At 63.7% G+C, this 57,671-nt stretch carries 40 protein-coding genes, 1 tRNA gene, 1 other RNA gene and 2 pseudogenes (1 of these 44 running past the window's edge); 19 read left to right on the top strand and 25 right to left on the bottom strand.

Annotation, left to right across the window (positions count from 1 at the left end; translation table 11 throughout):
- On the top strand, positions 1-1,291 hold the 3' portion of the coding sequence (gene hemN / locus QRM60_RS20565) for an oxygen-independent coproporphyrinogen III oxidase (protein ID WP_285446944.1). The gene continues 122 nt to the left of window position 1, outside the view; only the last 1,291 of its 1,413 coding nucleotides appear in the window; the start codon falls outside the window, past its left edge; its stop codon occupies positions 1,289-1,291.
- Positions 1,292-1,309: 18 nt separating this feature from the next.
- On the opposite strand, the gene QRM60_RS20560 is transcribed toward hemN, so the two are convergent.
- Positions 1,310-1,393: transfer RNA gene (locus QRM60_RS20560), tRNA-Leu, on the bottom strand.
- A gap of 139 nt (positions 1,394-1,532) precedes the next feature.
- Here QRM60_RS20560 and QRM60_RS20555 point away from each other — a divergent pair.
- Positions 1,533-2,825, top strand: a complete 1,293-nt coding sequence (locus QRM60_RS20555; protein WP_115573022.1) for a nucleotide sugar dehydrogenase — start codon at positions 1,533-1,535, stop codon at positions 2,823-2,825.
- Here QRM60_RS20555 and QRM60_RS20550 read toward each other — a convergent pair.
- Together QRM60_RS20550 and QRM60_RS20545 are read right to left on the bottom strand one after the other, a co-directional pair.
- The gene (locus tag QRM60_RS20550) at positions 2,809-4,062 is read right to left on the bottom strand and encodes a TIGR03862 family flavoprotein (RefSeq protein ID WP_285446943.1); all 1,254 of its coding nucleotides are present in this window, start codon (positions 4,060-4,062) and stop codon (positions 2,809-2,811) included. The two genes, QRM60_RS20555 and QRM60_RS20550, sit on opposite strands and share 17 nt — an antisense overlap.
- A gap of 11 nt (positions 4,063-4,073) precedes the next feature.
- Positions 4,074-4,505, bottom strand: coding sequence for an FKBP-type peptidyl-prolyl cis-trans isomerase (locus tag QRM60_RS20545; protein WP_014507823.1), 432 nt, complete (start codon positions 4,503-4,505; stop codon positions 4,074-4,076).
- Positions 4,506-4,565: 60 nt separating this feature from the next.
- Here QRM60_RS20545 and QRM60_RS20540 point away from each other — a divergent pair, with 60 nt between their 5' ends.
- From QRM60_RS20540 to QRM60_RS20530, 3 genes are all read left to right on the top strand, one after another.
- Positions 4,566-4,931, top strand: coding sequence for a DUF6164 family protein (locus QRM60_RS20540; protein ID WP_228436184.1), 366 nt, complete (start codon positions 4,566-4,568; stop codon positions 4,929-4,931).
- A 33-nt stretch (positions 4,932-4,964) separates the two neighbouring features.
- The gene (locus QRM60_RS20535) at positions 4,965-5,726 is read left to right on the top strand and encodes a sulfurtransferase (protein WP_228436185.1); all 762 of its coding nucleotides are present in this window, start codon (positions 4,965-4,967) and stop codon (positions 5,724-5,726) included.
- A 215-nt stretch (positions 5,727-5,941) separates the two neighbouring features.
- A complete protein-coding gene (locus QRM60_RS20530) occupies positions 5,942-6,589 on the top strand; it encodes a response regulator (protein WP_011037241.1) in 648 nt (215 codons plus the stop codon).
- A gap of 568 nt (positions 6,590-7,157) precedes the next feature.
- On the opposite strand, the gene rne is transcribed toward QRM60_RS20530, so the two are convergent.
- Positions 7,158-10,748 carry a ribonuclease E gene (rne, locus tag QRM60_RS20525; protein WP_285446942.1) on the bottom strand — a complete coding sequence of 1,197 codons (3,591 nt, stop codon included), beginning with the start codon at positions 10,746-10,748 and terminating at the stop codon, positions 7,158-7,160.
- Between the two features lie 403 nt (positions 10,749-11,151).
- On the opposite strand from rne, the gene QRM60_RS20520 reads away from it, so the two are divergent.
- Positions 11,152-12,135 (top strand): RluA family pseudouridine synthase, encoded by a 984-nt coding sequence (locus QRM60_RS20520; protein ID WP_011037239.1) that lies wholly within the window; start codon positions 11,152-11,154, stop codon positions 12,133-12,135.
- A 385-nt stretch (positions 12,136-12,520) separates the two neighbouring features.
- Here the strand turns inward: QRM60_RS20520 and zupT are convergent, their stop codons facing one another.
- The 3 genes from zupT to QRM60_RS20505 form a co-directional block, all read right to left on the bottom strand.
- Positions 12,521-13,339 carry a zinc transporter ZupT gene (gene zupT, locus QRM60_RS20515; protein ID WP_285446941.1) on the bottom strand — a complete coding sequence of 273 codons (819 nt, stop codon included), beginning with the start codon at positions 13,337-13,339 and terminating at the stop codon, positions 12,521-12,523.
- A 127-nt stretch (positions 13,340-13,466) separates the two neighbouring features.
- Complete coding sequence (locus QRM60_RS20510; RefSeq protein ID WP_011269750.1) at positions 13,467-13,889, bottom strand: energy transducer TonB; 423 nt, start codon at positions 13,887-13,889, stop codon at positions 13,467-13,469.
- Positions 13,886-14,242 (bottom strand): 4a-hydroxytetrahydrobiopterin dehydratase, encoded by a 357-nt coding sequence (locus QRM60_RS20505; RefSeq protein ID WP_014507817.1) that lies wholly within the window; start codon positions 14,240-14,242, stop codon positions 13,886-13,888. Before QRM60_RS20505 ends, QRM60_RS20510 begins: the two co-directional genes overlap by 4 nt.
- A gap of 92 nt (positions 14,243-14,334) precedes the next feature.
- Between QRM60_RS20505 and QRM60_RS20500 the strand changes: the two genes are divergently transcribed.
- Together QRM60_RS20500 and QRM60_RS20495 are read left to right on the top strand one after the other, a co-directional pair.
- Positions 14,335-14,934, top strand: a complete 600-nt coding sequence (locus QRM60_RS20500; protein WP_014507816.1) for an NfuA family Fe-S biogenesis protein — start codon at positions 14,335-14,337, stop codon at positions 14,932-14,934.
- A 13-nt stretch (positions 14,935-14,947) separates the two neighbouring features.
- Positions 14,948-16,762 (top strand): transmembrane repetitive protein, encoded by a 1,815-nt coding sequence (locus QRM60_RS20495; RefSeq protein WP_285446940.1) that lies wholly within the window; start codon positions 14,948-14,950, stop codon positions 16,760-16,762.
- Positions 16,763-17,003: 241 nt separating this feature from the next.
- Here the strand turns inward: QRM60_RS20495 and QRM60_RS20490 are convergent, their stop codons facing one another.
- Entirely contained in the window at positions 17,004-17,891 is an 888-nt protein-coding gene (locus tag QRM60_RS20490; RefSeq protein ID WP_285446939.1) for a LysR family transcriptional regulator, read from the bottom strand.
- Positions 17,892-18,072: 181 nt separating this feature from the next.
- Here QRM60_RS20490 and QRM60_RS20485 point away from each other — a divergent pair, with 181 nt between their 5' ends.
- Positions 18,073-18,714: a hydrolase gene (locus QRM60_RS20485; RefSeq protein WP_042595974.1), complete on the top strand. Its 642-nt coding sequence runs from the start codon at positions 18,073-18,075 to the stop codon at positions 18,712-18,714.
- 591 nt (positions 18,715-19,305) lie between these two features.
- Here the strand turns inward: QRM60_RS20485 and rmuC are convergent.
- The 4 genes from rmuC to QRM60_RS20465 all read right to left on the bottom strand — a co-directional run bounded on the left by rmuC (position 19,306) and on the right by QRM60_RS20465 (position 30,050).
- Complete coding sequence (gene rmuC, locus QRM60_RS20480; protein ID WP_285446938.1) at positions 19,306-20,763, bottom strand: DNA recombination protein RmuC; 1,458 nt, start codon at positions 20,761-20,763, stop codon at positions 19,306-19,308.
- Positions 20,764-21,090, bottom strand: coding sequence for a hypothetical protein (locus QRM60_RS20475; protein ID WP_285446937.1), 327 nt, complete (start codon positions 21,088-21,090; stop codon positions 20,764-20,766). It abuts the gene before it with no gap.
- A 156-nt stretch (positions 21,091-21,246) separates the two neighbouring features.
- The gene (locus tag QRM60_RS20470; RefSeq protein WP_285446936.1) at positions 21,247-21,531 is read right to left on the bottom strand and encodes a hypothetical protein; all 285 of its coding nucleotides are present in this window, start codon (positions 21,529-21,531) and stop codon (positions 21,247-21,249) included.
- Positions 21,528-30,050 carry a glucoamylase family protein gene (locus QRM60_RS20465; protein ID WP_285446935.1) on the bottom strand — a complete coding sequence of 2,841 codons (8,523 nt, stop codon included), beginning with the start codon at positions 30,048-30,050 and terminating at the stop codon, positions 21,528-21,530. Before QRM60_RS20465 ends, QRM60_RS20470 begins: the two co-directional genes overlap by 4 nt.
- 684 nt (positions 30,051-30,734) lie before the next feature.
- On the opposite strand from QRM60_RS20465, the gene QRM60_RS20460 reads away from it, so the two are divergent.
- Positions 30,735-30,923 (top strand): hypothetical protein, encoded by a 189-nt coding sequence (locus tag QRM60_RS20460; protein ID WP_161962697.1) that lies wholly within the window; start codon positions 30,735-30,737, stop codon positions 30,921-30,923.
- Positions 30,924-31,136: 213 nt separating this feature from the next.
- On the opposite strand, the gene QRM60_RS20455 is transcribed toward QRM60_RS20460, so the two are convergent.
- The gene (locus QRM60_RS20455) at positions 31,137-32,462 is read right to left on the bottom strand and encodes a PAS domain-containing sensor histidine kinase (protein WP_285446934.1); all 1,326 of its coding nucleotides are present in this window, start codon (positions 32,460-32,462) and stop codon (positions 31,137-31,139) included.
- 74 nt (positions 32,463-32,536) lie between these two features.
- Here QRM60_RS20455 and QRM60_RS20450 point away from each other — a divergent pair, with 74 nt between their 5' ends.
- Positions 32,537-32,905, top strand: coding sequence for a response regulator (locus QRM60_RS20450; RefSeq protein ID WP_042596147.1), 369 nt, complete (start codon positions 32,537-32,539; stop codon positions 32,903-32,905).
- 524 nt (positions 32,906-33,429) lie between these two features.
- Here QRM60_RS20450 and QRM60_RS20445 read toward each other — a convergent pair.
- Together QRM60_RS20445 and QRM60_RS20440 are read right to left on the bottom strand one after the other, a co-directional pair.
- Positions 33,430-35,538, bottom strand: coding sequence for a methyl-accepting chemotaxis protein (locus tag QRM60_RS20445; RefSeq protein WP_285446945.1), 2,109 nt, complete (start codon positions 35,536-35,538; stop codon positions 33,430-33,432).
- A gap of 654 nt (positions 35,539-36,192) precedes the next feature.
- A pseudogene (locus QRM60_RS20440) lies at positions 36,193-36,639 on the bottom strand (penicillin acylase family protein); the annotation flags it as partial.
- Between the two features lie 529 nt (positions 36,640-37,168).
- On the opposite strand from QRM60_RS20440, the gene QRM60_RS20435 reads away from it, so the two are divergent.
- The 3 genes from QRM60_RS20435 to QRM60_RS20425 all read left to right on the top strand — a co-directional run bounded on the left by QRM60_RS20435 (position 37,169) and on the right by QRM60_RS20425 (position 40,067).
- The gene (locus QRM60_RS20435; RefSeq protein ID WP_285446933.1) at positions 37,169-37,477 is read left to right on the top strand and encodes a XapX domain-containing protein; all 309 of its coding nucleotides are present in this window, start codon (positions 37,169-37,171) and stop codon (positions 37,475-37,477) included.
- Between the two features lie 301 nt (positions 37,478-37,778).
- The gene (locus tag QRM60_RS20430) at positions 37,779-38,669 is read left to right on the top strand and encodes a glyoxalase (RefSeq protein WP_285446932.1); all 891 of its coding nucleotides are present in this window, start codon (positions 37,779-37,781) and stop codon (positions 38,667-38,669) included.
- Positions 38,670-38,675: 6 nt separating this feature from the next.
- On the top strand, positions 38,676-40,067 hold the full coding sequence (locus QRM60_RS20425) for an alginate export family protein (RefSeq protein ID WP_285446931.1): 1,392 nt from the start codon (positions 38,676-38,678) through the stop codon (positions 40,065-40,067).
- 11 nt (positions 40,068-40,078) lie between these two features.
- Here the strand turns inward: QRM60_RS20425 and QRM60_RS20420 are convergent.
- Positions 40,079-42,023 (bottom strand): annotated as a pseudogene (locus QRM60_RS20420) (M61 family peptidase).
- A gap of 157 nt (positions 42,024-42,180) precedes the next feature.
- On the opposite strand from QRM60_RS20420, the gene QRM60_RS20415 reads away from it, so the two are divergent.
- Positions 42,181-42,345 (top strand): hypothetical protein, encoded by a 165-nt coding sequence (locus QRM60_RS20415; RefSeq protein WP_285446930.1) that lies wholly within the window; start codon positions 42,181-42,183, stop codon positions 42,343-42,345.
- Positions 42,346-42,794: 449 nt separating this feature from the next.
- Here the strand turns inward: QRM60_RS20415 and QRM60_RS20410 are convergent, their stop codons facing one another.
- From QRM60_RS20410 to QRM60_RS20385, 6 genes are all read right to left on the bottom strand, one after another.
- A complete protein-coding gene (locus QRM60_RS20410) occupies positions 42,795-43,976 on the bottom strand; it encodes a VWA domain-containing protein (RefSeq protein ID WP_114998609.1) in 1,182 nt (393 codons plus the stop codon).
- Positions 43,973-46,273: a DUF5682 family protein gene (locus QRM60_RS20405; RefSeq protein WP_285446929.1), complete on the bottom strand. Its 2,301-nt coding sequence runs from the start codon at positions 46,271-46,273 to the stop codon at positions 43,973-43,975. The genes QRM60_RS20410 and QRM60_RS20405 overlap by 4 nt, the downstream gene beginning before the upstream one ends.
- Positions 46,274-46,286: 13 nt before the next feature.
- Complete coding sequence (locus tag QRM60_RS20400; RefSeq protein ID WP_103701537.1) at positions 46,287-47,369, bottom strand: AAA family ATPase; 1,083 nt, start codon at positions 47,367-47,369, stop codon at positions 46,287-46,289.
- A gap of 27 nt (positions 47,370-47,396) precedes the next feature.
- Positions 47,397-48,998: a DUF5691 domain-containing protein gene (locus tag QRM60_RS20395; protein WP_285446928.1), complete on the bottom strand. Its 1,602-nt coding sequence runs from the start codon at positions 48,996-48,998 to the stop codon at positions 47,397-47,399.
- A complete protein-coding gene (locus QRM60_RS20390) occupies positions 48,923-50,383 on the bottom strand; it encodes an SWIM zinc finger family protein (protein ID WP_285446927.1) in 1,461 nt (486 codons plus the stop codon). The genes QRM60_RS20395 and QRM60_RS20390 overlap by 76 nt, the downstream gene beginning before the upstream one ends.
- 210 nt (positions 50,384-50,593) lie before the next feature.
- Entirely contained in the window at positions 50,594-51,283 is a 690-nt protein-coding gene (locus QRM60_RS20385) for a DUF1349 domain-containing protein (RefSeq protein WP_285446926.1), read from the bottom strand.
- Between QRM60_RS20385 and QRM60_RS20380 the strand changes: the two genes are divergently transcribed.
- Positions 51,251-51,970 carry a TetR family transcriptional regulator gene (locus QRM60_RS20380; RefSeq protein ID WP_285446925.1) on the top strand — a complete coding sequence of 240 codons (720 nt, stop codon included), beginning with the start codon at positions 51,251-51,253 and terminating at the stop codon, positions 51,968-51,970. The genes QRM60_RS20385 and QRM60_RS20380 overlap by 33 nt on opposite strands.
- A 224-nt stretch (positions 51,971-52,194) precedes the next feature.
- On the opposite strand, the gene QRM60_RS20375 is transcribed toward QRM60_RS20380, so the two are convergent.
- Together QRM60_RS20375 and dctA are read right to left on the bottom strand one after the other, a co-directional pair.
- Positions 52,195-53,358, bottom strand: a complete 1,164-nt coding sequence (locus tag QRM60_RS20375) for a mandelate racemase/muconate lactonizing enzyme family protein (RefSeq protein ID WP_042596074.1) — start codon at positions 53,356-53,358, stop codon at positions 52,195-52,197.
- A 23-nt stretch (positions 53,359-53,381) separates the two neighbouring features.
- Positions 53,382-54,707 carry a C4-dicarboxylate transporter DctA gene (gene dctA, locus QRM60_RS20370; protein WP_285446924.1) on the bottom strand — a complete coding sequence of 442 codons (1,326 nt, stop codon included), beginning with the start codon at positions 54,705-54,707 and terminating at the stop codon, positions 53,382-53,384.
- Positions 54,708-54,860: 153 nt separating this feature from the next.
- On the opposite strand from dctA, the gene QRM60_RS20365 reads away from it, so the two are divergent.
- Positions 54,861-55,778: a LysR family transcriptional regulator gene (locus tag QRM60_RS20365; protein WP_115555918.1), complete on the top strand. Its 918-nt coding sequence runs from the start codon at positions 54,861-54,863 to the stop codon at positions 55,776-55,778.
- Between the two features lie 41 nt (positions 55,779-55,819).
- On the opposite strand, the gene QRM60_RS20360 is transcribed toward QRM60_RS20365, so the two are convergent.
- Complete coding sequence (locus tag QRM60_RS20360) at positions 55,820-56,404, bottom strand: TetR/AcrR family transcriptional regulator (protein ID WP_285446923.1); 585 nt, start codon at positions 56,402-56,404, stop codon at positions 55,820-55,822.
- Positions 56,405-56,516: 112 nt separating this feature from the next.
- Between QRM60_RS20360 and QRM60_RS20355 the strand changes: the two genes are divergently transcribed.
- On the top strand, positions 56,517-57,272 hold the full coding sequence (locus tag QRM60_RS20355) for an SDR family NAD(P)-dependent oxidoreductase (RefSeq protein WP_285446922.1): 756 nt from the start codon (positions 56,517-56,519) through the stop codon (positions 57,270-57,272).
- A gap of 267 nt (positions 57,273-57,539) precedes the next feature.
- Positions 57,540-57,614, top strand: a non-coding RNA gene (locus QRM60_RS20350) — sX9 sRNA.
- Positions 57,615-57,671 lie beyond the last annotated feature (57 nt).

Below are 57,671 nucleotides of genomic sequence, written 5' to 3'. Positions count from 1 at the left end.
GTTTGGTGCCACGGAGTTGCAGGCGGCGTTCTTGCGCGCGCAGGAGCAGCGCCCTGGGCGCGCCTTATCGCTGTACGTGCATGTGCCGTTTTGCAGCAGTCCCTGTTTCTACTGCGGCTGCAATCGGATCATCACGCGCGACGCGAGCAAGGGGCAGGCCTATGTCGCGCGGCTGCTCCGCGAGGCGACCAGCGTCGCCGAGCATCTGGAGCGCGGTCGAACGGTCGTGCAACTGCATCTAGGTGGCGGGACGCCCAATTTTCTCTCGCCTGCGCTGCTGGGCGACTTGCTCGATGGCCTGCGCCGCATCTTCCGTTTCAGCACCGATGCCGGTCGCGACATCTCGATCGAACTGGATCCTCGCGCTGCTCAATCAGGCGACATTGCCGCGCTGGCGCAGCTGGGATTCAACCGGGTCAGCTTAGGCATCCAGGATTTCGATCCGGACGTGCAGGCGGCGATCAATCGCCGTCAAGGCGAGCAGGAGACATTGGAACTCATCGATGCATGTCGGCAGGCAGGCATCGCCTCGGTGAACGTGGATCTGGTCTACGGTTTGCCGCGGCAGACGCAGGCGGGCTTCGCGCGTACGCTGAACCGCGTACTGGCGGCGCGACCAGATCGGTTGGCGATCTACGGGTATGCGCACCTGCCGCATGTGTTCAAGGCGCAGCGGCAGATCGATGTCCAGGAGTTGCCTTCCGCGCAGGACAGGCTGGCGCTGCTCGGGCTCGCCGTACGTACGTTGTCGGCGGCGGGCTACCAGTACATCGGCATGGATCACTTCGCGCTTCCCAGCGAAGACCTGGCGATCGCGCAACGGCGCGGCGATCTGCAGCGCAATTTCATGGGCTACACCACGCATGCCGATACCGATCTGATCGGCTTGGGCGTCAGTGCGATTAGCCATGTTGGCGACACCTACAGCCAGAATCCACGCGAACTGGCTGCGTGGGAAGCAGCGGTCGATCGCGGTGCCTTGCCCGTGTGCCGCGGGATGCAACTGAGTGCAGACGACCTGCTGCGCGCGGAGGTCATCCAGGCCTTACTGTGCTGCGGACGTGTGGATCTGGCTGCCGTGGCGCAACGCCATCAGTGCGATGCGCGGCAATGCTTCGATGACGCGTTGGCTGCGCTGGAGGTGCTTGCCGCCGATGGCCTGGTGGAGGTGCGCGGCCTGTGCGTTGATGTCACCGCAACAGGGTGGCCGCTGGTCCGCCTGGCTGCCATGTGCTTTGACCGCTATCTGCAACCTGTGGGGCAGGCCGTGCGCTACTCGAAAGCGATCTGATGGAGCGTGCGATAGGTGTGCCCGGGGCGGGGGTCGAACCCGCATAGCCTTGCGGCTGAGGGATTTTAAGTCCCTTGCGTCTACCAATTTCGCCACCCGGGCAGACCGATAGCGTGCCTGATTGCGGGGCGATTGTGAATCTCCATCGCGTGCAGAGCGGCTGACCGGGCGGTTGCCGGCTGCGCTATGCTGCCGCCGCACTGGCGCGCGGTGCCGTGCCGCGCATGATCGAAGGAACCGCATGTCCCGCACCCCGCCGTTCGACCCGCTTCAGGCGCGTATCGCCGTCATCGGCCTGGGCTACGTTGGCCTGCCGCTGGCCGTCGCGTTCGGTGAGCGGCGCGACACGCTGGGCTTCGATATCGATGCGCAGCGCGTGGCGCAGTTGCAGCAGGGCCACGATGCCACGCTGGAACTGGACGATGCAGAGCTCGCCGCTGCACGGCAGTTACGCTACACCGCCGACGCTGCAGAACTTGCGGGCTGCACGATCTTCATCGTCACCGTACCCACGCCCATCGACAGTTTCGAACAGCCGGACCTCGAACCATTGCGCAGTGCCACCGCGTTGATTGCCGCTGCGCTCAAGCCAGGCGATCTGGTGATCTACGAATCGACCGTGTACCCCGGCACCACCGAAGAAGTCTGCGTGCCGCTGCTCGAAGAAGCCTCCGGGCTGCGGTTCAACGCCGATTTCTTCTGTGGCTACAGCCCCGAGCGCGTCAACCCGGGTGACCGGCAGCGGCGGCTGCGCGACATTCGCAAGATCACCTCCGGCTCCACACCCGACGCCGCGGACGCGGTGGATGCGCTCTACGCCAGCATCATCACGGCCGGCACGTGGCGCGCTGGATCGATCCGCGTAGCCGAAGCGGCCAAGGTGGTGGAGAACATCCAGCGCGACGTCAACATTGCGCTGGTCAACGAGCTGGCGCTGATTTTCGACAAGCTCGGCATCGACACGCTCGATGTGCTCGAAGCCGCCGGCACCAAGTGGAATTTCCTCCCATTCCGGCCCGGTCTGGTCGGCGGGCATTGCATCGGTGTGGACCCGTATTACCTGCTGCACAAATCCGAGAGCGTGGGTTACCACCCGGACCTGATCCACACTGCGCGGCAGGTGAACAATCGCGTTGGCCGCCACGTGGCTGAGCGCGTTTGCAGCTTGCTCGCGGCGCAAGGGATTGCACCACCGCAGGCGCGAGTGCTGGTGCTCGGCGCCACCTTCAAGGAGAACTGCCCGGATCTGCGCAACAGCCGTGCCCTGGAACTGGTGCAGCTGCTGCAGGCCGCCGGCGCGCAGGTCGATACCTGCGACCCGTGGGCCGATCCCGAAGACGCGCTGCGCCACGGCGGCGTGCAGCTGTGCGAGACGCCGGAAGAGGGCGCCTACGATGCCGTGGTCCTGGCGGTGGCGCACGCGCAGTACCGCGACTACGATGCGCAGCGCATCGCCGCACTCGGCAAGCCGGGCGCGGTGTTCTATGACGTCAAATCGGTGTGGCCGCGCGCGTCGATCAACGCTCGGCTGTAGCGCCGCGTTGCAGCCACTGCACCGCGCCCTGCGCCGCGCGCAGGCCGCTGGCAAAGCACGCCGTCAGCAGATAACCGCCGGTCGGGGCTTCCCAGTCGAGCATTTCGCCGGCGCAGAACACCCCCGGTTGCGCACGCGCCATCAGCTGCGCATCCAGTGCCTCCAGACGTACGCCGCCGGCCGTGCTGATGGCTTCCGCCAACGGCCGTGGCCGCAGCAGACGCAGCGGGAGCTGTTTGAGCGTCTGCGCGACGCGAATGAGGTCATCACCGGCCTGCTTGCCCAAGTGTTCGAACAGCAGCGCGGTCTTGACGCCATCGATGCCGGTCTGGCGGCGCAGGTGCTCGCTGAAACTGCGCCCGTTGCGCGGTTTTTGCAGATCAACCTGCAGGCGCTCCAATGTGCGACCGGGAACTAGGTCGAGCCAGAGCGTCGTAGTGCCGTATGTCTGGATCTGCGTGCGCAGGTCCGCCGACAGCGCATAGATCAGGCTGCCCTCGATTCCCGTTGCGGTGATCACGCATTCGCCCTGCAGCGCCTGTGTCGCACCATCGCGCCCTTGCCACTGGGCAACCACCGCCTTCAGTGGCGCACCGGCGTGGCGCTGCACGAAATGCGGCGTCCATGCGATGTCGAAGCCGCAATTGGCCGGCTGCAGTGGTGCCACCGCGATGTCGCGCTGCTCCAGGACGGGTGTCCATTGCCCATCCGATCCCAGCTGTGGCCAGCTGCCACCACCCAGCGCCAGGATCACCGCATCGGCCGCGAATGCCTGCTCGCCGGTTGGTGTGGCGAAGCGCAGCGCACCACCGTCATCCCAGCCGAGCCAACGATGCTGCACATGGAAACTCACACCCTGTTCTTTGAGTCGTCGCACCCAGCCGCGCAGCAGTGGAGCGGCCTTGCGGTCCATCGGAAATACGCGGCCAGAACTTCCAACATAGGTCTCCACGTCCAGGTCGCGCGCCCACGCGCGTAGTGCCTCGGCGTCGAACGCCTGCAGCCAATGCCCAACCGCGGTGCTGCGTTCGCGATAGCGCTGTGCGAAGACAGGCGGCGGATCGGAGTGGGTCAGGTTCAAGCCGCCCTTGCCGGCGATCAGGAACTTGCGCCCGACCGACCCCTTCGCTTCATAAAGATCCACCGCAAGCCCGGCGGCGCGCGCGACCTCGGCCGCCATCAGGCCGGCCGGGCCGCCACCAATCACCGCGAGTCGCGGCGTGTTTCCATCAGTCATGAGGTGCGTGCTCAGCGCGGCTGCACGCCAAGCAATTCGACGTCGAACACCAGCGAGGCGCCCGGTGGAATCACGCCACCGGCACCTTTGTCGCCGTAACCGAACTCCGGCGGGATCATCAAGGTCCGCTTGCCGCCGACGCGCATGCCGGCCACACCCTCATCCCAGCCGCGGATGACCTGGCGGCCACCCAGCACGAACTGGAACGGCTCGGCGCGATCCAGCGAGCTGTCGAACTTTTTGCCGTGTTTGTCGGCCGCCTTCTCGTCGTATAGCCAGCCGGTGTAGTGCACGGTGACAAGCGCATTGGGCGTGGCTTCGGCGCCAGTGCCGACGGTGCGATCGATCCGCTCGAACGCGGCGATGGTGCCACCGGACGGGGGCAGGGCAGGGGCGCAGCTCGCCAGCAACAGGGCGGCGCAAAGCGTCAAAAAGAGGCGCATGGCGTGATCCACAGGAGTGAGGCACGCATTATCGCACCTGGCTCCCGCTATCATCGCGTCATGGCGAAACTGCTGCTCAACCTACGCAATGTCCCCGACGACGAAGCCGACGACGTGCGGGCACTGATGCGCGACAACCTGGTGCAGACCTACGAAACGCGCCCCAGCAATTGGGGCATTTCCGCGGGCGGCATCTGGCTTAGCGAGAATGCGGACTATCCGCGTGCCAAGGCACTGATGGATGCGTACCAGGCCCGGCGCGGCGCCGATGCGCGTGCACAGCGGCAGCAGGCGCTGGCGTCGGGGACTGCGGAAACCTTTGGCGCGTTGTTGCGGCGGCGGCCATTGTTCGTGCTGGCTACCCTGGTCGGCATGTTGGTGATCGCCTCGCTGGTATTGCTGCCGTTTTTGCTGTTGCGCGGATAACCCGCCGCAGCGGATCGGGCTTAAAATGGCGCCATGATCACCAATGCCGCTGCCTATCAGTTCGCCCCGATCCACGACCCGCAACAGCTGGCGGACAGCGTGCTGGAGCGCGCACAGCAGCATGCGCTGAAGGGTTCGGTGCTGGTGGCCGAAGAAGGCATCAACCTGTTTCTGGCCGGCGATGCCGAGCAGATCGCAGGCTTCTATGCCTGGCTGCATGCAGATGCACGCTTTGCACAGATGCGCGTGAAATACAGCCATAGCGCCGAGCAACCGTTCGCGCGGCTCAAGGTCAAGGTCAAGCCGGAAATCATCAGCTTCCGCCGCGATGATGCCTCGCCGCTGCAAGGCCGCGCGCCGTCGGTCGCGCCTGCAATGCTACGGAAATGGATGCAGCAGGGGCACGATGATCACGGTCGCCCGCTGGTGCTGCTGGATACCCGTAACGCCCAGGAAGTGGCCTATGGCACGTTCCAGGGCGCACTCACGTTGCCGATCGACAAGTTCACCGAACTGCCCGAGGCATTGCAGCCGCACCGTGCAGCGCTCGCCGATGCCACGGTGGTGAGCTTCTGCACCGGCGGCATCCGCTGCGAAAAGGCTGCGCTGTGGATGCATGCCGAGGGCATGGACAACGTGCTGCAGCTGGATGGCGGCATCCTTGGGTACTTCGAGGATGTCGGTGGCGAGGGCTATGACGGCCGATGCTTCGTGTTCGATGAGCGCGTCGCCCTCGATGCGGAACTCCGTCCGTTGGTCGATGGCGCAGCGTGCGCAGACGCAGGGAAAATCTGACCGGGCACGACTGTATTGCCCGATGTCTGTAACGCGAGCGTCACGGCACGATGCTGGTCACGTGGAGCGCGGCGCAGCACGCGTTGAGCGCGGGTTCGCCGGGATCTGGCGCAGTACACGCGTCTAACTTACACGTAATACGTCGCATCGAGCTTGCCCTGAATTATTCACGGAGCTAGGCTGCACCAGCCAGCCGCACAGCGAGGACTACACGGATGACAATCAGAGTTTTTCTGATCGACGATCATGCACTCGTGCGTACCGGCATGAAGATGATCCTGTCCAAGGAAGTGGACATCGAAGTGGTGGGCGAAGCAGAGAGTGGGGAAGCGGCGTTGCCGCAGATTCGCCAGCTCAAGCCGGGCATCGTGTTATGCGATCTGCATCTGCCGGGAGTCAGCGGGCTGGAGATCACCGAGCGCATCGTCAAAGGCGACTACGGCACGCGGGTCATCATCGTGTCGGTGCTGGAAGATGGCCCGCTGCCCAAGCGGTTGCTCGAAGCCGGCGCGTCCGGCTATGTAGGCAAGGGCGGCGACGCGCACGAGTTGCTGCGCGCCGTGCGTGAAGTTGCGCTGGGCCGTCGTTATCTCGGCAACACCATCGCGCAGAACCTTGCGCTCTCCAACCTGGAAGGCGGCGGTTCGCCCTTCGATGCGCTGTCGCCACGTGAGCTTGAGGTCGCGCTGCTGCTGACGCAGGGCCTGCGCCAGGAAGACATCGCCAAGCGCCTGAATCTCAGCGCCAAGACCATCAACACCCACAAGGCGCGCCTGTTCGAAAAGGTCGGCATCCAGGACAACATCGCCCTGGCGCGCCTGGCCAATCAATACGGCCTGACCGATCCCGCACGTACGCTGTGAGCGCTTGCCGCCGCTGAGGTGATGCGGTGTCGTCGCGGTGTCTGGCTGATCAATCGAGAGGCTATTCGTGGCGCGTCACTTAGGTGGTCGCGTTGCGTTGGAACACGCGTGCCTTATGAAAAGTCATTGAGAGATGGGCTGACGTGTTCCTGTGCTGGTACGAGTGGTAGAGCGGTGGTTGTGCTCTGCGCTTAGCGTCCTGGAAGCGCTGTCGTTCTGTGGAGCGACAGGGCTTTGGAGCGGCAGACGCGTAAAGCCGCAGATCTATTGATCGAATGCTCACCGATGCGGTGACGATGCAGGTACTCGCCGACCTGATCACAGCGCTGAATTTCTGTTTTTTCAATGTGGCAACGGCGACGTGGTGTCTCGAGGCGCTCATGGCGCGGTCTGATCGAAGCGGCAATGGGCAATAAGTGTCGACGTTTGAAATTCGCGTACCAGGCAGCTGCAACCTCCATGCAGTTCGCGACTGTCAATTGATGACACAAAAAAAAGCGGCCCGAAGGCCGCTTTTTCTGTCGCCACTATCCAGGTTTCCCAGGACAGCGCCAGTCACGCGTAACGATCAGTGATCGCTACGCGGCTTGTTGGCATCGTCTTTCGATGCTGCAGCCTCGGTGTCGTCCTTGTCATCCGCTGCAGCAGCAGACGGTGCTGCCGGCGTGGACGCTTCTTCCGACACGACCACCGTCGGCTGCCGTGCCTCTGCGGGTTGCTGCGCAGCCACGGGTGCCGCAGCAGCGGCCGGCGTGGAGTGCTCAGATACCTTGGCTGCCGGAGCAGTCTCGACCTGAGCCTGCGGAGCTGCCGCTTGCGGCGATTGCGGAGCCAACGCGTCGAGCAGGGTGGTCTGCACTGGTGCGTAGGGCTTGCGCGCCGGCGCTGCTGGCGCGGTGTCGGTGGCCGGCTGCGCAACCGCGGCGGTCGAGGTCACTGCGACATCCACGTCCTTGCCGGCCGTGCTGGACGGTTCGGCATGCGGTGCGGTGACCGTGACCACGGCAGCTTCGGCCGGCGCAACGGGCGCCGGCGTGACCTGCGCTGCAGGCGACGGCTCAACTGACGCTGTCGCGGCAGGCTGCTTCGGTGCTGCAGGCTGCACCGGGGAGACCGGGGCAGTCACTTCAGGACGAACGCTTTGCACCGCAGCCGGAGCCGGAGCCGCTGCCTCCGGAGCAACACGCGGGGCGTCCTGCACGGGAGCGCGCTGCTGCTCCTGTGCCGGCGCAGCCTCGATCGATGCCGAAGCGGCGTGCGGTGCTGCAGCGGGTTCCTGCGACGCTGCCTGCGAGGATCCCGCCTGCGACGACACGGCGGCTTCGGGCGAAGCAACCGGTGCCGACTGCGCGGTGATCACCGGCTGCTGCGGGGTAGTCGGTGCGCTGTCGACCGACGGTGCAGCTGTCGCTGCCATATCAGCCGGCGGCCGCGTTTCGGCTCGCTCCTTCGGCACCGGACGTGGCGTCACCGGCGTCTGCTGCTCCGGGCTGCGCTCAACCTTTGCTTCGGCCCGAGCGGGCGGGTTGCCGGCATCGTCATCGAAATCGAACTCGGGCTGCCCGGCGCGTGGCGCGGACGACGTCGGTGCTGGCGTACCGGCATCGTCGTTGTCGCTATCCAGATCACCGTCGGCATCACCGTCCAGATCGTCGGACTCAAGACCATCCACTCCGGTCCCACCTTCACCCGTGGCGCCTGCACCACGACGACGGCGGCGACCACCACGACGGCCGCGACGGCGACGGCTTCCGCCCTCGCCATTGGCGCCGTCATCGCCTGCCGGTGCGTCCTGGGCATGGCCCTCGGCGGCGGCATCGGCAGTTGCCTCGGAGGCGGCAGGCGTCACCGTCACGTCGACCGGATGTGCGGCGTCGGTCTCGTGCGCTGGCACTGTCCTCGACACCGGCGTGGCGGTATCGGCAATGGCCGCTGCCACGCTTGCGGTGGTGGCGGTCGCTGCAGTCGCGGTCACGGCCTGTGCCACTGCTGCATCGTCCTGACGTGCGGGACGCTGCTGCTTTTCAGCCGGTGCACCATCCTGCTGGCGCGGAGGACGCGGCTGCTGGTTTTGCTGCTGCTTCGGCTGCTTTGGCTGCTGACCCTGCTGCGGCTGCTTGGGTGCCTGCGGCTCGTTGCGCGGTGGCTTGGCCACCTGCACTTGCTGCTGCTGCGGCTGGCTGCCAGTTTGCGGCGCGGTCGGCTGGCGACGCTCGTCGCGACGCTCCTTGTTCGCGCCGTTGCCATTGCCATTGCCATTGCCATTGCCGCCATTGCCGCGGTGCTGGCCGCCATTGCCATTGCGCGCATCGCGACCATCACGGCGTTGTCCGCCACGCTCGCCGCGATCATTGCGGTTGCCACGTGCGGCGTCGTTCTGACGCGGGCGCTGCTGCTGCGACGCTTCCGGCGTTGCAGCCGGGGCATCGACACCGCCGAAGATGCGCTTCAGCCAGCCCACCACGCCGGTGACCGGCGCGGGGAGCGGCAGTGCCACCACCGGTGCCGGGGCGGGCGCCGCGGCGACCGGGGCAGGGGCCTCTTCACGTACCGGAGCCGGTTGGCTCGGCTTGATCGAAGTCACCGCCGGCGCGACCGGGATATTCAACTGCGCCTTCGTCAGCGCATGCACCGGCAACTTGCGCGGCGTGCCGCGCTGATAGCTTGGCTTGCCGCTGTCTTCGCCCAGCTCGTTCTCGCGCAGGCGCGTGACTTCGTAGTGCGGGGTATGCAGCTGCTCGTCGGCCACGATGATGATCGGCGACTCATGGCGCTGCTCGATCTCGCGCAATGCGCTGCGCTTCTCGTTGAGCAGGTAATTGGCGATCTCCACCGGAGCCTGGACCAGCACCTGTCCGGTGTTTTCCTTCATGGCGTGCTCTTCGGCCACGCGGATGATCGACAGCGACAGCGATTCCACGCTGCGCATACGGCCATGGCCGTCGCAACGCGGGCACACGATCTGGCTGGACTCACCCAGGCTTGGACGCAGACGCTGGCGGCTCATCTCCATCAGGCCGAAGCGCGAGATCCGGCCCAGTTGCACGCGCGCACGGTCGTACTTGAGCGCGTTCTGCAGCTTGTTCTCGACTTCGCGCTGGTGCTTGGTGGACGCCATGTCGATGAAGTCGATGACCACCAGACCGCCGAGGTCACGCAGGCGCAACTGGCGCGCCACTTCTTCGGCCGCTTCCAGATTGGTCTGGAACGCGGTTTCCTCGATGTCGCTGCCCTTGGTGGCGCGCGAGGAGTTGACGTCGACGGCGGTCAGCGCTTCGGTCTGGTCGACCACGATCGAGCCGCCCGACGGCAGGCGCACATTGCGCTCGTAGGCGCCTTCGATCTGCGACTCGATCTGGAAGCGGTTGAACAGCGGGATATCGTCGGTGTAGTGCTTGAGCTTGCGCAGGCTCTGCGGCATGACCTGCTGCATGAACTCCTGGGCGTCGGCATACAGCTCCGGCGTATCGACCAGGATTTCGCCGATGTCGGCGCGCAGGTAGTCGCGCAGGGCGCGGATGATCAGGCGCGATTCCTGGTAGATCAGGAACGCCGCCGGCTTGCTCAGCGCGGCCTCGGCAATCGCCTTCCAGGTCTGCAGCAGGTAATCCAGATCCCACTGCAGCTCTTCGGCATCGCGGCCGACGCCGGCGGTGCGGATGATCACGCCCATGTCGTCGGGGATGTCGAGCTTGTCCAGCGCGTCCTTCAGTGCGGCGCGGTCTTCGCCTTCGATCCGACGCGAGACGCCACCGGCGCTCGGCGAATTCGGCATCAGCACCATGTAGCGGCCGGCCAGCGAGATGAACGTGGTCAGGGCGGCGCCCTTGTTGCCACGCTCTTCCTTGTCGACCTGGACCACCACTTCCTGGCCCTCACGCAGCAGCTCACGGATGGTCGACTTGTTGTGGTCGACACCGGCCTGGAAGTAATCGCGGGAGATTTCCTTCAGCGGCAGGAAGCCATGGCGCTCGGCGCCATAGTCCACGAACGCCGCTTCCAGCGAGGGCTCGAGCCGCGTGATGCGACCCTTGTAGATATTGGACTTCTTCTGTTCCTTGGACGGCTGTTCGATGTCGATGTCGTACAGGGTCTGGCCGTCCACAATCGCCACGCGCAGCTCTTCGGCCTGCGTTGCGTTGATCAGCATTCGCTTCATTGTTGCGTTCCTCGCGCGCTCTACCGCGCGGAACGCCGTGACGTTTCGCCTCTGGAACGGGTCGCCGGCCTTTCGCGCAACGCGCGGACAGGCCTGGCTAGGGTTTCCAGCGCTGCAACACCACGGCAGGCCGCGGGAGCGCTTCTCTTAAGTTTTTTATAGGTGTTTCAGGGCCGGCAGCTGCGTCCGGACAACCGGGACAGCGCACGGGACATGTTCAGCGCAACGGCCAAAAAACCGCTGGCGATGGCCGGGTAGGCCGGTGAGCCGCTAACATGGCCGCCCCGGGGGCGGTGGTCGCGCACTGTGCCGGAATCATCGGAAGTCAGGCTTCTGGCCAATCAACTTCCAACGAAATCAAACCCTTATCTCGCTCGCCGAGTGTAACAGAATAAAGAGCCGGATGACCGACCCCCAGCCCCCCAAGCCTCCCGCCGACCGTGTGGGCGTGCGCATTCTCAAAGTTCCGGAAGACCGCACTGGGCAGCGGCTGGACAATTTCCTGCTGGGACAATTGAAGGGCGCGCCACGCAGCCTGATCTACAAGCTGGTGCGTAGCGGGCAGGTGCGCGTGAACGGCGGGCGGGCCAAGGCCGAGCGCAAGCTGGAGGGTGGGGAAGAAGTCCGCATCCCACCGGTGCGTCTCACCGAAGAGGGCGACAAGGCCGCGCCGCCGTCCGCGTTCCAGGCGCGGCTGGAAGCGGCCATCGTGTTCGAAGATGCTCGGCTGCTGGCGCTCAACAAGCCTACCGGCGTGGCCAGTCATGGCGGCAGCGGGATCAGCTTCGGGGCGATCGAGACCCTGCGCGCCTTGCGTCCGAATCAGACGCTGGAGCTGGTGCATCGCCTGGATCGCGATACATCGGGCCTATTGATCGTGGCCAAAAAGCGTTCAGCGCTGACCGAGCTGCAGGCCTTGATGCGCGAAGACGACAGAGTGGACGGGCGCAGCATCACCAAGCGCTACCTCACGCTGCTGGTCGGGCGGATGCCCGACGGGGTGATGAGTGTGGATGCGCCGCTGCACATCGGCCTGCGCCAGGGCGGCGAGCGGCATGTGCAGGTCAATGCAATCGGCAAGCCGTCGCTGAGCCACTTTCGGTTGCTGGAGCGTCGCGGCGGGCATTCCTACTGTGAGGTACGCATCGAGACCGGGCGCACCCACCAGATCCGCGTGCATGCACAGCACCTAGGCCATGCGGTTGCCGGGGACGACAAATACGGCGACCCCGAGGTGAACAAGCGCCTGCGCGACCAGGTCGGCCTGCGCCGCCTGTTCCTGCATGCCGCCTCGCTGGAGTTCGCGCTGGACAACGGCAAGACGCCTTATGTGCTTAACGCACCGTTGGCGCCGGAGTTGGCTGAGGCGCTGGATCGGCTGGGTTGAGTCGCGGCTTCGCATGGGGCGATGGGTTCCTCGCTGGCAGGGGAAAGTACGTATGTGTCGTGCTTGATGCGTGGCGCGCGTGCAGCCTTTGCGGGCTCAACGTCAGATATATCGATGCCCCTGGCATGGCAAACGCGACGGCATGAATGCTTGAGGTCCATGCCCCCGCTGCCGCTGGGGAACGGCTAGGGGACCTGGCCCGGTAGCTGCCTCAGGTGCCTCTGTCGTGAGCCCAGGCTAGAACGCGCCTCGCGTGAGTTCGCGTGGGCACGTCAGGCGCGCCGATTTGGCGCGATGTATCGGGCATCGCTGCATCCCTGTAACAGCAGACCAGGCAGCTGTGGGGCAGGGCAGCACTCATCAGCAGTGGCAATTGGCTGCAGGCTCAAGGTGCCGCATAACGGAACAACACCAGGCTGATCGCCAGCGTGCCCATGCCCGACACCAGGCCGTAGACCGTCTCGTGTCCCTTTGCATAGCGCTTGGCGGCAGGCAGCAACTCGTCCAGGGCGAGGAACACCATGACCCCGGCGATCACTCCGAACACCGCGCCGAACACGGCCTCGGACAGCACGCTGGACAGGAGCAGGTAGCCGATGCCCGCGCCGATCGGCTCGGCCAGGCCGCTCAACAGGCTCGCCCCGAAGGCATAGAACTTGTTGCGCGTGGCGAAATACACCGGCACGGCGATGGCAATGCCCTCGGGGATGTTGTGGATGGCGATGGCGAACGCCAGCGGCATGCCCACCGCCGGGCTTTCCAGCGTTGCGAAGAACGTGGCCAAGCCTTCGGGAAAGTTGTGCGCGGTGATGGCGACTGCCGTCAGCAGACCAACGCGCCGGATGTAGGCACGGTTGTCGTCGCGAAATTGCGGGTCGTCGGTGGACAGGCTTTGGTGCGGATTGGGCACCAGGCGGTCGATCACCATGATCAGCAGCATTCCGCCCAGGAAGGTCAGCGTGCCGTAGGTGAAGCCCAGTTTGTCGTTGTAGGCGTTGGAGAATGAGGCGATCGACTTGTTGAGGATCTCCGACAACGACACGAACACCATGGCGCCGCCGGCAAACGCCAGCCCGAAGGCCAGCAGGCGCGGGTTGGGCTTCTTGGCGAAGACGACCATGAGACTGCCCAGGCCGGTCGCCAGGCCGGCGGACAGAGTGACCGCAAGCGCGGTCCAGACATTGTGCGATGACACTTCAAGCATTGACGCAACGACCTCGTCGAAAAGAATGGCGATCCGGCGGAGTGCGTGGCGAGTTCAGCTGCGCGTGTCTGCGCTCGGCCATCCGCTGGCGCAGGATGGCCATGGCGCGATGATGGATGCGTGGTGGTCAGCCGCCGCGGCGAGCGCGCTCTTCGATGGCGAAGCATTCGTCAGGCTTGGGGACCGGCGGCTTGAAGTCCACCGGCACCTGGATGGTCTGCGGCACCGGCTGTCCATTGCGGGTGGCGGCCTTGAACTTCCACTCGCGCACGCGCGTCTGCGCTGCCTCATCCAGCACCGGCTGGCCGCTGCTCTGCGCGACAGTCACATCGGTGGGGGAGCCTTGCGGGCCAACCACCACACGCAGCACCGTCTTGCCACCGATTCCCGCACAGGCCAGCTGCGGTGAGTATTCAGGCGGGGGCGTCTTCAGGGCGGCCAGCTCGGTGGGAGCCACGCCGGGCGTGGCGGCCTCTTGCGATGGCTTGCCGCAGCCGACGAGGGCGCCGGCGACGCACAGGCCGGCAAGCAGGGCGCGATACTGGTTCATGCGGTGATTCCTTGATCGAAGAGCTGCGCTGCCTTGGCCGCGCAAATGAAGTCGTTCTCGCTCAGCCCGCCCACGTCATGGGTGGAATAGCGCACCACCACGCGGTCGTAATGCACGCCCAGGTCCGGATGGTGATCTTCGCGGTGGGCGATCCAGGCCAGCGCATTGACGAAGGCGAGGGTGCGGTAATAGTCGGCGAAGCGAAATGTCCGCGTGATGGCCATGCCGGCTTCGGCCAGCTCCCAGCCGGGGACCTGGGGCAACAGCTCGGCCAGGCGGGCTTCGCCCAGCTTGTGGTCGCTGCCCTTGCGGGGCAGGCAATGGGCCTGTTCCAGGGGGATGAGATCGGTCATGACAGGCGGCCTCGCGAAGTGGCGAACAGAAGCACCCACCAGGATCACGGTGTTCCATGAGCGGGGGCGCATTGAGCGGTAGAATAACCCGCATGATCCAGATATCCGACAAAGCCCAGACCTATTTCCGCAAGCTCATCGAGCGCGAGGGTGTGCCCGGCATGGGCGTGCGCCTGAGCGCGGTGGACGCGGGCACCCCGCGTGCAGACGCCAAACTCGAGTTCGCCGAGCCGGCTGACTTGTCCGGCGACGAATGGGCCATCGATTGCGATGGATTCACCTTGTATGTGGTGGCCGCCAGCGTGCCGTGGATGGACGGCGCCGAGATCGACTACGTCACCCAGTCCACCGGAAACCAGCAGCTCACCATCAAGGCGCCCAAGATCAAGGGCGAGGCACCGGCCGAGTCGGCGTCGATGGTGGAACGCGTGCGCTGGGTGGTAGAGAACGAGATCAACCCGCAGCTAGCCTCGCATGGCGGGCGCGTCGCGGTGCAGGAAGTCTCGGCCGAGGGCGTGGTGTTGCTGCGCTTCGGCGGCGGCTGCCACGGCTGCGGCATGGCCGATGTCACCTTGAAGCAGGGCATCGAGAAGACCTTGATGGGGCGCGTGCCCGGCGTGATTGCCGTGCGCGACGCGACCGATCACGCCACCGGCGACGCGCCGTACATTCCGCGCGACAGCGCGGCCTGATTCCGCACCACCGGTGACAACCGCTGCCGATCTCCTGCAGGCGCTGTTGGCGCGCATGCCGGGCAAGCTCATTCTGGATCGGCGGACCGGGTTGCCCTATGGCTGGGGCATCTGGATGCGGGGGCGGCTGGGTACGCCAGCACGGTTTGATGACGACCAACTGACGGACGCGCTGTTGGCGCGTCCTGCGCCGCGACCTCGCGACGGTATGGCGGGAAGACTGAGTCCGTTCCAAGCATTCCGCAGCCTGTGGTGGCAACACTGGGACCCGCGTCCACGCGACGAGCGCCCGCTGCACTGGGGGGCGGTACTCGGCAGTGCGCTGATCCACCTTGGATTTATCGCCTTGTTGCTGTGGGTGGTCAGCGTGCGCTGGGCCCCGGACGACACCAAACAGGGCGACGAGGCCCGGGTGCGCCTGACCTATGTAGGAGAGGGCGCCGCAGAGCAGGGCGGCGGCGAAGGCGAGCCGGTGGCGGACGCTGCGCCAGCCACAGCGGCATCTGGCGCTCAGCAAGCGGCGGCATCTGCGGCATCTGCGGCAGCCGCATCGTCAGCAGCAGCGTCGCCGGCAAGCGCCGCATCCACAGTGGCCGAGCCGGTGGAGCCGGCAGCCGACGTGCCGGACGTTGCGCCCGAACCTGGTGTGGCCGCTGCGGCGGAACCCAGTACGCCCGATATCCCGCAGGTCCGTGTGCAGGTGCCGCAGGTCACGCTGGAGTCGCCGCTGCAGGTGACTGAAACACCGGTGCCGACCACGGATTTCGTCGTCCCGCCGCCGCCCTCCATCACTGTGGCGCCACGCCCGATCGAGCCGGCTGCACCACAGGTACGCCAGCGCGAGATCCAGACGGTGACCGAGCGGCCACAGGTGCGCGAACTGCAGCGACCGACTACGGCCATTGCCGTGCGCGCTGCCGCGGCCCCCACCGTGCGCGAGCGCGAGATCGTCGTGCCCGAGCAGGCTAGGGTCACCGCGCCCACCGTCCGTGCACGTGAGGTAGTTCCCACGGTTCGCATGCCCGAGCTGGCGGTGCGTGCTGCGGAGCTGCCGAACGTGCCGGACCCGGCGCCACAGCCGACGCCGGCGCAGACACCCCCTGCGCAACCGACAGTCGTGCAGACGCCTTCGGCTGCGGCGGCCCCCATATCGCCTGCGGCGCCGACACCTTCCAGCGCGCCGTCACCCGCCAACCAGACCAACCAACAGACGGCTGCGCAATCTGCGAAACCGGCGTCAGCGGCCGCTGCATCCAGCAAGCCGGCGGCCACCAGCGGTGCCGGCCCGAAACCAGTTGATCGCAGTGGTGGATGGGATGTGGCGGCCAACGCGGACGACTGGAGCAAATCGACCCGCGACCGTCCCGGGCAGGCAACCGGCGCCGATGGCAAACGCGACGGCATGTTCAACAACGACGGCAGCGTACGGGTTGCCGCCGGTGGCGAGGCCGGCAATGGCGCTGGCGATCGCGGCCCGCCTGGCAGTGACACCGACACCTGGACGCGTGACCAGATTGCGCAAGGCGGCACCTGGCTTAAGCGGCCGCCCTACGGTTACACGCCGACGTCGCTGGACAAGTATTGGATGCCGAACCAGACGCTGCTGCAGGAATGGGTGCGGCGCGGATTGAAGAAGATCGAAATTCCCATTCCCGGCACCACGACCAAGATCAGCTGCGTGGTGTCGTTGCTGCAATTCGGCGGCGGCTGCGGCCTGAGCGACCCGAATCTCAACGATCAGCCAGCCACCGCAAGGCCGCCACCGGACGTGCCGTTCAAGCGGGAGTTGCAGGAAGACAATGGGGCGCTGCGCCGTGCCGGGGAGTGAGCGTGTAGACGGTCACGTATTACGACGCCGGCCTGATGGAATGCGGCATTGGGTGAGTTGTCTGTCAGGGAATCAATCGATGCATTGCCGATTCGCGGACTGCTGCCAAGGTGCTTGCCGCTACGAGTGGTTGCGCGAAATCGCCATTGGGCATTGATTAGGCGGCTCGGTGGAGTCATGCCCCGTCGTATGGCCAGGGACGTGAGATGGGAATAACCGCAACGCCGTAGATACAGTTGCGTTACTCAGCTGTCTTCAGCATTTTCTGATCAAAGCACTTGATCAACAGCTCGGTCAACACTCTGACTTTGAGCGATGGATGTGGGCCGGGTGGGCGAACAACATAGATGCCGGCCGGCGGTGGAGGATAGCGTGTCATCACTGGGACAAGCGCGCCGGATGCCACGTAATCATGGGTGAGGTGATCGGGTAGCCATGCAACGCCAAGTCCCGCGACAGCGGCGGCGATCAGCGCAGCGCCGTTGTCCGCTTTGAAGCTTCCGCGTGGATGCACGGTGACCACCTGACCGCCCTGCAGGAAGTGCCAGGGTTCGGCTCCCTGCATCAGCGCCTCGTGGTTGGCGAGCTCTAGCGGCGTCTCAGGTGAGCCATGCGTGCTGATATAGCCTGGGCTTGCAACAAGCGTTCCGTAGATCGGGCCGACGCATCGGGCAACAAGCGTGGAGTCGGGTAGGTAGCCAACACGGATTGCGCAGTCGAATCCCTCTCCGACGATGTCGACGAAGTGATCGCTGTAAGAGGTGTGCACGTTGAGGCGTGGATGCAATCGCGCCAGTTCTGCAAGCACCGGCGCAAAATGTGTCGGGCCAAAGGTCAGTGGCGCGGTGATCCGCAGACGGCCACGCAAATCCTCGCCGGACAGAATGGCTTCTTTGGCCGCGTCGATCTCCGCACAGGCATTGGCTGCATGTCCACGAAACGTGCTGCCGGCTTCGGTGAGTGCCGCGCCGCGCGTCGTGCGCGCTAACAATTGCACGCCCAATTCCGACTCCAGTCGCACCAGCCGCCGGCTGACGATCGACTTGGAAACGCCCAGCCGGCGAGCGGCGGAAGATACGCCACCGGCATCGGCGACTTCCACAAAGGTGCGCAGGTCTTCGATATCCAATCGTGCATCTCCGATTCCGCTACAGCCTGACACAGGAAACTGGATTCCTGCGTTGCTGATCTGGCGACGTAGTTTTGCACGAGACGGCGCTACCGCAACGGACGAGGCAATGACATGGTTTTGCGGTAGGCAGCAGTTCGATCTGCATGCCTGCAAACCAACTCAACAACAGGATGTTTTCATGACTTTCCGTAACGGTCTTGCGTCGCTGCTTCGCCCAGAAGATTCGGTTCTGGTTCTCATCGATCACCAGCCGTACCAACTTGCGAACCTCAATAGTCATGATCCACATATGCTGGTCAACAATGCGACGGGTCTTGCAAAGGCCGCCAAAGCGTTTGGCGTGCCAACCATTTTGACCAGTGTGATCGCTGATCGAGGAGGCTTGCTGTTTCCACAGATCACCGATGTGTTTCCGGGCCAGGAAGTGATCGACCGCACTTTCATCAACACCTGGGAAGATCGCAAGGTGGTGGATGCCGTCAAGGCAACCGGCCGCAAGCAACTTATCATCGCTGGTCTATGGACTGATGTCTGTGTGGCCATGCCGACGATTCAAGCGCTGGGCGAAGGCTGGGATGTGACCGTCATCACCGATGCGTCCGGCTCGATGTCAATTGAAGCGCATGAGGTCGCTATCCAGCGCATGATCGCGGCCGGCGCGAACATGATGACCTGGCTGGCGTTGGCGTCCGAATGGCAACGCGACTGGGCACGCACCGAACACGTGGCGGAACTGACCGAAGTTCTAAAACAGCATGTTGCCGGTAGCGGTATTGCGTACCTGTGGGAGCAGCAGCTGCTCAGCACACCCGTACGATAAACAGCCGCTGACATGCATAGGCGAGGAGGCCGCCGCAGCGAATGCTGGGCGGTCACGCCTGGCTATCTGCGTGTCACTGAGTATGTGTTGGTGTGTACAGCCATCTGTATCAGAACTGACAAGCCGACAGCCACACCAAAGGTGAGCTACCGATACTCTGACATAATATACATTATGCGAAGTGCGATGTTGACGCCCCTGTGCGTGCTGGCGACCTATCAACTGTTGTTGTCAGTTTTTTTAATTCGTGTCCTTGCAGGCGTGCGCGGCCGAAGCAGACCTTGCTGGCACGGTCGTCCCCATCCGGACCAAGGGCCGGGACGTGTCGTTCATCGCGCCGCCGGCTTGGTACCCGTTTTTCAAGAGCCCAGGCATCTGGTCTTTGGTCGCCGGCAACCTCAACCGCGAGCTCATCATCGGTTAGGTGGCGCTATTTGCACGGCGCGCCCGTCCACCCCGCGCGTCATGCAGCGCAGCGGGTGCAGCATTCGATAGCCCGTATCCCTTGGGTGATTTGCCGGTTACCCGCTTAACGGCATCACTGACGGCATTCTCGGACGTGTACTTTTGATTGTTCGATATCCACGGGTGCTAGGGAACTGTGGCCAATAACGCGTTAGTGTCGCCCTCGAGTGAAAGTGGCGACTCTTCCTCACCAGGAAGCGGTTTCAGCGATTCGTGCAGCGCCTTCTTCCCCTTAGCTCCCGCTCCGACCAACCGGCGGGCGCGAGCAACCACGGACTGGGGGGAATCATTAAGTCGATTCTTCGCCTTGTTGTAAGCATCTCCTGCCTTCTTCAGGCGTTCATCTATAGACTCAAAGTCTTCGATAAACCCGGTAAGCGAGTCCAGCAGCTTTGCCGCCTCTTCGCCGATGGTGCTGATCTGCTGCTGTAGCTTGTCGCGTGTCCACAGCCGCTCAACGACACGGAGCATAGCCATCAGGGTGTTCGGGGATGCAAACACCACGCGCTTGTTGAAAGCTTCGGTCTGCAAGTCTGGACTGATCGACAACGCTGACGACAACGCACCCTCGATGGGTACAAAAAGGACTGTCAGGTCCAGAGTCTCGGGGCCCATGGCGCGGGGGTAGTTCTTGTCCGCGAGATCACGCACATGGGCTCGGAGTGCGGCCGTATGGCGTACCAAGGCTTCCTGCTGATCCTCAAAGGAATCGGCATTTTGCGCATCGCTCCAGGCAATGAGGTTGACTTTGGAATCGACCACAATCTTCCGCTTGTCTGGCAAGGTCACCACCACGTCCGGTCGCACGCGCTGGCCACTGTCTTCATCCACACCGTGTCCCTGCGAGATGTAGTTGCTCCCCTCTACTAGCCCCGACGCTTTAAGCACCGTATCGAGGATGAGTTCACCCCAGTCACCCCGGGTTTTCGAGTTGCCTTTGAGTGCACGGGTTAGGGCCTCGGTCGCGGTCGCCATGTTCTGGTTCAGGCCTTTCAACTCGCCGATGGTTCCGACGAGGGTGGCATGCTCCCTGGCCTGTTCCGACCCGAGTTGTTCCACCTTTGCCTGGAAAGTGGCGACCTTCTCTGCAAATGGCTTGAGGGTCGTTTCGAGCCCCTCCTTCGATGCGTCCGCACTTGCTTTGATCCGCTGGTCGAGAACGACAGACTTCTCATCAAAGACGCGGCTCGCCGCTTCGGTAAAAGCGGTGCGCATCTGGGTTTCGGCCGTGGCGAGAAACGCTTTGGTTTGCTCAACCGCTTCGAGCGCCGCATCTCGAACGGCCACAGCGGTTGCGTGCTCGGCTCTCAGATCTCGTAGGGCGACGTTGGCGTCGTCGAGGCTTTGACGAAGGTCGCTCCGTTCACGGCGAAGCTCGTTGGTTTCTGTGGTTTGGCTGGTGAGATTAGCGTCGATAACCGCTGCCGACCGTTGCAACTCCTCCAGGGCCTGGCGCGTCTGCTCAAGGCTCTCCCGCGCACCGTTACGCTCAAGGCGAAGTTGGTCGGCTTCGGCCAATTTTGCAACGAGATTGGCCGTCGTCGTTGCCGTGGTCCGCTGCAAGGCTTCGAGGGTCTCGCGCACCTAGGTCAGTACCCGGTCGCGCTCGGCAACTGTGCCGGTCAGCTTCTCCACGGATAACCTGGCTTCTTCAAGCTGTGCGCCGAGCGCGGCTTCCCTCGCCGTCGCCGCCCTGATCGATTCCGTCAGTTCGCCGACCTGCTTCTCAGCCCGCCCGCTTCGCTCGATAGCGTCGGGCAAGCGCGCAGCTTCCCCGGACAGCGCGTCAATCCTTGCCTGCAGATCCCGCGCCTTCGCCAAGGTCTGCCACATGATCAGGCCGACGACGATGGCTGCGATCACGACCGTCAGCAGAACCACCGTCCATCCCCAAACCGGCATGCTCTCCATGGTTCCTTCCTCGGTATTGGCCCTGTGCCCGTCGCATGATACGTCGGGGACAACGCCGCGATCACGGTAGGCCAAACTCAGTCCGATCCCAGATTGGGCAATTTTCGGCCGATGCAGCGGACCCAACCCGCGATAACACAGGCTAATCGTACCCACTCACTCCGTAACCAGCAGCGCCCTCGTCCAGATGCGTTGCGGTCCTTTGGAACTAGTCGTTGAAAATGTCCATCGCGCACGGCTCAGCCCGTTGCGGTGCAATAAGCGTTGCAACTCGCGCCGCACGCGGCCTACATCGGCTTGGGCGGCACTATCGAGAATGCGTTGCGCCAGCGCATCAAATTGCGGCCAGAACTGGCTGGGGTCGCGCACCCGCTGTGGCCATACGGCCAGCATTTTGCCTAGGTCGGACAGCTGGTGATCGGTATTGGTGCGGATGCTCATGTCGCGTCTCCCGGCCACTCCAGAGCGACAGCGTGGACCGCGCCGTCATCGATCAGGGTGAAAGCAAGCGCTGCCTGGGGTATTCCATCCACCTCCAGCCTGGCATCTCCGCCTTTACGCTGGGTGACGTCGATGACATAGGTGCTCGTGCCGAACCGATAACGCAGCTGGTAGCCCGGCCATGCGGCCGGAATGCACGGTGTGATCTGGAGACGCGTGCCGCGCCGCTGCAGACCGAGCAGCGATTCGGTCAGTAACCGATACATCCAGCCCGCTGCGCCGGTATACCAGCTCCAGCCGCCGCGACCGGTATGCGGGGCCACCGCGTAGACGTCGGCGGCCAGCACGTAAGGTTCGGCTTTGTAGCGCTGCACTGCCTGCGCATCCAGCGCATGGTGAATGGGGTTGATCAGCCCGGCGAGCTGCCAGGCCCGGGCGCTATCGCCGAGGTGCGCAAAGGCCATCGCCGCCCAGACCGCCGCATGGGTGTATTGACCCCCGTTTTCGCGCACGCCCGGCACGTAGCCGCGGATGTAACCGGGGTCGTGCCCGGTGCGATCGAAAGGCGGCATCAACAGCTTGACGACGCCTGCGTCCGCATCGACCAGTTGCTGGTGCATTGCATCCATGGCCTGCGCACTGCGTGCCGGATCCATCGCGCCGGATAACACCGACCAGCTTTGCGACAGCGAATCGATGCGGCACTCGTCAGACGTATGCGACCCCAACGGCGTGCCGTCGTCGAACCAGGCGCGCCGGTACCATTGCCCGTCCCAGGCATGCCGCTCCAGCGCAATACGCAGGGTCTGCGCGTGTGCTTGGCAGGTAGCGCCAAAGGCGTGGTCGCCGTGTTGCACCGCCACGGCAGAAAAACGCAGCAATGTGTCGTAGAGGAAGAACCCCAGCCACACGCTTTCGCCCTTCCCTTCCTTGCCGACGCGATTCATGCCGTCGTTCCAATCGCCGCTGCCGATCAACGGCAAACCACGCTCGCCCAGATGTGCCATGCCGCGTTGCAGTGCGAGCACGCCATGCGCATAGAGCGACTGCAGCGCGCCCGTCACAGCAGGCAGGTCGTAATAAGACTCTTCGTCGGCCTTGAGTGCACGCCCGTCAATAAAGCCGACCAGCTCATCGAGCACGCTGCTGTCAGCGGTGGTGTCCAGGTAGCGGCAAATGGCTTGCGGTAACCACATGAAGTCGTCCGAACACTGTGTGCGCACGCCACGGTTCTGTGGCGGATGCCACCAATGCTGGACATCGCCTTGCGGAAACTGGCGCGCGGCGCTGCGCAGCAGGTGCGCGCGGCTGAGCTCTGGCTGCGCGTGCACCATCGCCATGCTGTCCTGTAACTGGTCGCGAAACCCGTAAGCGCCTCCGGATTGGTAATAACCGCTGCGCGCCAGGAACCGGCAGGCAATGGTCTGATAGAGCAGCCAGCCGTTGGCCAATAGGTCCACTGCCGGGTCGGGTGTGGTCACCTGGACGGTGCCCAGCACCTGCTCCCAATGCGTGCGCACGGCAAGCAACGCCGCGTGTGCGGTGGCCACGCCACGACTGCGCCGTGCCACGTCCAGCGCCGCGTCGCGGCTGCTGGCCGCGCCCAGGCGGAACACCGTCTCCATGCTCTGTCCGGCCTCCAGCGTCACCGGGATCTGGATCGCCGCACATGGGTCCAGTCCTGCGCCGACCCGCCCGGATAGCCGCTGTCGGGACAGCGCGGCCGGCGCCTGCATGTCGCCATTGCGGCCCAGGAACTCGCTGCGGTCGGCGCTGATACTGCGGCTGGGTGCATCGGCATCGAAGAAGGCGACGCGGCCGTCGAACTCGGTGTTGTATGGGTTGCGTGCAGTGAGCACGCTGGTTGCCAAATCCACCTCACTCACCACGTGCAGCTGCGAGCGCGTGCGGATGTCACCGAGTACCCATTCCACATAGCCGGTCACGCTAAGCCGACGCGCGCGGCCGGAGAGGTTCTTCAGCCGTAGATGGCTGAACTTGATGGGCTGCTCTACATCGACGAACACCCAGAGCTCGCTGGCAATGCCATGTTCGGTATGGCTATAGACGCTGTAGCCGAAGCCGTGGCGCACTGTATAACGCCCGCTGCCGCGGCACGGCAACGCCATCGGCGACCACACCTGGCCGGTCTCTTCATCGCGCAGGTAGAACGCTTCGCCACAGGTGTCGCCGACCGGGTCGTTATGCCAGGGCGTCAGCCGGAACTCATGCGCATTCTCGGCCCAGGTATAGCCGGCGCTGCTATCGCTGACCACGGTGCCGAATTGCGCATTGGCCATGACGTTGCACCACGGCGCCGGCGTGGTCGTGCCCTCGTCCAGGGTGATGCAGTATTCGCGACCATCGGCGGCAAACGCACCAAGGCCGTTGTCGAACAGCAGTTGGCCTGCCTCAGCCTGCGCGACTGCAACGTCCAGCACCGACGCGCTAGGCTGATCGGTGAGATCGTCCTGCTGCGGCAGGCGTTCCAGCAGCGGCGGCTGCGCGCGCCGGCCGGCGAGGCGCTCCAACTGTGCGGCAAGCGTGCCGTTGGCGTCGCTGAGGATTGCGCGCGCCACGGTTTGCAGCAGGATCCGGTCTTCCTGCGAAATGTGTTCGATGGCACGCACGAAAATGCCGCCTGGGCGGTCAAGCACATTGGCTTCCGGATCGGCGGCGATCAGCCCCAGAATGGTGTCCTGTAGCTGTTGCCGGTAACCGGACTGGCTTTCGTTCCAGATCACCAGATCCGCGCGTAGCCCCTTGAGTCGCCAATACGCATGTGCCTGTACGAGCTGCTGCACCAACGCCACATTGTCCGGGTCGGCGATGCGCAACAGGACGATCGGCAGGTCGCCGGAAATGGCATGACTCCACAGCGCCGATTGTCCTCGATGGTTATGCAGCAAGACCTCGCTATCGGCGCGCAATTGCGGGTCGACGAAGAGCACGCGCGCGGCAAGCCGTTCGTAAAGCATCGCGTCTTCCAGCGAGGCGTTGATCTGTCGGCGCGTGACCTGGCTCTGTGTCAGTGCCAGATCGAACACGCGGTCAGCCAGGCGGCGGTCACGGTATTTGTCGATCAGTGCGCTGCACGCCTCGCGCTGGGTGCCAACGCCGTAGACCATGTCCACCTGCGCCTGCTGATCTGGCGCCAACGCGATGCGGCAACGGATAGCCACAATGGGATCAAGCACCGAACCTGCGGCGCCGGACAAGATGCCCTGCCCGCTCAATGCCACTGGATTGCGGGTGCTACGGCCACGGCCGACGAACGCGGCGCGGTCGGTCTCGTAGGAGATCGACGCCACATCCGCATCATGGACGGCAACCAAATGCAACATCCACGGCTGCGCTTCGTCATGTCCACGCGGGCGCCGTGTGCACAGCAGTGCCTGCTTGTCGGCCAGGATTTCGGTCTGCACGAACAAGTTGCTGAACGCCGGATGCGCTTCGTCGGAGGCGGCCGGTGCCAACACCACTTCGGCGTAGGTGGTGATTTCGATGATCCGCGTCTGCCGTGACCGGTTGCGGATGCGCAGTCGCCGCAGCTCCACATCGTCTTCCGCGGAGATGGCGATTTCCAGATGGCTCTCATAGCCCTGGTGGCTGCCTTTGAACTCGGCCTTTGCATCCGAAAAGATCGCCTCGTAGCGCTCCACCGGAACGCAGGTCGGCTGATGTGCGGCCGACCATGTAGCGCCGCTGTCCACATCGCGCAGATAGCAGAACGTACCCCAGTGATCGCGGGTACCGTCCTCGCGCCAGCGTGTGACGGCCATGTCGCGCGCGCGGCTGTAGCCACCGCCGGCGGAGGTCAGCATTCCGTGATAACGCCCATTGGAGAGCAGCTGCAGCGCTGGCTGCGGCAGTTCCGGGTCGCGATAGATACGCAACGCCATCCCTGCCTCGCTGGGCACTGGTCGATCTTCGGCGTCGGTCAATCCCTGGAGGTAGACACCGGCGCGCGGCGCGCGCTCCTGCAGCAGTAATGCCGTTGCCTGGCATTGTGGGTCGGCCATGAAGCGGGCCTGCATGGGCGCATCACGCAGCACCTGGTCGAGCGCCAGCAGCGCCATCCCCTGATGGTGCGACATGAAAGAGCGCACCACCGCATGCTGGGTGCCACGCGGGACGCGCGCCGGCGTGTAATCAATCGCTTCGTAGAGACCGAATTGCCCGCCAAATCCCAACCCATGCAGCCGCTGCAGATTGCGACACGCCGCATCCGGTTCGACCATCAACGCCATTGCACTGGCGTAAGGCGCGATCACCAGATCCTCGCCCAGGCCGCGCTTGAGTCCGAGCCCAGGGACTCCAAAGGCGCGGTATTGGTAATTGCGCTGCGTATCCACCGTGTTGTAGCCGGATTCGGACACGCCCCAGGGCACATTACGCGTCACGCCATACCGGATCTGTGCCTGCACTGCGCCGCGCATCGAGCGATGCAACAGCGTCTGCGGGTAACTTGGCATCACCAGATCAGGCATCAGATACTCAAACATCGAGCCGCTCCACGACAGCAGCGTCGGCTCGCCGCCGGTATCGGTCAGTGTGCGCCCGAGGGCGAACCAGCTCTCCTGCGGCAACCTGCCTTGCGCAATCGCTACGAAGATTCCCAGACGCGCTTCCGAAGCGAGCAGATCGTAATTCCCCGCATCCAGGCGGCGCTCGTCGACGTTGTAGCCGATCGACAACAACTGCTGCGCGGGGCGATAAAGGAAGTCGTAGTCCATCTCCGCCAAGCGGCCTGCGACCTGCGCCAGCTGCTCCAGTTCCTGCAGACGTGTAGAGGCCCAGCGCTGCGTGCTGGGCGCACCATCGGTTGCGGCCAGCTGCCGCAGCGTTGCGACATGGCTGTTGTGCGCTACCGGCGCATCTGTCTCGGGATCGGCCTCTGCAGAGGTGCAATGGCTCAGCTCGGCCAGCACCGCCTCACAGGTGTCCATTAAACGCTGCAGCCAAGGATCGGGCGCCTCGCTGCCGCGACCCTGGCGTGCTGCCCGCATCAGTTGGCCTTGCGCCAGCAGCAGCTGCAATGTCGCTTTGGCTTGCACTACCGTCGGCACCGGTAGCTCACGCACCCCATCCAGTGCCTGGGTCATTGCAGCCAGAGCGGCATCATCACCATGCGGCTGCTCGGCCAGCACGGCAACGGTGTCAGACAGCCCATCGAAGAGCGCCGAGTGCAGCAGCGGCGCATCTGCCAGCGCCAGCAGGCCCTGGCGCAGGGTCAGCAGATGCCCGGCAAGGTTGCCGCTGTCCACGGTGGACACGTAGCGTGGCGACAGCGGCGCCAGAGTTTCGGTGTCATACCAGTTGTAGAAATGCCCGCGATGACGCGGCAACCCTGCTAACGTGGTCAGCGTGTCGGTCACCCGCGTGATCACCCCGCCCATGGTCAGATAGCCCAGGTCGTAGGCGGCCAGGTTAGCGAGCAGACCCAGGCCGATATTGGTCGGCGAGGTGCGATTGGCCACCACGGTCTCCGGATACTCCTGCACGTTGTCCGGCGGCAGCCAGTGATGCTGCGCCGTGCAATGGGTTTCGAAGAATGCCCAGGTGCGCCTTGCCAATCCGCCAAGAAACACCCGCTGTTCCTGCGAAAGTTGTGCCACCGGCGCGGCGGGACGTTCGCCCAGCCACGCCATCAACCAAGGCGCTGCCATCCAGCTCAGCCCCAGCGGCAACGCGGCCCACAACGCCCACGGAGCCAACCAGGCCACCGCTGCAACGACCAGCGCCGCGGTGCAGGCGGCGCCTGCCATGACCCGATGCTCTGCGTCGCCACTGCGCGCACCACGTTCCACCTCGCTGGACGGCGCCCACTGCAACAGATGGCGGTGGGTCATTACCATGCGCACCAGCGATCGCGCGATGGCTGCCAGCTGCAGTCCGGCTTCGAATGGCAGGCAGGCAAGCACCACGCCAATGCGCAGCATCGATTGACGCAGCCCCACCGCCACCTGGCGCGCATGGTGGTGCCATGCCAATCCTTCGGGGGGATGGGCCAGCGCATACGCCGCCGAACACAGCCCTGGCAAGAGCCATAACAGCAGCAACCAGAGCGTCCAGCGCACGGGTGTCGGCGATGCCAACCAACCGGTCAACAACAGGGCGAAGGCGGCCGGTGCCACCAGACTGCGGCGCAGGTTGTCCAGCAACTTGCCACGCGATAGCCACGACAGCGGATTACGCGCATGTCGGCCGTCGCGGTCAGGCACCCATGGCAGCAGCCACGGCAGTAATTGCCAATCGCCGCGCACCCAGCGCGCACGGCGTTTGGCATCCGTGGCGTAGCGCTGTGGGTGGCGCTCGTAGAGGCGCACATCGCTGAGCAGGCCGGCACGCACGTAACAGCCTTCCAGCAGGTCGTGGCTCAACACGCGGTTGTCGGGGAAGCGACCGGCCAGGACCTGTTCGAAGGTCGCCACCGCGTAAATCCCCTTGCCGATGAACGAGCCTTCGCCAAACAGGTCCTGATACACATCCGACACCACACGTGTGTAGGGATCGATGCCTGGTTCGATGCCGAACATGCGTGCAAACCGCGACTCGCCCCCTTCGCTCATACCGGTGCCAAGGCCAGGCTGCAAAATGCCGTAGCCGGCTTCAACGCGTTGGCCGGTCGCGTCCAGGCGCGGTACGTTCAGTGGATGCGACATGGCACCCACGAGCGCACGGGCAGCATCCCTGGGCAACTGGGTGTCACTGTCCAAGGTGATCACATAGCGCACGTGCACCAATGCGGTGACATCGCCCTGCACCTGCAAGAACTCGGTGGCAGCTTGCAGAGCCACGTCCTCGGCACATAGCAGCCGGTTGAGGGCTTCCAGCTTGCCGCGCTTTCGCTCTGCGCCCATCCAGCAGCGCTCGCCTGCGTTCCACTGGCGTGCCCGGTGCAAGAGGAAAAATCGGTCGCCGTGCACATCGGCGTAGCGTTCGTTGAGCCGCTCGATGTGCTGCGCCGCGCGCGCTAGCAACGATGCGTCGGCCGGCAGCGAGGCCTCTGGCGCATCCAGGAAATCGGTGAGCAAGGCGAAGTAGAGCTGTGCATCGCGATTGGCCAGCGCGTGCACCTCAAGCGCGGCAGCCAGCTCATCGATCGCCTCCGCGTTTGCCAGCATGCTGGGCATCACCACCAGCGTGCGGCAGTCCGGCGGAATGCCCAGGCGCAATTCCATGCGAGGCAATGGATGCGGACGCACCCACAGCGTTGCCACCCAGTTGACCAGCGCGATCCCCAGCTCGCTGGCGGCCAGCACTGCAAGGGCGCCGACAGACCACCACACAGCCGGCCGTAATTCCGGCAGCCATCGCATCAGGAGGCCGGCCCACAGCAGCGAGATCAGTGCAATCGGCACCAGATAGATTGGCAGCGGCACCCTGCGTGCCTGCGGCCGGTGCGAGATCGGCAGCGCTTGCGCAGGCGCATGTGGCGCGCGCAGTGCTGCACGCAACGTGGGCAGCCCCGCATCCACCAAGAAATAGCCCACATGTGCGGCGACCGAGCTCCGGTCGTCGGCCTGCATCGCCAGCTGTAACGCGACCTGTGCCACTTCCGTCTCGTCGCCGGGCATGCGTTGCGCCAGCGATTCCACTACGTGGCGGTAGGCATCCCGGGTCTGGAAATCCATGCGCGCGTAGACGTCGGCGGGATCCTTGCGCAAGGTCTGCTCGACCAAACTCATGCTCTCGACGAATTCGCGCCAATCCATCTCATCCAGAAAACGCAGGCTTCCGATGCTGTTGCTGATCGCCACCTGCTCGGCGGCTTGGCGCTGGCTCTCGGCATGCACCAAGCCCTCCACGCTGTGGCCTTCGCTGGCCAACCATTGCTCCACCCATGCACTGGCCATCGACAACACGGGGCCGCGGCCTTGGATACCACGCGTGAGCTCAGCCACGAATGCGCCGGTGGCGGGCGGCTGCGAGCGTGCCATGTCGGCCACGACGGCCACGACATCCTTGGGCTGCGCTGCAGCGGTGGCGTTGAGCAACGCTGCCCACTGCGTGGCCAGATGGGTATCGCGTCCATCGTGCATGATGTCGTCGGCGATGCGGCGCACGTTGTCGATCAAGGCCAGCCGGAGCACGATTGGAACCGCCCATAGCTCGCCAAGTTTGAGCGGCGCGACCTGCTGATAGGCGGTGATGAAGCGACTCAGCGTAATTGCGTCCACACGGCCATCGCCATGCGCAACAACCTGCAGCCCCAGCTCGTAGACACGCGGCAGGCCAGTCGAGGTTGGCGTCTGCAGACGCGGCAGTTGTCGGCTGTAGCCTGGCGGAAGATGCAGTCGCGCCAGGCGCATGTGCTCTTCAACCAGATAATAGTTGTCCAGCAACCACTCCCCGGCAGGATGCATGCGCACCCCCTCAGCAACCATCTGGCTCAGCTGCGCTGCTGCACTGCCAAGCGCCCGCTGATTGCGTTTGAGCGCCGATAGCAGCAACTCTCGTGCCGGCCCCGTGTAGAGCACATGCGAGGTTGCCAGCGCACGTGCCAGCCCCTCCATTTGTTCATCGCCGAGCAGGGCTGCGCTGGGAATTCCAGCATTACGCGCCGACTGTGTTAGTGGTGCTGCTGGTTGGATAATCGACTGCCACCAGAGAGAAAACGCAGAAGCCTTCCGTGGTGGAAGCATGGAGACAGGACCTGTGCGGCGTGAGCGCCGCTAGAGCCAGGATCATGCGCGCTGGCGTCAGGTGACATGTGAAGGCTTCAGGACAGTGGCTGACATTGGGTCAGGCGCCAGAGGCACTCGCTTGCAGTACCGTTGCACGGGGCAGATCAGCCGGTCTGCAAGAGCTGTGCGATCTCGGCAAGCGATTTCCTCTTCGCATATTCGTCCATCTGCCTGGAGGAATCGAGTTCATCAGGCTCTGTCATCAGCATGATTCACCGCATGCTTTGCCATCTTTGACAGCAATGTTTCTGCATTCTTTTGCGCGGACGCACGCACCGACGTCTCCCAATTCCTTCTGTGCCATGCTGCCGAATGGCACTAGCAGGTCATTGAACACGATCGTGTCAGTGGCGCCTGCGCCGCCTATTACGTGCACGAGGATGGCACTACGGCAAGCTTGTGCCGGGCATGGTGGCACGCACCGGGGCCTTGGGACACAGCTGCTTCTGGCGCGCCTCGCAGCTATTCCTCAGACCCGGTCTTTGGCACGTTGTGCTGGAAACCAGCCTGCCTATGCAAGTGCTCTATGAGCACGTTGGCTTCGTTTTGCTGGAGATCATGCCGGGCGCCCATGGGCGTGTGTGGTCATCCGCCGGCGTTACCGCGGGCATCGACCTCACGCTTGGTCGCGCCCTGCCCCGCCTGCTGTCTCAGCCGTGCGAGGAGGCGGGTTTTGCGGCCTGCGCGGGCACGATCACATAGTCCGCGCCTTCCGGCCGCGCGGCGTCGAACTGGGCCACGGTGGTGTCGGTCGCGATTGTGAAGCTGCGGCGGCCAAGGTCGGTGAATGAGCGGCGATTCTTCGGCTCGCCAGCGCTGTCAGCAATGTCGCTGGTCCGTCATTTCCTGCCAGGCGTGGGCGCCTTGCCCGCGAGCACTTCGTGCGCTTTGCACCATCGCTTGCGATTGCGACGGTTAGCCAGGTTGTTGGCCGCGCTGTTTCGCGGCGTCGGCGGCAAGGCACTGCGTATCCGCCGCGGGGAAGCCCAGGATGAAACGAGCGCCATGGCCCGGCTCGGAATCGACATCGATGAATCCACCGGCTTGCCGAACCGCACCGTCAACCTGGGCCAATCCCAGTCCGGTGCCCTTGCCTACCGGCTTGGTGGTGAAGTACGCATCGAACAGCCGGTCACGCACGTCAGGTGCAATGCCTTTGCCATTGTCCTGCACGGCAAGCGTGACGTATTCGCCTGCCGCACGATCGTCGGCGTCGGTGGCATCGCTCGTCGTCTGGTTGCCCAAGGTGATGCGAATGTGGCCGCTTTCCGCGCAGGCGTCGCGTGCGTTGATCACCAGGTTCAAGAGAGCGCGCTCCAACGAGTGTGCATCGGCCAGGACGAACCGCTGTGACGCTTCTTGATGTAATTCGACCGCAACGGTACTTCCCGCCGCCTGTTGCAGTAGCGGCATCAGGCGTTCTGCCAGGTCGCCCAGGTCTATGCACTCGGGGGCATACGGATGGTGGCGCGCAAACCCCAACAGGCGCTGCGCCATGATCGAGCCTTTCTGCAGCGCGCTCTGTGCCATCCCGAGAAGCTGTTTGTCCTGGCCGATGACCGAGGCGCGTGTCTGCACCATCTCGATGGCCGCGCCGGCCGTTTGCAGCACGTTGTTCAGGTCATGCACGACGCCGGCCAGGAGCTGGCCGACGGCCTCTCCTTCCTGCGCACGCTCGGCGACCGCTTCGGCCAGACGCTGCGCAGCGCGTGCGATGTCGAGCTCACCTTCGATCTCCGGCGCCGAGGCATTTCTATAGCTTTGCAGTTCCTGGTCAATCGCGTCTGCAAGCTCGCTTTGCGGGCCCAGCAGCTCGGGCTGGGTGCGCAAGCTGTCATTGAGCGTGCGCAGCGCCTGCTGCGATTGGCGCCGCTCGGTGATATCGCGATTGACCGCCAGCACCGCCTCGACATGGCCGTCTGCAGCACGTAGCGGGTTTGTCGACACCAGCCAAAAGTGCCGGTGGCCATCGTCGGTAGTGCATTCGGCTTCAAACCGCTGCGATTCGCCACGCGCCGCCGCAGCGAGTGCCTCTTCGATCCTGGGCCTGAATTCTTCCGGCCACAGCGATGCCCACTGTTTGCCGATGACGGCGTCCGCATTGCGCGCCGCGACCCTGGCCAAGCCGTGCGAGTTGACGAATACCACGCGGCCATCGAGCGAAATTTCCTTGATGGAATCCAGCGATAGCTCGACCATTTGCCGATAACGATGGTCAGGAAAGTCTTGCATTGCGTTCATAGCTTACCAGTAGATCACGCAGCCTTCATTTGCGCGACGTATTGTTGCGAGTCGATCTGAAGAAGTCCTGCCTCATGCCCGCTCCAATCGAACGGTTGATCCTTGTGGTCGACGATGATGCCGGCTTGCGCGAGATCGCCATGCTGCTGTTGGTAGACAAGGGCTACGGCGTTGTCGCCGCTGCTGATGCGCAAGAAGCACTCGAGCTAATCGATGCGCACCCTGCAATCGCGTTGCTGTTCACCGACCTTCAGATGCCCGGTCTCCTGGATGGGTATGGACTCATTGCCTACCTCCGGGCCGACGGCAATAACCTCCCGGCTATATTGACCTCGGGCCTGGGATCGTCACCGAAGGGCTTGCCGCCGCGCACGAGCTTCCTGAGCAAACCCTACACCTGCCGCAATCTCGTGCAGAACATCGAGGCGTTTGTCAGTCACTGATGCCGAAGTGCAGAGTGCTACGCCTGCTTCCATCGGCGATGTAAGCGAGGCATCTGCTGGCAGGGCACGAGCCAAGTGCACTGCCCTCAGTTAATGCGCTCGATGAGCTTGGCTGATCGACAAGCACGACCTCCACAATACGTACGTCTGCCGGTAGCGCCGCAGTGATGGGTTGTTCCGGGATCGACATGTTTACATCCATCTGATGCGATGCATGGACACAGTGCGAGTACGTGCCAAGCGCAGTTGGCCAACGTCCGTGGCGTCGCTGAGCTGCGTGCAAGAACACTAGCGTCGCATTATGCCGGCACCACCTGAATCCTCCGACACTCGGCCATGGATCGACGACCATAGACCGACGTTGCCGCAGGAGTGGATGCTTCCGTGGGGCCTTTCCGCCTACGCTGGTTTATTCGGCAACTAGCCAAGGCCGAAGTCCACAGCGCTCCCCGATGGAACGAAGAGCACCGTGCAGCGGAAAGCAGGCTGTGTGTTGCCTGCTCACCGCGTGCGGTTCGACGGCCCTAGAATTCCTGCCAGCTGCCTTCGTTGCTGGCAGTGGTGACGACGGCGCGTGGCTTGGGCGCCGGCGTACGGCCGGCAGCTGCCACTTTCGCCTTAATTGCGGGGTTTATCGCTGGGCTTGGCACATGCCGAACCGGCGCGGCCACCACCCGATTGTCTGTCTTGAACACGGCCACCGCTTCGGTGAGCTGCACCGCCTGGTCTTCCAGCGAGCGTGCAGCGGCAGTGGCTTCTTCCACCAGCGCGGCGTTCTGTTGGGTGGTCTCGTCCATCTGGGTGATGGTCTGGTTCACTTGCTCAATGCCGGCCGACTGCTCCTGCGAAGCCGCGGAGATTTCGCCCATGATGTCGGTGACGCGCTGCACGCTGGCCACCACTTCGCCCATGGTCTTGCCGGCAGTGTGCACCAGTGTGGAGCCCTGGGCCACGCGCTGCACCGAATCGTCGATGAGGTCCTTGATTTCCTTGGCGGCGCCCGAGGAGCGCTGTGCAAGCGTGCGCACTTCCGATGCGACCACGGCGAAACCGCGGCCTTGCTCACCCGCACGCGCCGCTTCCACCGCAGCGTTCAAGGCCAGGATGTTGGTCTGGAAGGCAATGCCGTCGATGACTGAGATGATGTCGGCAATCTTCTTCGACGAGGCTTCAATGCCGGTCATGGTCTCGACCACCTTGGCAACCACGTCGCCGCCTTGCGCAGCCACGCTGGCCGCACCGATGGCCAGCTGATTGGCCTGGCGCGCACCTTCGGCATTCTGCTTGACGGTGGAGGTGAGCTCTTCCATCGAGGCCGCGGTTTCTTCCAGATTGGCGGCCTGCTGTTCGGTGCGCTGCGACAGGTCCTGGTTGCCAGCCGCGATTTCGCTGGCCGCGCCCTTGATCGACACCGCCGAGGTCTTGATGCTGCCGACAATCTCGGCCAGCTGTGTGGCAGTGGCATTGGCGTCATCGCGCATCTGTGCGAACACGCCGCGGAATTCGCCACTCATGCGTGCGGTGAGGTCGCCGGCGGCGATCGACTGCAACAGGCTGGAGAGCGACTGCAGGTTGCCATCGGCGGTGGACATCAAGGTGTTGAGGCTGTCCACCATTACGCGGAAGTCGTACTGGAAGCGCTCGGCATCGCCGCGTGCGCTGAAGTCGCCGTTGGCGGCGGACTGCGCTAGATGCTTGATCTCGTGGTTCATTGCGCCGAGGTTGGTTTTTACCTGCGCCATGGTGTTGGTAAGCACAGCCTTTTCGCCGGGCAGCTTGTCCATGTCTTCGCTGAGATCGCCGACTGCGTAGCGGCCCATGATCTGTGCCAGGCGCATCATTACAGCGACATGCGAGGCGGCAAGATCATTGTTGTCACGGACGATTGTTGCGTAATCGCCAGGAAACGCGGCCTCATCCACACGGTAATTCAGCTCGCCCTGGTCATGCCTGCATTTCATCTCCAGCTGTCCCTGCGAGACCTTCTGCAGCTGCATCTGCATTTTGCTCATGCTGGCAAGAAGACGCCCGGTCTCATCGGTGCCGCTGCTGTCTACGGCAATCGACAAGTTGCCGGCAGCGATGGCATCGGCAACATTGGAAGCAACGCCAAGCCGGTTGATCAGGCGGCGCCGGATCAGCCAACCGCTGACCAACGCAACCAGTACAGCGATGCCACTACCGATGATCATCGACCAGCGGCTGCGGACCTTGGCGGCATCCAGCGCGGCGCTACGCTTGACCAATAACCCGCTCTCTTGCCCTTCGAAATCGACCAGCAGCTGACGAATCTTGCCCATCGCCGCACGTTCATGGCCGGCCTTGAACAGGGTCAACACCTCGGACATTTCCCCATTGCTTTTGCGCAGTGCAATCAACGTGTCTTCGTGGTCTTTGAATTCGTCATAGGCCGCGTGCAGGTTCTTGAGACGTTCCTGCTGGATCGGGTTGTCGGAGGTCAGGGATTTGGCCCGGGCGAACTCCTTGTCGAAGGCCAACATGCCGTTTCGATAAGGATTCAGGTTTGCATCATTGCCAGACAGCAGAAAACCGCGCGCACCCGTCTCCATGTTGACCGAGGCATTGGACATGCTGCGGCCGGTCGCAATCACTTGGTAGGTGTGGTCGTTCATGGCCACTGCGGCCGACAAGTCGGATTGTCCACGTAGCCCAACCGCCGCGACGATCAATAGCACCAGCACCACCGTGCCGAACCCCAATGCAAGTTGGGTAGAGAGACTTAGCTGTTTCATCGAGTGAGCCTTGAGCCTGTAGCGCGTGAGGAGTGGAGCTGCAAGAACGTGCTCCGACGAATAGCGTGGATTGGTGGATGCCGTAGCAATGCTGCCCTCGCCTCCTGCCAGCGGGCTACCGAGATGGGTAGCGGCGTGGCATTGGCGGACTGAAGTGGGAACGCGCAAAAAATGCCAGCGGTTTTAGCTGGCATTCTGTATTGGAGCGGCGTGGTGTGACGGGATGACCTGATTCGATGCGTTTGGCGATGGCTGCCTAACGTCAGGCAATCGGGCGCTGGCACACTTCACCCCTTCTCTGACGGTCTAGCCTTCGAAGCACGACGTAAGTGCCAAACCGCTGCACGCGCCTGCGCCAACCGCGTTCTGGCGAAGCTGTATGACGCGCCCCTGGGCCAGGGCTGCTCCCACATGCCCTGGGGCAGCTAGATCCCCGAGGGTGAACGCCCGGCGGCTAGCGTGCTCAACAGAAAGCGCCGATAGCATCAAGACTCAGCGGCACTCGCGTTCTGGCGACATCCAACCGGTACTTGCTTATCGCCGAGCAGGTATCAGGTCGACTACCTGCTCGGTCGCCGCATCAATGTCGGCGCGGGTGTAGAGCAGCGGGAAGTACTACCCCTTTAGCCACATCGGGGCGAGGTCGCGATAATGCGGGCTGTTTGGATCGCCCGACTGGCCCGGATAATTCACCGCACGCGAGTGATCCCAGTTGCCCAGGTCGATAATCAGCCGCGCCGAAGGGCCGATGGTCTGTCGAAAATCCTTGGCGTCGTAACCGGACCGGTTGGAGGTGTGCGGGCTGCCGCCTTCAAAAGGCCCGATATCCAGCAAGGCGCGGTTCGCGCCGGCGGCGGCGCTTAGTGGATGGGCAATGGCATTGCGGTGCAGCGTGCCCCATTGCCATTGGCTGCTGTCCTCGCCTTGCAGCTGGGTGAGTGCTCGGTACGCAACCTGCCGGCTATGCAGCAGAAGCTAGTCGTGCAGTGCTGTGGTTCTGACCAAAGGCCGAGCTGGGTGTTGACCGAGCTGTTGATCGAACGGTTCGGCTAGCTGGCACTGCCGTAGGAACAGGCTAGCCCGACCCCGTCGACGCCTGCCTAGGACAAGGTGATCAGTAGCACTGCGCGGTGCACTGGAGAACCACCTGCATCCCCCGATAGGGGCATTGGGCACTGCCCCGACGCGGTGTTCTGGATTCGTCGTGCAGCGCCCAGCATGGACGACACCACAGGTGTCGTGAGATGTCATGCCCTGGTGGTCCCCCATCCAGAGAGATCACGTCGATGACGTTGTCCGATTTTTCGCGCCAGAGCCACGCGCTCTTTGGCCGCACCCCGCCCCCGCCCTTCGGCAAGGTAGGCGCGTTGTTCTTCGGTAGTACAAGCCCTGCGGCACAGAGGTATGCAGCGCGTGTCGCGCGCGGATGCGGTAGCGATTGCCAGCAACGGTTGGTTGGTGCAGATGTCACGGCCAGTGTGCAGCAGGCGCTCAAGCAGGGAGATGCGTGATGAAGCCTTATCTGCTTTCACTTGGCGCCGGCCTGCTGGTCGGTGTGATCTATAGCCTGCTCAACGTGCGCTCGCCAGCACCGCCGGTCATTGCGTTGATCGGGTTGCTCGGCATCCTGGTCGGCGAGCAGTTGCCCCCACTTGTGCGTCAGCTGACGACGCGCAGCCACAGCGAAACCTCGTGGATCGGCCATCAGGTCAAGCCGCATATGTTCGGCCACCTGCCCAAGGGCGAACGTGCACCGGCGGATGTGCCTTCTGCGCCGCCATTGCCGCCGCCCAGGCGTGACAACGAGCACGACACATAAGAGTGGCCGGTGCAGTTCGATCTGATCCACACCGTGCCGCCTGCGGTTGGCTACGGCCGCCGCAGTTCTAAAAACCGCGCAAGCGCATCGGTTAACCCGCCGAGTTGTTGCAGATCCACGCAGCACGCCAGAAGGCTACTGCCCCCCCGTTCAAGCCCATCCGGCACAAGCGCTCCTGCGATGAACAGCGTGCCGACCCGCAGACAGCGCAAGAACGCGTTTTCAATGTCACCACTCGCTGCAACCGCTTCGATTGCACACCCCCGGCAAGCCGCAGCGTCCTCACCCCAAAGGAATTCCCATGCGTCCGATTCTCACCCTTAGCCTGTCCGCCGCGCTGCTACTGAGCGCGCTCACTCCGGTGCTTGCTGGTGCCGCCGCGCCGGTGTCGGTTGGCCCGCAGTACGACACCACGCACGTCTACGTTGCACCTAACGATGTGGACGCATTCGTGCGTAGCTTCACCGCCACCTTCGGCGGGAAAAGCACGCGTCAGGTGATCGCGACTGTGACGCCAACCCCCAGCAGCACCAGCTCGCAATTGGTACAGACGCCGGCAGGCACGGTGTCGTTGTTCGGGTTTCGTACGCCGGTGCCGCACCCGTTCGGCAACGAACGCACCGGCTACCTGGTCACCGACATACAGCAAGCAGTCAGCGCCGCGCGGGCGGCCGGTGCGGAAGTGCTGGTGGCGCCGTTCAAGGATCCCATTGGCATGGATGCAGTGATCGCCTGGCCGGGTGGCGTTGCCATGCAACTGTACTGGCACGACACCGCGCCGCATTACGCGCCGCTGGCCACCATCCCGGAGAACCGCGTGTATGTCTCACCTGATCGCGCCGATGCGTTCGTGAAGGCGTGGCTGCAGTTCTCGCATGGCAAGGTGCTGCGCGATGACCGCCACGCGGATGCAGCACTGATTGGCCGGCCAGGCGACACCTACCGCAGCATCGCAATCAGCTCCGGCTTCGGCGCACTGCAGGTGCTGGTGACCGACGGCCACCTGCCCTATCCGTACGGGCACGAGCTCACCGGCTACGCAGTGGACGATCTGGAAGCAACGCTTGCGCGCGCCACCGCCTCTGGTGCCAAGGTGCTGGTGCCTGCCGTGGCGGGGTCGGGCCGGCATTCGGCGATGGTGGAATTTCCCGGTGGCTATGTCGCCGAGCTGCATGCCGATGCGCACTCCTGATCGCATATGTCGTTCCGCCTGACGTTGCTGTTACTGCTGTGCCCCTGCATCGATGCGTGGGCACAGTCATCCATTGATGCGACTGCCGCACCGCCGGCGCGCCCGGCCATCAAGTCGAACCGCTGGCAGGAGAACTGGTCGCCACTTGCCGATCCCGCGCTGCGTAACCATCCGTTCGATCGGCTGAAATATGTGCCGTTTGGTGACGCTGCGTATGCATCGTTCGGCATCAACCTGCGCGAGCGCTTCGAAAGCAACCACACGCCTGCGCTGGGCATCGGCCGCGAGAGTGACAGCTATCTGTTGCATCGCCTGCAAGTGCATGCAGACCTGCGCATTGGTGCGCATTGGCAGGTGTTTACCCAGCTGGAAGACGTACGCGCCGTGGACAAACGCCGCATCGGCCCGGCCGACGCCAACCGCGCCGATCTGCGCATGGCTTTCGTCGCTTACACCACGCCACTGGGCGCGGGTGACATGAAGGTACGCGTGGGACGGCAGGAGTTTGCATTCGACCTGCAGCGTTTTGTGTCACTGCGTGATGGCCCCAATGTGCGCCAGTCCTTCGATGCGGTATGGATGAACTACGAGACCGGCCCGTGGCGCTGGATTGCCTTTGTCAGCCAGCCTGTGCAATACGCCGATGCGCGCAGTTTCGACGATGTCTCCAACCGGCATCTGCGCCTGGACACCGTGCGTGTGGAGCGCCACGTCCTGGGCACCGACGAACTGTCGCTGTATTACGCGCGCTACCAGCAGGATGACGCCAGCTTTCTCGATGCCGTTGGCGATGAGCGACGCGATATCCTCGATGTGCGCTTCGCAGGCGTGCAGCACGCACTGGACTGGGACCTGGAGGCAATGGGCCAACGCGGCAAGGTGGGCCGCAGCCGTGCGCGTGCCTGGGCGCTGGGCATCAAGGCCGGTTACACGCTACAAGACATCACACTGACGCCGCGCTTTGGGCTGCAACTCGATACCGCCTCTGGCGACCGGCGTCCCGACGACGGCCAGCTTGAAACCTTCAACCCGCTGTTCCCGAATGGCTCGTACATCACCCTGGCCGGCTACACCGGCTACACCAACCTGCTGGTGATCAAACCGATGCTCACCATCAAGCCAACCGCCCAGCTCAGCCTCACCGCGGCACTGGGTTTGCAATGGCGCCAGAGCATCGCCGATGCGGTATACGTGCAGCCGGACATTCCACTCGCCGGCACAGCAGGCACCGGCACGCACTGGACGGGCCGTTACCTGCAGTTGCGTGGTGATTGGAAGCTGAGCACGCACCTGCAGACCGCCATCGAAGCGGTCCACTACCAGGCCGGCGAGACCGTGCATGCCGCCGGTGGCCGCGACAGCAACTACATTGGCTGCGAAATGAAGTTCATGTGGTAGCGCCGTTTCCCTTAGCGCGGAGCGAGCAATGACGTCAGGTGATCCGGCTGCCCTGTGATCCTTTCCAGCCGCGGATAGCGCAAGGTTCCGCGGTAATCCAGGGTATGCATCACGCGCCGGCCATCCTGCTCGAAGGTCAGGCTGACCGGCACCTGGGCTGCATGGCGCACGGCGTCGAGCAGTCGTTGCGGTGTAAATGGTGCCTCGCCGATGGACACGAGCGTTGTCTGTGGCCCGATTCCGGCCCGGTAGGCGGGCCCATTCCAGGCGATTGCGCGCACCTTCCCGTTCGCAGATACCGATAACCCGATTGAGTACGTCAGATCGGTCACGCCGAGCTCCTGCTCGTTTTGGCGATACGTCTCTGTCGCAGTCTCGGCATAGGCCAGCCGCCATCCCTGCCGCGCGAGACCGGCGGTGGCATCGAGTTCGTCATGGCCATCCAGCCAGCGCCGCAAAAACCCTGCCCAGTCGTCGGGCGCCACCGTGTTCAACGCGTTGACCACATCGTTGAACACATACGTACGTGCCGGTGCGTTGGGCGTTGCGCCGGCAAAAAACAGCCTTGCGAACTCATCGATACCGCGGTGCCCGCCGCTGTGCTGACGTAACCGCGCGTCGATATCGAGCCAGAGCATGACCCCCTCCAGGTAATAGTCCTTGCGGCGCTGCCAGTCGCGCCACGGAACTGCCCTGCGCAGCATGAAGGCCGGGTAGTTCACATCGTCCGATAGCGGCCTCCATGTGCGTCCTGGCCGGTTGGCGATTTCTGCTGCATCGATCGCCAGCCTGTCCAGTGTCTGTTCTCGTGTGCGTAGCCCCGATCGCGCAGCAAGCACCCGCCCCCAGAACTCGGTCTGCCCTTCATATCCACAGCAGGCTGCCGCCTTGCGGGGCATTCGGCGTAGGTGCCCAGAGATCTGCGGGCGTGCGATACAGCCCGTTCCACGCATGCACGAATTCATGCGCGAAGATGTCGCGATTATTGAGCTGATTGTCCCAGTCGGAAAAATAGGCCGACGGCAGCGAAATCTCGCTGGACGCGCGATGCTCCGTGCCTCCTGCCGAGCCATCGTCCTCCATCCGCGCGTGGAAGGTGTACTGCTGAAACGGCGCCGCGCCGAACACGGTTCTGGCCTGCTCCAGCATGCGGCGCAACGCGGCGACGCGCTCGGGTGCAATGGTCAGGTCTTCGGGCCGGCGAGCGATCAGATTGAGTGAGATAGGCGGTTGCCCTGGTGCCGACAACGGCAGCTGCCGCGCGTGGCGTGCGGCATACACAGGCGTGTCGAGCAAGGTGTCGAGCGAGACCGGTGCAAACCAGATGGTGTCTTCAGAGGTATCGCGCACAGCCAGCGAACTGATCACGCGCAGGTTGGGCGGCAACGTCATGCTCGGGGCGAACGTCAGGTTGCGCGCGTACCAGCCGGCCGGATACAGGATCAGCCGCTGCCACGGCACCACCAACAGGTCAGGAGACAACACGTCGTCGGTACCCACAATCTGGAACTGCACCTCAATCATATGCGTTCCCGGCGGCACGTCCAGGTGAAAGGCATGCGGATCGAGCGTGTTACGGCGCCAGACCAGCGCCCGACCATCGGCCTGTATGGTGAGCCCGGCGAGATCGGTGACCGAGAGACTGGGGCCATGGCTTGCACTCTCCCACCGCGGATAGAGCAGCGTCATGGCACCGGCTTGCTGGACCGGAATGCGCTCGCGGATGACGAACAGCTGATGTGCGATATCGACCTGCTCGACATCGAGCGAAATCGTGCCGGCGAATGGCTGGTCCACCGGTGGTGCAATCGTCGGAACGTCCAAGGTCTGGACCGGGAGCGTTGTTGCATGCGCTGCGATCGTGGAGACGGCGATCAGACAGAGCGCGAGAGAACACCATTGCCACACGCGCCGGCAAGCGAACGCTGCTGGAACCGTATCGGCGCGTCCTTGCATGCATGAGGAAACTCCAAGGAGCGCCCGCCGCAGTGCTGCGCTGGTTGCAGTGGCTTGCTGTTCTGTTCGCTTGCGCCGTGCATCCAGCCAAGGCGTCAAGCGTGCGGCAGTGGCCATCGCCTGCGTATGCGCGGCTTGTTTGTGGTCGATCAATTGCATGCGTGCCAGCACCGTCTTTGTCTTCGTCGAAGGCCATCGTGTCCGGCGCGCCTGTCTCGACGGTGCTGCCAGCAGCGCATTATCTCTTGAACGATTTGCCGGTGCGTTGCCTACCCATGCGCGCGTTGCAGAAGTTGCTGCAGATTTCCGACAAGCGGGCTGAAGCAGCCGCGATAGAAAGCCGGGCGTGTATCTCTGCATCCAGAAAGCCCGCGGACGAAAACCCCTCGAGCGTGGACCAGTACGCGTTTTTATTCATCAGCAATTTGCCACACAGGGCTGGGAGCTCCAGCGCATTCTGGATGCGATGAACGCGCCAGCGGCCACATGGCGCAATACGAGCGCGTGATGCCCCACGCGTCGACGAATGCAGAACATTCCCAAGCTGGTGCTGCGGCTGCTCTGGCTACACACGCGCTGCGGCCTCGCACTCCCACGGGCCGCCATGCGGGTGGCGAGCACGCCTGCACTCAAAGCATTCGTCAGTAACCGCTTCGCGCCTGACTCACAGGCCATCGCGCTGGCGGGCTATGAGCACCGCTGGAACATCAGCACAGGCGTCGCCGCAGCTTCCTCGCTACTGCACTGTGCTTGCCACACCATGTGCACACTTTATCGTGTTGTCAGCAGACCCTGCCCGCCGGCCCATAGATTGATATCGTCACGGCGGATGGCGGCCGCCATCAAACCGGGAAACGCGTCCGGCGTGCAGGCAAACGACGGCACGCCTAATGCCGCCAGCTTCCCGGCAAGTGCGCGATCGTAAGACGGCGTGCCTTCGTCGCTGAGCGCCAGCAGCACGATGAACTGTACGCCGGCTTCCAGCAACTCGCGTGCGCGGGCCAGCAGGTTGTTTTCGACACCTCCCTCATAAAGATCGGAGATCAATACCAGAATGGCGTTGTGGGGTTCACGAATGATGCTCTGGCAGTAGCTCACCGCGCGGTGAATATCAGTGCCTCCCCCCAGTTGCACCCCGAACAACAGGTCCACCGGGTCGTCCAACTGTTCGCTCATGTCCACGACTTCGGTGTCGAATACCACCAGTCGTGTGGCCACTGCCGGCAACGAAGCCATCACTGCGCCGAAGATGCTCGAATACACCACCGAGGCCGCCATCGAACCGCTCTGGTCGATACATAGCAAAACTTCCCGCTGCGGCTTTTTTGCCTTGCGGCCATAGCCCACCAGTTCCTGCGGCACCACGGTGCGCAATTCCGGCTGCCAATGGCGCAAGTTGCTGCGAATGGTGCGGTGCCAGTCGATTTCGGCCAGGCGCGGGCGGCGATTGCGGCGGGCGCGATCCAGCGCACCGGTCACGGCAGAGCGCATGGGCTCTTCGAGTTGGCGCAGCAAGTTGTCCACCACCTGGCGGACGACCATACGCGCGGTGTCCTTGGTCTGTGCAGGGATCACACGGCTTAGCCCGATCAGGCTGGCGACCATATGCACGTCTGGCTGCACCTGCTCCAGCATTTCCTTTTCCAGCAGCATTTGGGTGAGGTCCAGCCGCTGCAGTGCGTCACGCTGCATCACCTGCACCACCGACGACGGGAAGTATTGCCGGATGTCCCCCAGCCAGCGAGCCACATTCGGAGATGAAGCCCCGCGTCCGCCGCGGCGGCCCAGGCCGCCAATGCCATCCGGTTCGTACAGCGCGGCAAGGGCCTGGTCGATGCCTTGCAACTGCTTGGGCAGCGCGCCGCAGCTGCGATCGGCTTCCTGCCCCAGGATCAGACGCCAGCGCTGTTCGCGCGAGATAGGAGCATCCAGTGCATCGGTGTTTTCGGTCATGCGGGCAACCCCAATAGTTCACGCAGCATCGGCAACGCGCGTTCGGCGCGGGCCACGTTCCAGTCCGGTGCCGCAACCACAACCGTGTCCTCTGCCGGGGCCTGCTTGACCCGCACGCCCAGAGCACGCCGGTCGGCGTTCTCGAAGGCCGCAAAGGTACGCCGTACCAATGGCAGCACCCGAACCAGCTGCACCTCGTCCAGTCCGATCACCCAGGCGTCGATCATCTGCCAAACCGCATCGTCGTGCAGCAACACGGTGGCATTGCGGTTGAGAAAGCCATCCAGCCACTGTGCGGCTTGCAGCGGCTCGGCGCCTTGCGAGAGCTGCTGTTGCAACTGTGTGTGCACTGTGTCGGTCTGCACGGCAGTGGTGTCAAACAACAATCGCAATGCAACCCCACGCAGTAGTGCGCTACACGCTGGCGACAGCGCAATACGTTGCAATGCGTGCTGCCATGTGCCGCTGCAGCTTGTGTCACTACGTAGGCCGATGGCGCGGTCAGCATCCAGCACCACGGTGCGGGCATGTTCGGCGCGGGCTTCGTCCAGGCTGACGAGCGCGAGTGTCAGGCCGATCGCCGCGCGTTCCAGCATGCTGTCGAACAAGTGCACTACATGCACGCCCTCGGTCTGGCGAACATTTCCGTAGCGGAGAATGTTGGCCAATGGTGGCAGCGCGCCGAGTAGTGCCAGCGGGTCCGCATCTGTTGCTGCGCGGGCTTCCAGTTCAGCGGTAAGCGCATGCACTGCCTGCGGCAGATCCGCAAGCAATACCTGATCCACTAATGCGGAAAGATCTGCCAGCGCCTTGGTACTGCGCGCCTGCACCAAAGCCATGCTAGACGCAGCGTCCAGCAGGGTTTGTCCGTGGCGGCTGGCTTCCACCAGATCCACCTGAAAGTGCGGCTGCCACGCCAACTGCCAGATTTCGTGGAAGGTGCCACGTGCCGAATGTCCGGTACGCGCCAGCCTTCCCCATTCAATGCCAATCAAGCGCAGGCGATGCAGCAGGTGGCTACGTGCCAGGTCGTTTTCTTTGCGCAGGTCCAGATCAAGCGTCTTTTCCAGTGCCTCAGGTTTCAGACGCAGGCGTTTCTGATGTGCCTCCAGGTCGCGCTGCAGTGGCACGACGGGCACGCTGGCGGGCACTTGGCCCAGTGCGTCGCCCACCATGAGGTGCTCGCGGATAAGCCGCATGGGCGCGTCATCACCATTGCAAATCACTGCGCGGCTGGCTTCGGCAATGTCTTCCAGGCCGGGCGCGGGATGGCCACGAAATGCCGCCAGAGTGTCGGCCAGGCGTGTGGCCTCGATGAGGTGGGCCGAGGAGCAATCCAACCCGTGTTCGCGCAGCATTCGCCCCACGCGCGCGTACCAACCCACGGTGCGCTGATTGCGAGCACCGGCGTTGCGCCACAGATGGTCGTACCAGCCAGGTGCCTCCACGCCGGCACCGTAGCCGCTTTCGACACTGAGATGACGGTAGGTCCATGGCACCCAGGTGCTCTGGGTCTTGCGCCTGGGCATGCCTTTGAGCAGGCGGTTGTCTGCGGCGGCACTATTGGCGCGCAACGCCCCCGGCTGAAGCGCCGGCACATGCCACGCACCGCACACCACGGCGACGCGGGCGAATTCATTGCCTGCGCTGCGTACCACGCTACGCATATGCGCTTCACGCATGGCTTCGTGCTCACCACGTACTCCGGGATAGTCCGGTGTGTGCTCGCGCACGGCCGTCATTGCCTCGGCGATAGCAGCGAACAGATCTTGTCCGTCTCCCCGTTCCTCCACCATGTGATTCCACCAGGACTCGCCATCGGCGTGGCCGGCCGCTCGCGCAAGCCAATCCAGTGGATCGGCCGGACGTACGTCGCTGGCTTCTTCGGCGGCAGGTTCAACATCCACTTGGTGCTGCAACTGAACGTGCTCTTCCCTCGCCGGCGTCTGACGGCTCGCGCGGGCCTGTGATTGCCGTTCCAGCGTTAATGCAGGGGGCACATCCATAAAGCGCAGAGTGGCGCCATGACGCAGCGCCCAGCGCATGGCCTGCCATTCCGGCGAGTACATCGCATACGGATGGAAGACTGCCAGCTGTGGATCGTCCACACTGTAGGACAGCAATGCGACCGGCGGCTGCATGCCCTCTTCCAGCACGTGCGATAACAGCGCCTCCGTGCCCGCCGGCCCCTCGATCAACACACAGTCTGGCTGGAGTGTCTCAAGGGCAGCCAACAGGCTGCGCGCACAGCCGGGGCCGTGGTGGCGAATGCCGAACAGGGAGATGTTTTCCGTCATGGGTGCAGCCTGCTCAGGCTTGTTCGCGGAACGCGCGATACAGGTCTTTCCAGTCGTCGCGCTCCTTTACCACGGTCTCCAGATACTCCTTCCACACCAGCGCATCCTGTACCGGGTCTTTGACAATGGCGCCGATCATTCCGGCTGCCATGTCGCCAGGACGCAGCACACCGTCGCCGAAATGTCCCGCCAAAGCCATGCCATTGTTGATCACCGAAATGGCCTCTGCGGTGGAAAGCGTCGCTGTGGGGCTTTTCAACTTCGCCTTGCCGTCTTCGGTCACACCATTGCGCAGCTCGCGGAAAATACGCACTACACGCGCGACTTCCTGCAGCGCCGGCGGTTCAGCAGGAAGATCCAGCGCCACGCCCATCTCGGCGACACGCTTGAGCACGATGGCGACTTCGTCTTCCTCGCTGGATGGCACCGGCAGAATCACGGTATTGAATCGGCGTTTGAGTGCACTGGACAGTTCGTTGACGCCCTTGTCGCGGTTGTTGGCCGTGGCAATCACGCTGAAGCCACGCACGGCCTGCACTTCGCTGCCCAGCTCAGGAATCGGCAGTGTCTTTTCGGAGAGCACGGTGATGAGCGCATCTTGCACATCCGCCGGAATGCGCGTGAGTTCTTCGATGCGCGCAATCTTGCCCAGGCGCATGGCATTCATCAGCGGGCTGGGCACCAATGCTTTCTCGCTCGGGCCATTGGCGAGCAATTGTGCGTAGTTCCAACCGTAGCGGATCTGCTCTTCGCTGGTGCCGGCTGTGCCTTGCACCAGCAGTGTGGAATCACCACTGATCGCTGCGGTCATGTGCTCGGAGACCCACGACTTCGCCGTACCCGGCACCCCGAATAGCAGCAATGCGCGGTCGGTGGCGATGGTGGCGACAGCCACCTCCATCAGGCGCCGATCGCCAATGTACTTGGGGCTGACTACGAATCCGTTTTCAAGGGTGCCTCCCAGCAGATAGGTCACCACCGCCCACGGCGAGAGGATCCAATTGGCTGGGCGCTGCCGGGTGTCCTGGCGGCGTAGTTCTTCCAGTTCCTCGGCATATTGATGTTCGGCATGCTGACGCAGGACAGCGTTACTCATACGGGCTCCAGTCAAAGGGCGGAATGATCAGAAAGTGGAATGCAGCGCCTGGCGCAGCGTCACAACATCGTGCGCCTGCTGTACGCAGTCGAGCATGGCCTCCGTGGCATTTGGCGCCGCGTCGGCAATCTGCACATGCGGTAGTGCGGAGGGATGAAGGACGGCCAGCAATTCCAGCACCAGATCACGTTGAACGTAGTCGTAGCGCAACGACTCATCACCGAACCGCGCACCCAAATCCGCAGCCAGCCGCTGTGAGTATGCGGCGCTCAGGGTCTGGCCAGGGCTGGTACTACCGAGCACTTCAGCAAGCAGGGACGTTTGTTGCAGCTCTGCGATGCTGGCGGGCCAGTGCTGCTCGCGCTGCGCGGGTGGAAGCATGGCCAGCAACTCACCCAGGCGCAGCTGTCGCTGTTCCACATCAATCATTGCTTGTACCCATTCGGGTTCGCTGGCGTCCACACGTTCCAGCCATGCACGCAGCAGCGCGTCGTACCAGTCCGTGCTGCGTGCCCAGGCCAGCACCTGCGTCGGTGTTTTCTCCAAGGTCTGGCACCACCAGCCCAGTGGGAGTTGACGCGCAATCTGGTAAAGCCACCAGGCGCGCTCGCCCAGCATGTCGCTGCCGGGACGCTTGCTGTCGATGGCGGCGTCGGCCCAGCTGGCATCAGCTACCGCTGGGGCATCCAGTTTCCAGGCCATGCGGCGCAGCAGGCCGGCGGGTTGCTGCTGCAGCAGCGTGCGCATCTGCGCATTTATATATTGCGCGTGCACGGTGAACGGCAGTGCGGCAAGCATCGGCCCCACCAGCATGCGTACCTCACGGCTGCGATCCTTCAGCAGTGTTTGCAACAACGGGCCATCGGCATCGCTCAGCTGCGGCTGCAATGCGGCAATGACCTCGACCCGCTCACGCGCAGAGAAGTCCTTGAGCGCACACTGCAAGCGCGCATTTGCGGCCGCGGCGTTATGGGTTCGTAGCTGTCGAAACGCGTGCAGCCGTGCGTCGAATGTGCCTTCGTCCCACACCTGTTCTAGATTCGCAGGTGCAGCCTGTCCATGATCCCCTGCTTCTACCGCGTAGTTCCAATCCGGATTGCAGGCAGCCAACCAGCGGCCACGGATGCCCAGCATCGGGCGCAGAAAGGCGCGCAGCGGGTTCACACGTGCCCCGGCGTTCAGCGCCAATGGCAATACTGCCACTGGCAGATACTGGTTGTGTGCTCCCAGTTGCAGGCAGGCTTCGTAACGTGTGCGCCTCATCCAGGGCGGTGGTTGGGTGCCGCTAAATAGCCGCTTCAACAGGGGTGCCCAGGCGTGATCTGCCGGAAGTGCCTGAGGATCATTTTCCGCGGGTGGCGGCAGAGCCACCGGTGCGGCCATGCGCAGGGCCGCACGTCTGGAGGCAGCCACTACGCCCACCTGCACGCTATAAGCCAGTGCTGCATCCTCGTGCTTGGCGACTGCGGCGAGGACGTCGCCGAGCGCGCCTTCGGCAGGAACGACCTGTGGGCAGTCGATGCCCAGTAATGCAGGCTTTAACCATGTCGGACTCATGCTGCTCCCCTTTCCCAGCATTCTCCCTGCCCATTCCAGGCGGTCAGCGGCAGCAGCGTCTGGCCATCCCATTCACCTACCACGCACAACGGGTGGCCACCGGCAAACGCCAGCAGCGCCCACCCCTGCATCAATGAAAGCTGCAATGGCAGTGTGCCTTCTGCGTGTTGTACCCAAGCGGCGTGGCCATCATGCGCCACATGTGCCTGCGCCAAGCGCATGGGTACGAGCGGCAGCCAGGGATTCGCTGCGAGTGCGAGCGCAGCTGCATCGAGCGAATCTTCGCGAGGTAGCAAGGTGCCCGCAGCGCTTCCCGCATCCACCTCAGCCATCACTGCGCGTAAGGGCACCGTCCCCATGTGGAAATGCAGCGTCCCCGCATAGACATGGCCGTTGCGCCACTGCTGATCCCAACCGCGCCCGCCGTGGCTATAGTCCTGCAGTAGCGCGGCACGGGCGCTCTGCACACCGTGCAGCCAGACGCGGCGCTCCACCAAATTGCCCGGCTGCTCAATGATCTGTTGGCCCTGCACATGCCACTGATCGCGCACGGCCTCGCCTTCGCGTAGCACCACGTCGCGCTCGATGGGCCAACCCAGCGCAGCGCGCAGGTCTGCCCGACGCGCTGGATTGAATGTTTCCATGCGGGGAACCGCCTGCGTGAGCAATTGCAACAGCCCAAGACGCTCGCCCAATTCGGCCAGCTGGCTAAGATCGCGCCCGCCCTCGCCCAGCGCGTGTTCCAACCGGTTGGCCAAGCCGGGTGCTTGTGCATCCACCATGCGTGACATCATGCGTCGCGCGTCCTGCTCAAAGCCTTCGCCAAGGTTGGCAAGCCCCTGGCGGAAGGTGTCCGCGATCCAACGTTGCAGTTCTGCCGCGCCGGCTTCCATGCGCGACCAACGTGCGTGCTCGCGTTTGGCGGCTGTCGCTGCCTGCACTTGCGGATCGGGCGGTGCCGCGCTCGCCGCGACTTCCTTGCGGACAGCACGATCACGGCGCCCCTGCATCCATTCCTCCACCCAGGCCGGGCGCACACCTGCTATGCAGCGCGGGTTGCCTGCGGCGTAGAGCATCAGCAGCGCAAGGCCATGTTTGCAGGGAAATTTGCGGCTTGGGCAGGAGCAGCGACTGACCAGCGCGGACAGGTCCACCTGCGTCTGGTAGGGCTTGGAGCCACTTCCTTGGCATTCGCCCCACAGGGCATCGGCGTCGACGCCAAGCAGACCCCATTTTGCGTCCGTGGCCAAGCCACCAGCTGCTTTGCTAGACGATGCATCAGGCGCAAGCGCGAGCACCTGCTCGCGCGTGAGTCGCACTTCCATAGCCGTACTCACATCAGATCCGCGGCAATGATAGCCGAGGTTGGCTGATAACCAAGCGTTCGCTTGTTGCCGCTTCGAGGGACGCGCTTCCTTAGGTGAGCGCCGATGCGTTGGGAGGTGCGCTGCGAGCAACTGCTGTTGGGCGGGCTACGTTCCGGCCCAGCCCCTGCGGTTCATGCGCTAGGACCGACTTCACTCTCGGTTGCCCTGCTCCTAATCAGCTCCGTGACTGCGTGCTGCCGTCGCGCAGCCGTATGGTATGTAAGAGATAGGAACCGGCAGAGCGTCGTCTGCTCCGAAATGACGGCTCAGACCAAGGCGCTTGCTAGGGAGCCACCTGTATCAAGACAGGTCGTGCAGATCCTTCCCCAGCACGGGGCCAAGCGTCCAATCGGAAAACTGGACACGCAGCCCTTCGCGTTCCGGGGTGCAGGTCATCGGGCCCACGAGGTAGGAGTCGGCGACCGGGAACGGGCAGAGCCTGACTAGCGGCCAGTACGTGCCGTCGCGCGAGACCTGCAAGCGGAGCACGCCCTTGTCGACTGTTGCGCGCATCCAGAAATCGGACGCGTCCGCTTCGTACGGCCCGGTGGCCCAGTCGGAGGTGCCATCGGTCAGTACGCTGCTCAGCATGGCGCGGCCGTCGCTGAGCTCGATTCCGGCCTTCACCCATTGCCGTTCGTTGACCCGCACCATGATGCCGGCCTGGTCGTAGAGCTGCTCGAACTTGCCGCGGATCCTGAGCTGGCAGGTGAAGCGCGATGGCGCCTTGATCCCGAGAAAATGGCCGCTATCGCGCGTGAAACCATAATGGGTTTCGCGCCAGAAGTCGGTGCCCTTGTCGGTGACCACGTCGAGCACGTCACCGGGCAGGACGCGGTGCACCTTGGGCGGGTTGAGCCAGGTGCCGGTCTCCCAGACCCCGCGGGCCTGCGCATTGGCGCCGGTCGCCAGGACTACGCTGCCGGCAGCGATGCCGCCCAGCGTCGCGCGGCGGCCATGGTCCACGTTCCTCTCGTTGTCATCGCGCATGCGCTTGCTCCTGGCTCGTACGGTGCCTGCCCTCGCCGGTGCCAGCACGGCACCAGGACGGCGGGTTGCAAATTTGTACATCCGTACCATTTCGATGTCAAACGCTGGATTACCATGACGTGCTTCCATCGAACCCACGCGTGCATGAGCGGCAGAACCTGGCGTCAAGACCCCAACCGAAAACAGAGCATCGAGCAGGCCGCGTTGCGCGTGGTACTGGAGCACGGCGTTGCCGGCACCACGTTTCGCAAGGTTGCCGAAGAAGCCGGTGTGCCGCTTGCCGCGACGTCGTATTACTTCGCATCGATGCAGGAGTTGCTGATTGCTGCGTTCACCCGCTTCTCGCTCGAGGTGTCCGATGGCTTCGCTGCGGAAGTGAGCGCTGCAACAACACGCGAGCAAGCGTGCGATGCGGTGGTGAACATCATCTTCGGCGATGGCACCGCGTCTGCGCGGGTGCTGTTGCTGAGTTATGAGCTCTACGCGTTTGCCCGCAGGCATCCGGAGATGACCGCGATCATGGAGCAGTGGATGGCCAGGAGCCGAACCGCGCTGGAGCAGCATTTCTCCAAGGCGGCGTCGGCTGCACTCGATGCGTTTATCGAGGGCGCCACCATTCACCGCTCGGTAGTGCGCACGAACAGGAAGAGCGTACGCGCCGCGGTGGAGGCGTTGGCTGCGCTTTAAACCGCCGTGATGCAGCGCCAAGCGCCCGGCGTTTCTGCTACGTGGGTCTAACGCATCGCCCGCGCCGCAGCGTCAGGCGGGGCCTGCTGCACATCGTGCTGCACGGCGTGACGCTGCCACGCGCTCCGGCAACTGTACCGGAGCCTCTATGCTGAACTCGCTGGGTCAGCCCTGCATATGACCTGCTGGCGACTCACCGAGCACAGGCGCATCACGCGGCAGCGTTACTCGGCAAGCTCGCGCATCACCTTGATCAGATCCGACTTGCCCTCGAACCCAATGCCCGGCAGTTCCGGCATCACGATGTGGCCATCCTGCACCTGTACGCCATCCGGGAAGCCGCCATAGGGCTGAAACAGATCCGGATAGCTTTCATTGCCGCCCAGTCCCAGACCTGCCGCGATGTTGAGCGACATCTGATGGCCACCATGCGGAATGCAGCGAGACGGCGACCAGCCGAACTGATGCAGCACATCGAGCGTGCGCAGATATTCGACCAGCCCGTACGAGAGCGCGCAATCGAATTGCAGGTAATCGCGATCCGGGCGCATGCCGCCATAGCGCAGCAAGTTGCGTGCGTCCTGGTGCGAGAACAGGTTTTCACCGGTAGCCATCGGGCCGGGATAAAACTCGCTCAATGCAGCCTGCAGCGCATAGTCGAGCGGGTCGCCGACTTCTTCGTACCAGAATAAAGGGTAATCCCGCAGCATCTTGGCGTAGGCAATCCCGGTCTCCAGATCGAAGCGGCCATTGGCATCGACGGCCAGGCGTGCCTGGCTGCCGATTTCTTCCAGCACGGACTCGATGCGGGCGCGATCCTCGTCGATGGACGCGCCACCGATCTTCATCTTGACCACGTTGTAGCCGCGATCCAGATAGCCGCGCATTTCCTTGCGCAAGGCGCTGTTGTCCTTGCCCGGGTAGTAGTAGCCACCGGCGGCATAGACGAAGACGCGCGGGTTGGCCTCCCTGCCCTTCATCTGCGCAAGGTACCGAAACAGCGGCATGCCGGCGATCTTGGCGGTGGCATCCCAGATGGCCATGTCCAGCGTACCCACCGCCACCGAGCGTTCACCGTGACCGCCGGGCTTTTCGTTGGACATCATCGCCTTCCAGATCTTGGAAGGGTCCAGGTTGTCGCCCGCGTCGTTGCACAGCGAGGCACCGTCCGCCTCGAGGATGCGGTCGCGGAAGCGCTCGCGGATCAATCCGCCCTGCCCGTAACGTCCGTTGGAATTGAAGCCGTACCCGACAACCCGGCGACCGTCGCGGACCTGGTCGGTGACCACCGCGACCAGACTCGCGGTCATCTTGGAAAAGTCGATATAGGCGTTACGGATCGGCGAGGCGATCGGCTTGGTCACTTCGACAACATCGATGATGCGCATGGGAGAGGCTCCTTGTTGTGGATTCAAGTCAGTGATGCATCTGTGGACGGCGCTGCGGTGGGCAGCGGCTCGCCGTTCTTTTGTCGGCGGATGATGTCCTGGGTCTGCGCGAGGTCGAGTGCGCCGTCCCACTTCGCAATCGCCAGCGTGGCGACGCTGTTGCCGATGAGGTTGACCACCGCCCTCGCCTCGTTCATGAAACGGTCCACACCGAGCAACAGCACCAGCCCGGCAACCGGCACGGTATCGATGGTGGACAGCGTTGCCGCCAGTGCAACAAAGCCTGCGCCGGCAACACCCGCAGAGCCTTTGGAGGTGAGCAACAACACCCCGAGCAATGCAATCTGCTGATAGACCGGTAGCGGTGTATTGGTGGCCTGCGCGACAAAGATCGCCGCCATGGTCAGGTAGATGCAGGTGCCGTCGGCATTGAAGGTGTAGCCGGTAGGCAGCACCAGGCCGACGGTGGATTTACGCACCCCGGCAAGTTCAAGCTTCATCATCATGCGCGGCAACACCGCTTCGGTGGAGCAGGTGCCGAAGGTGACGAGGATTTCGTCCTTGATGAAGCGCAGCAGCTGCAGCAGCGGAAAACCCGCCCAGCGTGCGATGGCACCCAACACGATAAAGACGAACAGCGCCGAGGTCACATATACGGCAAGCATCAGGTGCCCGAGCGACCACAAGGTTGCCAGGCCGTACTTGCCAATCGTGAAGGCAATGCCCGCACCGGCGCCCAACGGCGCCAGACGCATCACCATGTTGATCATCCGGAACAGCGCCTGCAGCCCGTTATCGATGAGATCGACCAAGGGCTTGCCCCGCTCGCCTAGCTGCAGCAGGCCGATGGCAAACAGCACCGACACCAGTATCACCTGCAGCATGTTGCCTTTGGCAAAGGCATCCACCAGCGTGGTGGGGATGATGTTCAGTATGAACTCCACCATCCCTGCATCATCTTTTGCACGCGCCACATACTGCCCGACGGCGCTGCTATCGATGGTGCCGGCATCGATATTCATGCCCTCGCCCGGCTTGATGAGGTTCACCACCACCAGGCCGATCGCAAGCGCCAATGTGGAGACTACCTCGAAGTAGATCAGCGCCTTGAGGCCGGTCTTGCCGACCTCCCTGACGCTGCCCATCTTGGCGATCCCAACCACAACGGTGCCGAAGATGATCGGCGCCAGCAGCATCTTGATCAGCTTGATGAAGCCTTCTGCGACCGGCTGCAGCACAACGCCCACATGCGGCCAGAAATAGCCCAACAGCCCGCCAATCACGATGGCGATCAACACCTGTACATAGAGTTGCCGCAGCAACCCTGTAAGACCCGTTTGTTTCTGCATGATCGCCCGCTCCCGTCGACATGCCACGCATCAAGAATCTCGTTTGCCGCAGCACGTGCTGAGTGACGTGCTGCAAGCCTGCGTCAGAGAGTAAGAGCGCGTTGCCGGGTGCGGCCAATGCCTTTTTTGGGCGCTTGATGCACAATCGGCATCATGGAATTGACCTGGCTCGAAGACTGCGTGGCGTTGGCTGACACGCTGAATTTTTCGCGCGCCGCCAAGCGCCGCTTCGTCACGCAGCCCGCCTTCAGCCGGCGCATTCACGCCCTTGAAGAATGGTTGGGCACGCCGCTGTTTCTTCGCTCACGCAAGGAAGTGGTGTTGACGCCGGCTGGCGAGGCATTCATCCGCAAGGCCTCCGGGCTCACCGCAGCGCTGTATGCGGCCCGGCAGGAAGCATTGGAGGTGGCCGGGCGGCACACGCCGGCGCTGGCCTTCCTTGCAACGCACGTCCTGTCGTTCACGTTCTTTCCGTCCTTTGTCCGGCGCATCGAATCGAACACCGGCATCGGCGCGTTCCAGCTGATCTCCGATACGTTGCGCGCTTGCGAAAAACTGATGCTGCAGGGCGCAGCGCAGTTCATGCTGTGCCATGGTCACCCGCGTCTGCAGCTGGGGCTGGACCCTGGCCAGTTCGAGCAGGTGGTGATCGGAAGCGATGTGCTGCAACCCTTCAGTGCGCCCATGGGCAGCGATGACGCACGCCCACGTTGGCCGCTTGATTCAAGCGATGCGCTGCCACTGCTGTCTTACAGCGCAGACTCCGGCCTGGGACGCATTCTTGCGGGGCATCCGGCATTCAACGCGCTCGAAGCGCGCCTGACGCCCGCGCTCACCTCTGACCTTGCCGCAACCCTGCTGGCCATGTGCCGTGCAGGAGGCGGCATCGCCTGGCTGCCGCGCACGCTGGTGACCGACGACCTCGATCAGGGGCGGCTGGTGCACGCTGCGCCGCTACAGGCGGACTGGGATATCGCCATGGACATCTGCCTGATCCGGCACACCGGGCCGTTATCGCGGCAAGCCGAAGACATGTGGGAAAAGCTCAAGCAGGGCAAGCTGAAGAGCTAGCCGAGCTCGCGCGGCGTGCGTACTGCAAGCACGCTGCAAGATCAGCGTGCTTTGGCTGCAGCCCGTGCTGGCGCGCCTGCGCACAAGCCGTCCATGACCGTGTCCATCAGCCAGTTCAGCCTTGGCTGCCAGTCTTCGGTCACATCGATTTGCCAGATGCCCGCAGTCGCCAGGAAGAACTTGTCGGCGGTGACGCCCGGCCGGATCGTGCCGGCGGCCTCATTGGCATCGAGCAGCATTTGCGCCGCGGCAATCACCGGTGCGTAGCCTTCGTTGCCGGCACGCTCTTTCACGTTCGCAAACTCGCGCAGCGCGCCGGCCAGGCCCGCCTTGGTGATGGCGTATTCGGCCAGGCGATTCATCCACTCGCGCAGTGCCCGGTCCGGCGGCAGTGTCTTGAGCAACTGCGCGGCCGCCCCGGTAACCTGCAACATCTCGTGCCGGTAGACCTCGATGACCAGCGCCTCGCGGGTCGGGAAGTGGCGATAGAACGTGCCCTGCCCCACGCCGGCCTTCTTGGCAATTGCACTCAAAGGAACATCGGCTGCGCGCACCAGTTCGGCCAGCGCCACGGACAGGATGCGCTCCCGGTTCTGCACTGCATCGGACCGCTTCGGCTTCTCCACGTCGCTCCTTGTTCAAATATGCGTTGACAAACGGACAGTTGTCCGCCACTGTCTGGCGGTAAGCGGATGACTGTCCGTTTCGATTCTACCCCATCCGTATCAGGAGATATCCGTGAAGACCACCGGCAATACGATTCTCATCACTGGCGCCACCTCCGGGATCGGCCTGGGCCTGGCACTGCGGCTCCAGCAAGCGGGCAACACCGTCATCGTGTCGGGCCGCCAGAAGGCGCTGCTGGACCAGATCACGGCCGAACATCCTGGGCTGGAGGCAATCGAGCTCGACGTGGCCGACGCAGAGGCCATCGTCAAGGCCAGCCAGCTGGTGGCCGAGCGTTACCCCGCGTTGAATGTCGTCATCAACAACGCCGGCATCATGCCGGCCGACAACGTGCTCACGCCTGCATCGTTGAAGGCGGCCGAAGACGCAGTGGCCATCAACCTGCTCGGTCCGATCCGCATGAGTTATGCGTTCCTGCCGCAGCTGGTCAGGAACACGGACAGCGTCCTCATCAACGTCAGCTCGGCGTTGGCCTTCGTCCCCTTCCCGATTGCGATGACCTACAGCGCCACCAAGGCCGCGGTGCATTCGTTCACCGAAAGCTTGCGCGTGCAATTGGCCGAGACCCCGGTGCAGGTGATCGAATTGGCGCCGCCTGGCGTGCGCACCAAGCTGTTCGGCCAAGGCAACGACGAACACGCCATGCCGCTGGACGAGTTCCTGGACGAAGCGCTGGCGCTGTTGCACGCAGACACCACGCCGAACGAAATCATCGTGGAACGTGCCAAGTATCTGCGGTATGCGCAGGCCAATGGCAAATACGATGAAATGCTGGGAATGTTGTCCGCAGTGAAGACGCTGGACTGAGCCGCTCCGCCTGCAGTTGATCGCTCGTGCGGTGACAGCGCGGAGCCCGGGTTCGTGCCGGGCTCGGCGTTTTGCGCCTCCGCGCCGCACCTGCTCGTGGAGGTTCCGCGCGCCAGTCACGCGTAGCCAGCTCGCATTGACACTGCCTTCTGGCCCGGTGCGAGTGCACCCTTGCTCGCTACCCTCGGGTGAGGTTGCGTTACGTAGAGCAGCTATCAAAATGACTGCGCAGCCGCCAGGCGGGCGCGGCCGGTGCTCGGAATCGGCATATACCCACGTACATTCCGGTTCCTCCGCGCCGTCCACACCCACCTGACGGCTGCTCGCTACGTTTTGTCAGCCGCTCTTAGAACCTGTTCACGATCTTCTGAGTAATAGTGCCAAGAAGGCCAAATGGAT

Source organism: Xanthomonas sp. fls2-241-TYG-148 (assembly GCF_030208815.1).
Taxonomy (GTDB): domain Bacteria; phylum Pseudomonadota; class Gammaproteobacteria; order Xanthomonadales; family Xanthomonadaceae; genus Xanthomonas; species Xanthomonas campestris.
The sequence above is the reverse complement of the archived record's forward strand: the minus strand, read 5'-3'. Positions and strand labels throughout refer to the sequence as shown.

Excerpts from the sequence above, each read along its gene's own strand:
- QRM60_RS20555 (WP_115573022.1), top strand. The coding sequence starts at position 1,533 with ATGTCCCGCACCCCGCCGTTCGACCCGCTTCAGGCGCGTATCGCCGTC.
- QRM60_RS20550 (WP_285446943.1), bottom strand. The coding sequence starts at position 4,062 with ATGACTGATGGAAACACGCCGCGACTCGCGGTGATTGGTGGCGGCCCG.
- QRM60_RS20545 (WP_014507823.1), bottom strand. The coding sequence starts at position 4,505 with ATGCGCCTCTTTTTGACGCTTTGCGCCGCCCTGTTGCTGGCGAGCTGC.
- QRM60_RS20540 (WP_228436184.1), top strand. The coding sequence starts at position 4,566 with ATGGCGAAACTGCTGCTCAACCTACGCAATGTCCCCGACGACGAAGCC.
- QRM60_RS20535 (WP_228436185.1), top strand. The coding sequence starts at position 4,965 with ATGATCACCAATGCCGCTGCCTATCAGTTCGCCCCGATCCACGACCCG.
- QRM60_RS20530 (WP_011037241.1), top strand. The coding sequence starts at position 5,942 with ATGACAATCAGAGTTTTTCTGATCGACGATCATGCACTCGTGCGTACC.
- rne (WP_285446942.1), bottom strand. The coding sequence starts at position 10,748 with ATGAAGCGAATGCTGATCAACGCAACGCAGGCCGAAGAGCTGCGCGTG.
- QRM60_RS20520 (WP_011037239.1), top strand. The coding sequence starts at position 11,152 with ATGACCGACCCCCAGCCCCCCAAGCCTCCCGCCGACCGTGTGGGCGTG.
- zupT (WP_285446941.1), bottom strand. The coding sequence starts at position 13,339 with ATGCTTGAAGTGTCATCGCACAATGTCTGGACCGCGCTTGCGGTCACT.
- QRM60_RS20510 (WP_011269750.1), bottom strand. The coding sequence starts at position 13,889 with ATGAACCAGTATCGCGCCCTGCTTGCCGGCCTGTGCGTCGCCGGCGCC.
- QRM60_RS20505 (WP_014507817.1), bottom strand. The coding sequence starts at position 14,242 with ATGACCGATCTCATCCCCCTGGAACAGGCCCATTGCCTGCCCCGCAAG.
- QRM60_RS20500 (WP_014507816.1), top strand. The coding sequence starts at position 14,335 with ATGATCCAGATATCCGACAAAGCCCAGACCTATTTCCGCAAGCTCATC.
- QRM60_RS20485 (WP_042595974.1), top strand. The coding sequence starts at position 18,073 with ATGACTTTCCGTAACGGTCTTGCGTCGCTGCTTCGCCCAGAAGATTCG.
- QRM60_RS20475 (WP_285446937.1), bottom strand. The coding sequence starts at position 21,090 with ATGGAGAGCATGCCGGTTTGGGGATGGACGGTGGTTCTGCTGACGGTC.
- QRM60_RS20470 (WP_285446936.1), bottom strand. The coding sequence starts at position 21,531 with ATGAGCATCCGCACCAATACCGATCACCAGCTGTCCGACCTAGGCAAA.
- QRM60_RS20465 (WP_285446935.1), bottom strand. The coding sequence starts at position 30,050 with ATGGAGGGGCTGGCACGTGCGCTGGCAACCTCGCATGTGCTCTACACG.
- QRM60_RS20460 (WP_161962697.1), top strand. The coding sequence starts at position 30,735 with ATGCAAGTGCTCTATGAGCACGTTGGCTTCGTTTTGCTGGAGATCATG.
- QRM60_RS20455 (WP_285446934.1), bottom strand. The coding sequence starts at position 32,462 with ATGAACGCAATGCAAGACTTTCCTGACCATCGTTATCGGCAAATGGTC.
- QRM60_RS20450 (WP_042596147.1), top strand. The coding sequence starts at position 32,537 with ATGCCCGCTCCAATCGAACGGTTGATCCTTGTGGTCGACGATGATGCC.
- QRM60_RS20445 (WP_285446945.1), bottom strand. The coding sequence starts at position 35,538 with ATGAACGACCACACCTACCAAGTGATTGCGACCGGCCGCAGCATGTCC.
- QRM60_RS20435 (WP_285446933.1), top strand. The coding sequence starts at position 37,169 with ATGAAGCCTTATCTGCTTTCACTTGGCGCCGGCCTGCTGGTCGGTGTG.
- QRM60_RS20430 (WP_285446932.1), top strand. The coding sequence starts at position 37,779 with ATGCGTCCGATTCTCACCCTTAGCCTGTCCGCCGCGCTGCTACTGAGC.
- QRM60_RS20425 (WP_285446931.1), top strand. The coding sequence starts at position 38,676 with ATGTCGTTCCGCCTGACGTTGCTGTTACTGCTGTGCCCCTGCATCGAT.
- QRM60_RS20415 (WP_285446930.1), top strand. The coding sequence starts at position 42,181 with ATGCGTGCCAGCACCGTCTTTGTCTTCGTCGAAGGCCATCGTGTCCGG.
- QRM60_RS20410 (WP_114998609.1), bottom strand. The coding sequence starts at position 43,976 with ATGACCGAAAACACCGATGCACTGGATGCTCCTATCTCGCGCGAACAG.
- QRM60_RS20405 (WP_285446929.1), bottom strand. The coding sequence starts at position 46,273 with ATGACGGAAAACATCTCCCTGTTCGGCATTCGCCACCACGGCCCCGGC.
- QRM60_RS20400 (WP_103701537.1), bottom strand. The coding sequence starts at position 47,369 with ATGAGTAACGCTGTCCTGCGTCAGCATGCCGAACATCAATATGCCGAG.
- QRM60_RS20395 (WP_285446928.1), bottom strand. The coding sequence starts at position 48,998 with ATGGGATGGCCAGACGCTGCTGCCGCTGACCGCCTGGAATGGGCAGGG.
- QRM60_RS20380 (WP_285446925.1), top strand. The coding sequence starts at position 51,251 with ATGGTCCACGTTCCTCTCGTTGTCATCGCGCATGCGCTTGCTCCTGGC.
- QRM60_RS20385 (WP_285446926.1), bottom strand. The coding sequence starts at position 51,283 with ATGCGCGATGACAACGAGAGGAACGTGGACCATGGCCGCCGCGCGACG.
- QRM60_RS20375 (WP_042596074.1), bottom strand. The coding sequence starts at position 53,358 with ATGCGCATCATCGATGTTGTCGAAGTGACCAAGCCGATCGCCTCGCCG.
- dctA (WP_285446924.1), bottom strand. The coding sequence starts at position 54,707 with ATGCAGAAACAAACGGGTCTTACAGGGTTGCTGCGGCAACTCTATGTA.
- QRM60_RS20365 (WP_115555918.1), top strand. The coding sequence starts at position 54,861 with ATGGAATTGACCTGGCTCGAAGACTGCGTGGCGTTGGCTGACACGCTG.